48 protein-coding genes and 3 pseudogenes (1 of these 51 running past the window's edge) are annotated in these 55,815 nt (G+C 64.7%); 26 read left to right on the top strand and 25 right to left on the bottom strand.

Annotated elements, in window-relative coordinates; all coding sequences use genetic code 11:
* Positions 1-112: 112 nt before the first annotated feature.
* The 4 genes from ACVWY3_RS38915 to ACVWY3_RS38900 all read left to right on the top strand — a co-directional run bounded on the left by ACVWY3_RS38915 (position 113) and on the right by ACVWY3_RS38900 (position 1,615).
* On the top strand, positions 113-253 hold the full coding sequence (locus ACVWY3_RS38915) for a hypothetical protein (protein WP_456843178.1): 141 nt from the start codon (positions 113-115) through the stop codon (positions 251-253).
* A complete protein-coding gene (locus ACVWY3_RS38910) occupies positions 247-453 on the top strand; it encodes a hypothetical protein (RefSeq protein ID WP_456843177.1) in 207 nt (68 codons plus the stop codon). Before ACVWY3_RS38915 ends, ACVWY3_RS38910 begins: the two co-directional genes overlap by 7 nt.
* 127 nt (positions 454-580) lie before the next feature.
* Positions 581-934, top strand: a complete 354-nt coding sequence (locus tag ACVWY3_RS38905; RefSeq protein ID WP_456843176.1) for a hypothetical protein — start codon at positions 581-583, stop codon at positions 932-934.
* A 78-nt stretch (positions 935-1,012) separates the two neighbouring features.
* The gene (locus ACVWY3_RS38900; protein ID WP_456843564.1) at positions 1,013-1,615 is read left to right on the top strand and encodes an MSMEG_1061 family FMN-dependent PPOX-type flavoprotein; all 603 of its coding nucleotides are present in this window, start codon (positions 1,013-1,015) and stop codon (positions 1,613-1,615) included.
* A gap of 198 nt (positions 1,616-1,813) precedes the next feature.
* Here ACVWY3_RS38900 and bfr read toward each other — a convergent pair whose 3' ends face one another.
* The 3 genes from bfr to ACVWY3_RS38885 all read right to left on the bottom strand — a co-directional run bounded on the left by bfr (position 1,814) and on the right by ACVWY3_RS38885 (position 3,151).
* Complete coding sequence (gene bfr, locus ACVWY3_RS38895; RefSeq protein WP_235544219.1) at positions 1,814-2,302, bottom strand: bacterioferritin; 489 nt, start codon at positions 2,300-2,302, stop codon at positions 1,814-1,816.
* 132 nt (positions 2,303-2,434) lie between these two features.
* Entirely contained in the window at positions 2,435-2,707 is a 273-nt protein-coding gene (locus tag ACVWY3_RS38890; RefSeq protein WP_456843175.1) for a (2Fe-2S)-binding protein, read from the bottom strand.
* A 150-nt stretch (positions 2,708-2,857) separates the two neighbouring features.
* Positions 2,858-3,151 carry a hypothetical protein gene (locus ACVWY3_RS38885; protein ID WP_456843174.1) on the bottom strand — a complete coding sequence of 98 codons (294 nt, stop codon included), beginning with the start codon at positions 3,149-3,151 and terminating at the stop codon, positions 2,858-2,860.
* Between the two features lie 143 nt (positions 3,152-3,294).
* Between ACVWY3_RS38885 and ACVWY3_RS38880 the strand changes: the two genes are divergently transcribed.
* Complete coding sequence (locus ACVWY3_RS38880) at positions 3,295-3,618, top strand: hypothetical protein (RefSeq protein WP_456843173.1); 324 nt, start codon at positions 3,295-3,297, stop codon at positions 3,616-3,618.
* 222 nt (positions 3,619-3,840) lie between these two features.
* Positions 3,841-4,125 carry a hypothetical protein gene (locus ACVWY3_RS38875; RefSeq protein WP_456843172.1) on the top strand — a complete coding sequence of 95 codons (285 nt, stop codon included), beginning with the start codon at positions 3,841-3,843 and terminating at the stop codon, positions 4,123-4,125.
* Between the two features lie 86 nt (positions 4,126-4,211).
* Here the strand turns inward: ACVWY3_RS38875 and ACVWY3_RS38870 are convergent, their stop codons facing one another.
* Both ACVWY3_RS38870 and ettA read right to left on the bottom strand, forming a co-directional pair.
* The gene (locus ACVWY3_RS38870) at positions 4,212-5,438 is read right to left on the bottom strand and encodes a lytic murein transglycosylase (protein ID WP_456843171.1); all 1,227 of its coding nucleotides are present in this window, start codon (positions 5,436-5,438) and stop codon (positions 4,212-4,214) included.
* A 7-nt stretch (positions 5,439-5,445) separates the two neighbouring features.
* Positions 5,446-7,096: pseudogene (gene ettA / locus ACVWY3_RS38865) on the bottom strand (energy-dependent translational throttle protein EttA).
* Positions 7,097-7,329: 233 nt separating this feature from the next.
* On the opposite strand from ettA, the gene ACVWY3_RS38860 reads away from it, so the two are divergent.
* Both ACVWY3_RS38860 and ACVWY3_RS38855 read left to right on the top strand, forming a co-directional pair.
* On the top strand, positions 7,330-7,545 hold the full coding sequence (locus ACVWY3_RS38860) for a hypothetical protein (RefSeq protein WP_456843170.1): 216 nt from the start codon (positions 7,330-7,332) through the stop codon (positions 7,543-7,545).
* 134 nt (positions 7,546-7,679) lie between these two features.
* Positions 7,680-8,642, top strand: coding sequence for a D-2-hydroxyacid dehydrogenase family protein (locus tag ACVWY3_RS38855; RefSeq protein WP_456843169.1), 963 nt, complete (start codon positions 7,680-7,682; stop codon positions 8,640-8,642).
* 3 nt (positions 8,643-8,645) lie between these two features.
* On the opposite strand, the gene ACVWY3_RS38850 is transcribed toward ACVWY3_RS38855, so the two are convergent.
* Positions 8,646-9,614: an NAD-dependent epimerase/dehydratase family protein gene (locus ACVWY3_RS38850; protein ID WP_456843168.1), complete on the bottom strand. Its 969-nt coding sequence runs from the start codon at positions 9,612-9,614 to the stop codon at positions 8,646-8,648.
* Between the two features lie 147 nt (positions 9,615-9,761).
* The gene (locus ACVWY3_RS38845) at positions 9,762-10,961 is read right to left on the bottom strand and encodes a L,D-transpeptidase family protein (RefSeq protein ID WP_456843167.1); all 1,200 of its coding nucleotides are present in this window, start codon (positions 10,959-10,961) and stop codon (positions 9,762-9,764) included.
* 366 nt (positions 10,962-11,327) lie between these two features.
* On the opposite strand from ACVWY3_RS38845, the gene ACVWY3_RS38840 reads away from it, so the two are divergent.
* Entirely contained in the window at positions 11,328-12,083 is a 756-nt protein-coding gene (locus ACVWY3_RS38840; RefSeq protein ID WP_456843166.1) for a hypothetical protein, read from the top strand.
* Between the two features lie 54 nt (positions 12,084-12,137).
* Here the strand turns inward: ACVWY3_RS38840 and sseA are convergent, their stop codons facing one another.
* The 3 genes from sseA to ACVWY3_RS38825 form a co-directional block, all read right to left on the bottom strand.
* Positions 12,138-12,995, bottom strand: a complete 858-nt coding sequence (gene sseA, locus ACVWY3_RS38835) for a 3-mercaptopyruvate sulfurtransferase (RefSeq protein WP_456843165.1) — start codon at positions 12,993-12,995, stop codon at positions 12,138-12,140.
* A gap of 200 nt (positions 12,996-13,195) precedes the next feature.
* Positions 13,196-13,609 (bottom strand): rhodanese-like domain-containing protein, encoded by a 414-nt coding sequence (locus ACVWY3_RS38830; RefSeq protein ID WP_456843164.1) that lies wholly within the window; start codon positions 13,607-13,609, stop codon positions 13,196-13,198.
* 218 nt (positions 13,610-13,827) lie between these two features.
* A complete protein-coding gene (locus tag ACVWY3_RS38825) occupies positions 13,828-15,003 on the bottom strand; it encodes a vWA domain-containing protein (protein ID WP_456843163.1) in 1,176 nt (391 codons plus the stop codon).
* 123 nt (positions 15,004-15,126) lie between these two features.
* Here ACVWY3_RS38825 and ACVWY3_RS38820 point away from each other — a divergent pair, with 123 nt between their 5' ends.
* The gene (locus tag ACVWY3_RS38820; protein ID WP_237865832.1) at positions 15,127-15,372 is read left to right on the top strand and encodes a GlsB/YeaQ/YmgE family stress response membrane protein; all 246 of its coding nucleotides are present in this window, start codon (positions 15,127-15,129) and stop codon (positions 15,370-15,372) included.
* Positions 15,373-15,477: 105 nt separating this feature from the next.
* Positions 15,478-16,320: an AAA family ATPase gene (locus tag ACVWY3_RS38815; RefSeq protein WP_456843162.1), complete on the top strand. Its 843-nt coding sequence runs from the start codon at positions 15,478-15,480 to the stop codon at positions 16,318-16,320.
* Between the two features lie 1,052 nt (positions 16,321-17,372).
* Here ACVWY3_RS38815 and ACVWY3_RS38810 read toward each other — a convergent pair.
* From ACVWY3_RS38810 to ACVWY3_RS38795, 4 genes are all read right to left on the bottom strand, one after another.
* Entirely contained in the window at positions 17,373-19,019 is a 1,647-nt protein-coding gene (locus tag ACVWY3_RS38810) for a GMC family oxidoreductase (RefSeq protein ID WP_456843161.1), read from the bottom strand.
* 16 nt (positions 19,020-19,035) lie between these two features.
* On the bottom strand, positions 19,036-19,629 hold the full coding sequence (locus ACVWY3_RS38805) for a GNAT family N-acetyltransferase (RefSeq protein ID WP_456843160.1): 594 nt from the start codon (positions 19,627-19,629) through the stop codon (positions 19,036-19,038).
* Positions 19,630-19,745: 116 nt separating this feature from the next.
* Positions 19,746-20,672 (bottom strand): SMP-30/gluconolactonase/LRE family protein, encoded by a 927-nt coding sequence (locus ACVWY3_RS38800; protein WP_456843159.1) that lies wholly within the window; start codon positions 20,670-20,672, stop codon positions 19,746-19,748.
* 136 nt (positions 20,673-20,808) lie between these two features.
* Positions 20,809-21,642: a GyrI-like domain-containing protein gene (locus tag ACVWY3_RS38795; protein ID WP_456843158.1), complete on the bottom strand. Its 834-nt coding sequence runs from the start codon at positions 21,640-21,642 to the stop codon at positions 20,809-20,811.
* Positions 21,643-21,811: 169 nt separating this feature from the next.
* Here ACVWY3_RS38795 and ACVWY3_RS38790 point away from each other — a divergent pair, with 169 nt between their 5' ends.
* Entirely contained in the window at positions 21,812-22,915 is a 1,104-nt protein-coding gene (locus tag ACVWY3_RS38790; RefSeq protein WP_456843157.1) for a mandelate racemase/muconate lactonizing enzyme family protein, read from the top strand.
* Positions 22,916-22,924: 9 nt separating this feature from the next.
* Here ACVWY3_RS38790 and ACVWY3_RS38785 read toward each other — a convergent pair whose 3' ends face one another.
* Positions 22,925-23,281 carry a hypothetical protein gene (locus ACVWY3_RS38785; protein ID WP_456843156.1) on the bottom strand — a complete coding sequence of 119 codons (357 nt, stop codon included), beginning with the start codon at positions 23,279-23,281 and terminating at the stop codon, positions 22,925-22,927.
* Positions 23,282-23,463: 182 nt separating this feature from the next.
* On the opposite strand from ACVWY3_RS38785, the gene ACVWY3_RS38780 reads away from it, so the two are divergent.
* A complete protein-coding gene (locus ACVWY3_RS38780) occupies positions 23,464-23,688 on the top strand; it encodes a hypothetical protein (protein WP_011089440.1) in 225 nt (74 codons plus the stop codon).
* A 282-nt stretch (positions 23,689-23,970) separates the two neighbouring features.
* Here ACVWY3_RS38780 and ACVWY3_RS38775 read toward each other — a convergent pair whose 3' ends face one another.
* Positions 23,971-24,627 (bottom strand): glutathione S-transferase family protein, encoded by a 657-nt coding sequence (locus ACVWY3_RS38775; RefSeq protein WP_456843155.1) that lies wholly within the window; start codon positions 24,625-24,627, stop codon positions 23,971-23,973.
* 160 nt (positions 24,628-24,787) lie between these two features.
* Between ACVWY3_RS38775 and ACVWY3_RS38770 the strand changes: the two genes are divergently transcribed.
* The gene (locus tag ACVWY3_RS38770; protein WP_456843154.1) at positions 24,788-26,011 is read left to right on the top strand and encodes a polyhydroxyalkanoate depolymerase; all 1,224 of its coding nucleotides are present in this window, start codon (positions 24,788-24,790) and stop codon (positions 26,009-26,011) included.
* Between the two features lie 89 nt (positions 26,012-26,100).
* Positions 26,101-26,787: a helix-turn-helix domain-containing protein gene (locus ACVWY3_RS38765; protein WP_456843153.1), complete on the top strand. Its 687-nt coding sequence runs from the start codon at positions 26,101-26,103 to the stop codon at positions 26,785-26,787.
* 12 nt (positions 26,788-26,799) lie between these two features.
* Here ACVWY3_RS38765 and ACVWY3_RS38760 read toward each other — a convergent pair whose 3' ends face one another.
* The 3 genes from ACVWY3_RS38760 to ACVWY3_RS38750 are packed head-to-tail and all read right to left on the bottom strand — an operon-like array spanning position 26,800 to position 31,546.
* Positions 26,800-28,338, bottom strand: a complete 1,539-nt coding sequence (locus tag ACVWY3_RS38760; RefSeq protein WP_456843152.1) for an aldehyde dehydrogenase — start codon at positions 28,336-28,338, stop codon at positions 26,800-26,802.
* A gap of 33 nt (positions 28,339-28,371) precedes the next feature.
* On the bottom strand, positions 28,372-29,577 hold the full coding sequence (locus ACVWY3_RS38755) for an ABC transporter substrate-binding protein (protein ID WP_456843151.1): 1,206 nt from the start codon (positions 29,575-29,577) through the stop codon (positions 28,372-28,374).
* Between the two features lie 40 nt (positions 29,578-29,617).
* Positions 29,618-31,546, bottom strand: coding sequence for an autotransporter domain-containing protein (locus ACVWY3_RS38750; protein WP_456843150.1), 1,929 nt, complete (start codon positions 31,544-31,546; stop codon positions 29,618-29,620).
* 144 nt (positions 31,547-31,690) lie between these two features.
* Between ACVWY3_RS38750 and ACVWY3_RS38745 the strand changes: the two genes are divergently transcribed.
* Both ACVWY3_RS38745 and ACVWY3_RS38740 read left to right on the top strand, forming a co-directional pair.
* On the top strand, positions 31,691-32,884 hold the full coding sequence (locus ACVWY3_RS38745; protein WP_456843149.1) for a CaiB/BaiF CoA transferase family protein: 1,194 nt from the start codon (positions 31,691-31,693) through the stop codon (positions 32,882-32,884).
* Positions 32,881-33,795 (top strand): hydroxymethylglutaryl-CoA lyase, encoded by a 915-nt coding sequence (locus ACVWY3_RS38740; protein ID WP_456843148.1) that lies wholly within the window; start codon positions 32,881-32,883, stop codon positions 33,793-33,795. Before ACVWY3_RS38745 ends, ACVWY3_RS38740 begins: the two co-directional genes overlap by 4 nt.
* Here the strand turns inward: ACVWY3_RS38740 and ACVWY3_RS38735 are convergent.
* Positions 33,780-37,175 carry an adenylate/guanylate cyclase domain-containing protein gene (locus tag ACVWY3_RS38735; RefSeq protein WP_456843147.1) on the bottom strand — a complete coding sequence of 1,132 codons (3,396 nt, stop codon included), beginning with the start codon at positions 37,173-37,175 and terminating at the stop codon, positions 33,780-33,782. The two genes, ACVWY3_RS38740 and ACVWY3_RS38735, sit on opposite strands and share 16 nt — an antisense overlap.
* 176 nt (positions 37,176-37,351) lie before the next feature.
* On the bottom strand, positions 37,352-37,867 hold the full coding sequence (locus tag ACVWY3_RS38730; RefSeq protein ID WP_456843146.1) for a hypothetical protein: 516 nt from the start codon (positions 37,865-37,867) through the stop codon (positions 37,352-37,354).
* Between the two features lie 698 nt (positions 37,868-38,565).
* Between ACVWY3_RS38730 and ACVWY3_RS38725 the strand changes: the two are divergent.
* Positions 38,566-40,087, top strand: a pseudogene (locus ACVWY3_RS38725) (PAS domain S-box protein).
* Positions 40,088-40,093: 6 nt separating this feature from the next.
* On the opposite strand, the gene ACVWY3_RS38720 reads toward ACVWY3_RS38725, so the two are convergent.
* Complete coding sequence (locus ACVWY3_RS38720) at positions 40,094-41,119, bottom strand: AraC family transcriptional regulator (protein ID WP_456843145.1); 1,026 nt, start codon at positions 41,117-41,119, stop codon at positions 40,094-40,096.
* A 188-nt stretch (positions 41,120-41,307) separates the two neighbouring features.
* On the opposite strand from ACVWY3_RS38720, the gene ACVWY3_RS38715 reads away from it, so the two are divergent.
* The 4 genes from ACVWY3_RS38715 to ACVWY3_RS38700 all read left to right on the top strand — a co-directional run bounded on the left by ACVWY3_RS38715 (position 41,308) and on the right by ACVWY3_RS38700 (position 45,952).
* Positions 41,308-41,757 carry a cupin domain-containing protein gene (locus ACVWY3_RS38715; RefSeq protein WP_024339447.1) on the top strand — a complete coding sequence of 150 codons (450 nt, stop codon included), beginning with the start codon at positions 41,308-41,310 and terminating at the stop codon, positions 41,755-41,757.
* Between the two features lie 96 nt (positions 41,758-41,853).
* On the top strand, positions 41,854-43,344 hold the full coding sequence (locus ACVWY3_RS38710) for a flavin-containing monooxygenase (RefSeq protein ID WP_456843144.1): 1,491 nt from the start codon (positions 41,854-41,856) through the stop codon (positions 43,342-43,344).
* A 70-nt stretch (positions 43,345-43,414) separates the two neighbouring features.
* Positions 43,415-44,488 carry a hypothetical protein gene (locus ACVWY3_RS38705; protein WP_456843143.1) on the top strand — a complete coding sequence of 358 codons (1,074 nt, stop codon included), beginning with the start codon at positions 43,415-43,417 and terminating at the stop codon, positions 44,486-44,488.
* A gap of 288 nt (positions 44,489-44,776) precedes the next feature.
* Entirely contained in the window at positions 44,777-45,952 is a 1,176-nt protein-coding gene (locus ACVWY3_RS38700) for a YncE family protein (protein ID WP_456843142.1), read from the top strand.
* Between the two features lie 29 nt (positions 45,953-45,981).
* Here ACVWY3_RS38700 and ACVWY3_RS38695 read toward each other — a convergent pair.
* Positions 45,982-46,218 (bottom strand): annotated as a pseudogene (locus ACVWY3_RS38695) (amino acid ABC transporter substrate-binding protein); the annotation flags it as partial.
* 106 nt (positions 46,219-46,324) lie between these two features.
* Between ACVWY3_RS38695 and ACVWY3_RS38690 the strand changes: the two are divergent.
* Positions 46,325-47,518 (top strand): efflux RND transporter periplasmic adaptor subunit, encoded by a 1,194-nt coding sequence (locus tag ACVWY3_RS38690; RefSeq protein ID WP_456843141.1) that lies wholly within the window; start codon positions 46,325-46,327, stop codon positions 47,516-47,518.
* A 13-nt stretch (positions 47,519-47,531) separates the two neighbouring features.
* Positions 47,532-50,690: an efflux RND transporter permease subunit gene (locus ACVWY3_RS38685; protein ID WP_456843140.1), complete on the top strand. Its 3,159-nt coding sequence runs from the start codon at positions 47,532-47,534 to the stop codon at positions 50,688-50,690.
* Here the strand turns inward: ACVWY3_RS38685 and ACVWY3_RS38680 are convergent.
* Positions 50,687-52,951 (bottom strand): cation:proton antiporter domain-containing protein, encoded by a 2,265-nt coding sequence (locus tag ACVWY3_RS38680; RefSeq protein WP_456843563.1) that lies wholly within the window; start codon positions 52,949-52,951, stop codon positions 50,687-50,689. The two genes, ACVWY3_RS38685 and ACVWY3_RS38680, sit on opposite strands and share 4 nt — an antisense overlap.
* A gap of 299 nt (positions 52,952-53,250) precedes the next feature.
* Positions 53,251-54,423, bottom strand: coding sequence for an MFS transporter (locus tag ACVWY3_RS38675; RefSeq protein ID WP_456843139.1), 1,173 nt, complete (start codon positions 54,421-54,423; stop codon positions 53,251-53,253).
* A gap of 53 nt (positions 54,424-54,476) precedes the next feature.
* On the opposite strand from ACVWY3_RS38675, the gene ACVWY3_RS38670 reads away from it, so the two are divergent.
* Positions 54,477-55,301: an AraC family transcriptional regulator gene (locus ACVWY3_RS38670; protein WP_456843138.1), complete on the top strand. Its 825-nt coding sequence runs from the start codon at positions 54,477-54,479 to the stop codon at positions 55,299-55,301.
* 291 nt (positions 55,302-55,592) lie between these two features.
* A protein-coding gene (locus tag ACVWY3_RS38665) for a malonyl-CoA decarboxylase (protein WP_456843137.1) crosses the window boundary here: on the top strand, positions 55,593-55,815 show its beginning. The gene runs 1,130 nt beyond the window's last position; the window shows 223 of its 1,353 coding nt (coding positions 1-223); it begins with the start codon at positions 55,593-55,595; its stop codon lies off the right edge, out of view.

Here is a 55,815-nt window from a genome sequence, read left to right as displayed (position 1 = left end):
GAAACGAAATCCTACATCCTCGAGCGCGGTTCTGCTAAGTTCCGCCGCAACGCGGCCGCTGATGACGAGCCGCAACGGGCAGTGGACGATGTAAGTCGAGCAGCTGGACAGCATGTCGAAGGCACGCTTTCGCAAGACCGCACTCGCGCTGCCCGGCGTCATCGAGGGCGCACATCACGGCCATGCCGACTTTCGTGCCGGCAAGCGCGTGTTCGCGACTCTGGGCTACCCGATGACACGTGGGGCATGGTGAAGCTCACGCCGGACCAGCAGGCCGTGCTGGTCGACGCGGAACCAGAGATGTTTCGTCCGGTGCCGGGCGCCTGGGGCAAGAGCGGCAGCACGAATGTGAAGCTGGCGAAGATCGATCCGGTGACGCTGCGAAGCGCGCTCGAGATGGCTTGGCGCAATGTTGCGCCGAAATCGCTGCTCGCATCGCTCGAGACGCGATAGCGAAGATCATATCGCAATGCATCATGTGCGGCAGCTCTCACGCCGCATATTATTTGAGCATGCAATGCGCTGACAGCTCGGGCTTAATCGCAACAACGATACGAATCGAAGCGCGACGGAGGATCGCATGCACAGGCTCGCGCTGTGCGTCTCGCTGGCCGCGACGATTGCGCTGACAGGCGCGGCGTTCGCGTTCGACAACGGCCAGTATGAGCACATCCCGCCCGATATCCGCGCCTGGTTCAAGAGCGTGATTGCGCCGAATGGCGTGCCGTGCTGCGACATCTCGGATGGGCATCGCACCGACTACGATGTACGAGGCGGCGTCTATTGGGTACCGATCGAAGGACATTGGATGGAGGTGCCCGAGCGCGCCATCATCCGCGATCGCGGCAATCCGGTTGGACAAGCCGTGGTGTGGTACGTCCATCACCGCGGCGCTATTATCATCAGCTGCTTCGTGCCGGCGGATGCGGTCTAGTGCCTCGTGGTGATTTAGTTGGCCGGAGGCGGCGCGATCGGCTAGTTTGACGACCAGTTTTGATGTGGAGGCATGCCGTTGATCGATCTTTGCGCCGAAGACCTCGCCACCATCTATGCCAAGCCGAGCCCGCGGGTGATCGCGAAGGCACGTCCTGCGATCGACGCGCATGCGAAGAAGTTCATCGAGATGTCGCCTTTCTGCGTGCTGGCGACGTCAGGCGCTGACGGCAGCGTCGATGCCTCTCCGCGCGGCGGCAGCATCGGCTTCGTCCGCGTCGCCGGGCCCAACCAGCTACTGATGCCCGACCGCTCCGGCAACAACAGGATCGACAGCTTTCGCAACGTCTTCGAAGGCTCGGGCTTCGTGCACCTGTTGTTCTTTGTGCCGGGGATCGACGAGACGCTGCGCGTCGGCGGCCGCGGCACGCTGTCGGCCGATCCCGATCTGCTCGCCTCGATGGTGGAATTCGGCAAGCCTCCGCGCGCGGTGCTGAACGTCGCCGTCAGCGAAGTCTATTTCCACTGCGGCAAGGCGCTGATGCGCTCGAAGCTGTGGTCGCCGGAGAAGGTGCAGCGCTCGGTGATGCCGAGCATCGGCGAGGTCATTCACGATCAGACCGGGCTCGGCGAGCCGGAGAGCCAGGAGATCGTGGAAGCGCGCTACAAGATGCAGTTGTAGGCTGTAGCTCGCGCCGCAATCGCGGCGTCGTCCCGGGCGAGCGTAGCAAGGCGAAGCGCGAACCGGGACCCGTAACCACGAACGTCATTTGGCGAGGGCTCTTCCCTCGTGCTGCCATCGGCAACGATCGACACATTCCGCGGTATGGGTCCCAACTTTCGCAGGGACGACATCGGAGTGTGTGGTAGACGCCGAGGCTTAATGCCCCTCGCCCTCGAGCCCGCCGACGTGCTTCTGGGTGTAGAGCTCGAGGCCGATGCGGCCGATCAAATCGAGCTGGGTTTCCAGGAAGTCGATGTGGTGCTCCTCGTCGCTCATCAGCTTCTCGAACAGGTCGCGCGTGACGTAGTCCTTGACGCCGTGACAGTAGGTCGCCGCTTCCTGATAAAGCGCGCGGGCGCTCATCTCGGCGGCGAGGTCGCACTCGATGATCTCCTTGACGTTCTGGCCGATTCGCAAGGGATCGAGTACCTGCATGTTCGGGAAGCCGTCGAAGAACAGGATGCGCGCGGTGAGCTTGTCGGCGTGCTCCATCTCCTCGATGGATTCCTTGCGCCACACCTTGGCCATGTCGAGGAGGCCCCAATTGTCGAGGAAGCGGTAGTGCAGCCAGTACTGGTTGATCGCAGTCAGTTCGTGACGCAGCGCCTTGTTGAGGTACTCGATGACTTTTGCGTCGCCCTGCATGATTCACTCCAGCTCTTGCAGTCCAAATCGGCCCTAACCGAATTTAGAACGCTTCTAAGTCAGTTTAAGGATGAGGGCAACCGGCTACGGGGGCGCAGCCGGGGAAAAACTCAGCCGGAATTGCGAAAGCTTTCAGCAGGCAGCAAGGGCGAACTCGGCTGGCTCGGCCGTCTCGTCATTGGCGGCCACGGTGTGGCTGTGCGGGCAGCCCGCGCAGCAGGACTTGGCGCAGGGGCCGAGCGCTTCGTCGATGATGGTCTTGATCGTCCGCGCGCAGCGGCCGCATTCGGCACTGCATCCGAGGCATCCATAGACCTGCTTGGCATGACGCACGGCATCGTCGGACTCGGCGACGGCGGCGCGGATGTCGTCATCGCTCAGCACGTTACAAGAACAAACGATCATGGAAGCGGTAGGCCCTTCGGTGATGCGTCATCATCGATATTTAACGGGCCGTCCGGATGCAAAGGGAAAAACCGGTATTTGAAGCTATTCCAAACTAGCCCGGAAGCAGCCTAGAACGGCTCTAAAATACGGTATTGCGCTGGATCAAGATCAGTCGCCGCCGCCTCCACCACCATCGCCGCCGCCTCCACAATCCCCGCCGCTGCTGCCGCTATCGCTGCTCGAACAACTGTCGCTCGAGCCTGACGAGCTGTCGCTGGAAAACCAGCTCCCCAGCGGGAAGCCGTCGCTCGATCCGGAATAGCCGTCGCCGCCACTGCCGCCGTTCGTTCCGGCCGCTGCCCGCGAACGCCGGCCCCGGTTCTGGAGATAGCTGATCCAGCCGTAGCCGATCGCGACGATGACCCCGGCGGCAATCAAAGCATTGATCATCGCGCTACCCATCGTCGCCTCCTTTAGGTCGCCTCTTTGGCGGACCTGCGATCCACATCAATTGGTCGCACCCCGCAAAGATACCGTTCATCGATCGTTCAAATGGAGTATGGAACTTAGATCCCAAAGAGTTCCCCGAGTTGAAAGGCAAGCCAATGAAGAAGTCGCTCCTGGCAGTTGCTGCCGTCGCCATCCTGGGCTTGACGCCCGGAACACCCGCCCATGCACAGCGCGGCGTCGCCGCAGGCGTGGCAGCCGGGATCATTGGCGGCGCCATCGTCGGCGGCGCCCTGGCGTCTCCGTATTATTACGGACCTGGGCCCGGATATTATGAACCGGGCTATTACCCGCCCCGCTACTACGCGCCAGGTCCCGGCTATGTCGCCGACGACTATTACGGCGACGGCTGTGTCTGGCAGAAGCAGCGCTTCTGGGACGGCTACGCCTGGCGCGTCCGCCGCGTCCGAGTCTGCGGCTGAGGCGGGGCCTGAGCTGCGTGTGGCCGGTTCACTACGGATGCGCCGTTCATCCTGGGGCCTGAAAAAGACCGCTTTTTCTCGTCACAGCTCCGTGTGCGTTTACCGTGGATTGACCAATTGCGCGCTTCCTAGCTGCACGGTCGATTTCATTAGAGTGTGCGTGAACCTTTGAAACCCGGACGCTCCTAACAAGGGACGTCCATCTCCAGGAGAGCCAAGAGCATGAAGAAGACTATTGTTGCCGTCCTCACGGTTGCGACGGTCGCCGGTTCGCTGGTGACCGCCGCTCCGTCCGCCAAAGCCGGTGACGGCGTCGGCGCCGGTATCGCAGCGGGCCTGATCGGCGGCGCCATCGTCGGCGGCGCCATCGCCTCGAGCCGTCCGGCCTATGGTGGGCCGGTTTACGTCGCCGAGCCCGGCCCGCCGCCCCCGCCCTGCTACTGGCAGCGTCAGCGCTATTGGGACGGCTACGGCTGGGTCGTTCGCCCGGTTCGCGTTTGCTACTGATCTGATCGCACGGCGCACATCGAGGCGCAGCGATCGAAGCCCGGCCGACACCATATCGGCCGGGCTTTTTCTTTTTGGCATGACATCTAGCGCGCCGCCTGGATCGAGCGCAGCACCTCTTCGCTCGGCCAGCAATCGACCTTCAGGCCCGCGGACTTCTGGTAAGCGCCGAGCGCAGCGCGCGTCTGCATTCCGGCCTTGCCGTCGATCTTGTCCTTGTAGAGCCCGATGCGCGTGAGCCCACGCTGCATGGTCTCGACATCCTTGGTGCGCAGCTGCTTCGAGGCGGCCCATGGTGTTGCGAACGGCAGCGGGCTCGTCATGCGGTCGCTGAGATGGCCGACGAACAGCACGTAGAGATCGGAGAAATTGTATTCCTTGATGACGAAGTAGTTCTTCGTGGTCAGGAACGACGGACCATAGATACCTTCCGGCTGGAGCAGCGACGCCGGCTGAGCTTGTTCGGCGGCGCTGAGCCTCGCGCCGCGCACCGGCACAAAGCCTTCGCGCAACCATTGGCCGATCGGCTTCGTCACCTCCGGCACGCCGATGGTGCAATCGATTTTCGCGGGCGCCTGCACCTCGTAGGCCCAACGCACGCCGCTTTGCCAGCCCTTGTTGACGAGCTGCTGCGCGGCCGAGGCCAGCGCATCCGGCACCGAGTGCCAGATGTCGATGCGGCCGTCGCCGTCGAAGTCGACGCCGTGGTTGTAGTATTCGGACGGCAGAAACTGCGTCAGCCCGGTGGCGCCGGCCCAGGATGAACGCATGTCCTTGCGCGTCACCACACCCTCGCCCAGAATTTTCAGCGAGAGGATGAACTCGTTGCGATAGGTGTCCTTGCGGCGGCCGACATAGGCCTGCGTCGCCAGGACGCGGACGAGATCGTAAGGCAGCGTGTAGCGGCCGTAATCAGTCTCGCGACCCCAGATCGCGAGCATGACGGTCGCCGGCACGCCGGACTTTTTCTCGATCTCGGTCAGTTGCGGACGATATTTCTGCAGCAGCCGCTGCCCCTCGCCGGCAAGCCGCGCGATCGAAGCTTCTTTCACGTAGTCGGCGGGCACCTGCACGAACTCGGCCTGCGACGGCGCGCCGGTCGCGGGCCGGCCCGGCAGGATCAGATCCGGCAGCTTGTAGTCAGGCTCGAGCCCGCGCGTCTGTTCATCGAACGTTGCGCGCGAGACGCCGGCGGCCTGCGCCTCCGGCCACAGCGAAGCGATGAACTGCGTGAACGCGGCGTCGGCAGCGCGGGCGGACGACCAGGTGCAGGTGACCATGATCACCGCAGCGATGAGCGCCCGACGCATCATGCCGAAATCACCGCGTCAGCTTCTTGTACTTCACGCGATGCGGGATGATGCTGTCCTGGCCGAGCCGGCGCATCTTGTCCTTCTCGTAATCCTGGAAGTTGCCTTCGAACCATTCGACATGGCTGTCGCCTTCGAAGGCCAGGATATGGGTCGCGATACGGTCGAGGAACCAGCGATCGTGGCTGATGATGACGGCGCAGCCGGCAAAGTCCTCCAGCGCCTCTTCGAGCGCGCGGAGCGTATCGACGTCGAGATCGTTGGTCGGCTCGTCGAGCAGCAGCACGTTCGCGCCGGACTTCAGCATCTTGGCGAGATGGACGCGGTTGCGTTCACCGCCGGAGAGCGCGCCGACCTTCTTCTGCTGGTCGGCGCCCTTGAAGTTGAACGCCGAGCAATAGCCGCGCGAGTTGACTTCCTTCTTGCCGAGCAGGATCAGCTCGTTGCCGCCGGAGATTTCCTCCCACACCGTCTTGTTGCCGTCGAGCGCGTCGCGCGATTGGTCGACATAGCCGAGATGCACGGTCTCGCCGATCGTGATCGTGCCCTTGTCCGGCGTTTTCCTGCTTGGTGATCATCTTGAACAGCGTGGTCTTGCCGGCGCCGTTGGCACCGATCACGCCGACGATGCCGCCGGGCGGCAGCTTGAAGGTGAGATCGTCGATCAACAGGCGATCGCCATATCCTTTGCTGAGACCTTCGAAGTCGACCACGTTGGCGCCGAGCCGCTCGGCGACCGGGATGATGATCTGCGCGGTCTGGGTCTGCTTCTCGCTCGCCTGCTTGAGCAGCTCCTCATAGCGCTGGTAGCGCGCCTTCGACTTCGCCTGGCGCGCCTTGGGTGAGGATGCGACCCACTCCTGCTCGCGGGCCAGCGTCTTCTGGTGCGCGGCCTCTTCACGGCCTTCCTGCTCCAGGCGCTTCTGCTTCTGCACCAGCCAGGACGAATAATTGCCCTCATAGGGGATGCCGCGGCCGCGATCGAGCTCGAGGATCCAGCCGGTGACGTTGTCGAGGAAGTAGCGGTCGTGGGTGACGATCAGGATCGCGCCCGGATAGTTGCGCAAATGACCTTCAAGCCAGGACACCGACTCAGCGTCGAGATGGTTGGTCGGCTCGTCCAGCAGCAGCAGTTCGGGCTGATCGAGCAAAAGGCGGCACAGCGCGACGCGGCGGCGCTCACCGCCCGAGAGTTTCGTGACGTCGGCATCGTCGGGCGGACAGCGCAGCGCGTCCATGGCCTGGTCGACCTTGCTGTCGAGATCCCAGAGGCCCTGGGCTTCGATCTCGTCCTGGAGCTTGGTCATCTCGTCCGCGGTTTCGTCCGAGTAGTTGACCGCCAGCTCGTTGTAGCGGTCGAGAATCGCCTTCTGCTTGGCGACGCCCTGCATGACGTTCTCGCGCACGGTGAGCTTGGGATCGAGCTGCGGCTCTTGCTCGAGATAGCCGACGCGGGCGCCCTCGGCGACCCAGGCCTCGCCGGTATATTCCTTGTCGAGGCCGGCCATGATCTTGAGCAGCGTCGACTTACCCGAGCCGTTGACGCCGAGCACGCCGATCTTGGCGTCCGGGTAGAAGCTCAGATGGATGTTATCGAGCACCTTCCGGGTCGGGTAGCTCTTGGTCAGGCCCTGCATGAAATAGATGAACTGGCGCGCCATCGGTCCCGTGAAACCTTCGATTTGAGGAAATTTGCTTGCCGCCGATGTAACGATCCCGCCCCGAAAGGGCAATGTTTTCCCTCCGTTCACCACGGATGAATACGGGACGGACACCATGCGGACCTGGATCCGGACAATTGAAACCTTTTTTTAATAAAGCGGGCCAAAGCTCGGTTTCGCGCGGCAACAGCGCCACCCGCTCAGAATGAACGGGAGAACAGCGAGACAGCGTCATGGCCCTGATCGAGACCCATTCTGTTCCTGTTCCGGCAGAAGCCAGGCACGTCTCCGGCGTCGTCTCGGAGATCAAGGGCTTCTGGAAGCGCTTCTTCGCCACCGCCTTCAATCCTTACCGGCCCGAGCTGCACTACATGCGCGGCCCCGGCCCCGCCTGGCGCGCCAAGCATGGCATGGATGCGCCGATCCGGCTGAAGCCTCGCGACCTCTAAGCGGCTCGCCTCCTATCGCATTTTTGAAGACGCAAGCTGCTTGCGCGCGAGGCTGATTGCGCGCAACCATGGCCCGGTTCCGACGATGGCGCCCATTGCCCAGCGCCGTCCCCTCTCGCCATGGATGACCGCCGATGAGCCGGCTGCGCTGCGCAATTCTCGACGACTATTTCAACCTCGCCCTCGACGTCGCCGAATGGCAGAAGCTGTCGGATCGCGTCGACGTTACCGCGTTCAGCCATCCCTTCGTCTCGGAGCAGGCTGCAGCCAGCGCGCTCGCGGACTTCGAGATTATTTGCGCGATGCGCGAGCGCACCGCGTTCCCGAAAAGCCTGTTCGACAGCCTGCCGAAGCTGAAGCTGCTGCTCACCTCGGGTATGCGCAATGCCGCGATCGACATGGACGCCGCGAAAGCGCGCGGCGTGGCCATCGGCGGCACGCAATATTCGCGCGATCCGACCGCGCCGCTCGCGATGGGCCTGATCCTGGAGCTGACCCGCGGCATCGGCCGCGAGAATGCGCGAATGCATGCAGGTGAGCCCTGGCAGACATTTGTCGGCGTCGAGATCGAGGGGATGACGCTCGGCATCGTCGGGCTCGGCAAGCTCGGCAGCAAGATGGCGGGGATTGCGAAGGCGTTCGGCATGAACGTGATCGCCTGGAGCCCGAACCTGACGCCGGAGAAGTGCGCGGCAGCCGGCGTCGGTTACGCCACCAAGGAGGAGCTGTTCACCAAGGCCGATATCGTCACCATCCATGTGGTGCTGAGCGAGCGCTCGCGCGGCCTCGTCGGCCGCGCCGATCTCGCACGGATGAAGCCGACCGCCTTTCTCGTCAACACCGCGCGGGGACCCATCGTCGATGAGGCCGCGCTGCTCGAGGCCTTGCAGCAGAAGAAGATCGCAGGCGCCGGCCTCGACGTCTTCTCTGTCGAGCCGCTCCCGGTCGACCACCCCTTCCGCAAGCTCGACAATCTCGTGCTGACGCCGCATCTCGGCTACGCGACGGAGGACGGTTTGCGCATTCATTACGGTCAGATGGTCGAGGCGATCGACGTCTTCACCAAGGGCGGGGAGTTGCCGCGCAAGCTCGCCTGATCCTCAGGCCGCCGAGCGCTGGCTGATCGACTGTCTCGCCGCATCGGCAAAGCCGTCGCGCCAGGAGGGATGCGCCAGCAGCCAGCCGAGTTCGTCCTTTGCCTTGCGGTTGGACGCGCCTCGCACCTCAGTCATCATCGCAACCATGTGTTCGCCGGCCAGCAGGCGCCCGAGCCAAGCCGGAATATGGAGCGGTGGCTTGGCACCGAGCAGTTCGGCCAGCGTCGGCAACCAATCCCTGACCTGTGCCGGATGATCGTCGACGATGTTATAGATGCTGCCAGCGCGTCCGCGTTCGATCGCGGCAAGCGTGGCAGAGGCGGCATCCTCGGTGTGAATGAACGACCATGTGCCGCCGCCATCGCCGATCACGGGAACACGCCGGTGGCGGAGCTGGTCGGTCATCGCCGGCGAGAGCGTGCCCGTGCCGGGTCCATAGAAGAATCCGTAGCGCAGCACGATACCCTCGGGCGTCGTTGACGCGGTGACGGTGCGCTCCAGATACTGGATTGCCTCGAGCGTGCGTCGCAGTTCCTGCGGCGGATGCGGGTCGAGTTCATCGGACTCGGTCTTCACCGTCCCACCCGTGCGGCTGAACGTCCAACCGCAGAAGCTCTGCGCAATGAAACGCTTGGCGCCGGCATCGCGGGCGGCGGCGAGCAGGATGTCGACTCCGTGGGTGCGAAGCTGATTGGTTCGCGCGAACGCCCGGTCGAAATGGCGAAGGTCGGTGGCGGCCGCGAGATCCGTCATCTGGTGGACGACCACGTCAGGTTTTGCCGCAGCGACGGCAGCGCGCATGCCGTCCGCATCGAGGCCGTCCGCGACGACAGGTTCCGCACCCAGTCGACGCACGAGGTCTGCCTTTGCCGCACTGCGTGTCGACCCGACCACGGAGTGACCCGCATCGAGCAACGCCGGAACAAGGTAATGACCGATCGCACCGGTCGCGCCCGCAACAAAAATGCGCATCGTGTGCTCCTCGAATTCGTTGCAATCCCTTGCGGACGTAGTCGAGGAGTGAAGCCGTTCAAGTGGGCAATGCGCGATGCGTCAAATGACTGCGGCGCGTGGCCGAAGGACACGCGCCGCAGTCACGTCAATTCTTGCCGGCGAAAATCAACGCACGGTGACCGGCGCGGGCAGCGGGGGCACCACGGTCGGCTGCGTGCCCGGAACAGGACCGGCCTGGGCGGCCATCGGCGCCGGGCCGGGCGCAGGCGCGGCCGATGCGGTCGTCGTACCTGCCGGCGGATTGCCCGGCAGCACCACCACGCGGGTGCCGACCTTGACGCGATCGAACAGGTCGGAGACGTCCTCGTTCAGCATGCCGATACAACCCGACGAGACGAACTTGCCGATCGTCGAGGGCTGGTTGGTGCCGTGGATGCGGTAGACGGTCGAGCCGAGATACATCGCGCGGGCGCCGAGCGGGTTGCCGGGGCCGCCGGCCATGAAGCGTGGCAGATAGGGCTGGCGCTCGATCATTTCCGTCGGCGGATGCCAATCAGGCCACTCCGCCTTGCGGGTGATCTTCTGTACGCCGGTCCAGGTGAAGCCGTCGCGGCCGACGCGGACGCCGTAGCGGATCGCACGGCCATTGCCCAGCACATAATAGAGGTAGGTGTTGGGCGTATCGACCACGAGCGTGCCGGCCGGCTCCTTGGTCTGGAACGCGACCTCCTGGCGGCGCAGGTTCGGTGCGAGCTGCGCCGGCGCAGCATCGGGCTGCTCCTCCGGCGGCAGCGAAGCGATCGTCATCGGCCGGCCATCGGCGCCGACAGGCGGCTGGCCGGCCTGAACCGTTCCGGTCGCGGCGGGGCCGCCAACGGCCTCGGGCGGACGCAGGCCATCATTGGCGGGCGCGTGGGCCGGGCGATCGGCATAGATCACCGGTGGCGGGCCGGCAGGACGGCCGTAGCGCGGATCGTCGGGCGACATCACCGGGCCCTGCGGCTGTGCCGCTGAATACGCCGGGGCGCCGGCCGGGCGGCCATAACGCGGATCGTCGGGCGACATCACCGGCCCCTGCGGCTGCGCGGCTGAATACGCCGGCGCGCCAGCCGGGCGCCCGTAGCGCGGATCATCCGGCGACATGATCGGACCGCTGGGACCCGGCGGCGGCAGCGAGGCCTGCGGCATGACGTCGTCGTCATCGTCCAGCGCGTCGAAATTCGGGGTGCGGTCGCCGGGCCGATATTCGGCCGGCGCGCCATAGCTCGGCGCCTGCTGGACCGGATAGCTCTGAGCCTGCACGAGCGAGGTTCCCGCCGCAGCGACTGTTGCGGCAGCGCATATCGTCAGAAAGTGTTTGATCATCATCGCTCTTGTATAGCCCCCGGGCCCCGTCCGAGCCGTCAACGGCCAGATGACCGAAGATCGCGGCACATTCAAGACATATCAGGGTTATTTGCGCCGGATTTGCCGATTTGTGATCCGCAAGCCGACCGTTGCCCCGTTGCATCACGGGGCGGAAATCGCCTCACCCCGTCAATTGCCGGAGTCTTCCGCCCCGAATTTTAGGGAACGGCGCGGAGGCGTTGCGATATGGTCGAATCAGCCTGATTCGCCACCGCTTTGAGCTCCGATCCCGCGTGGCGAACGCGGCAATCAGTACCGTCACCGCGTTCAGATGGCTCATGGGCCCCGGCACCGCCGTCGGGGCGGAAATTCGCAACCCGTCCGATGCTTCCCGGCTTTCGCTTCCTGCTTGCCGCGATCCTGCTGTCAACCTCCATCCTGGTGCTCGGCCTAGGCGCCGCCGCGCTGCTGCGGGCGACCCATGAGCAATATGTCAGCAACCCCTCCTGGCGGAACGGCCCGCAGGAGAAGGTGTTCGCGCAAGCCTCCGAGCCCGCGCAGCCGGTGCTCGCGGTTTTGCGGGCCGAGCCGGAGCTGCCCGCCGAGACCACGCCATCGCTCCGCGACCAGGTGCCGAGCATCGCTCTGCCCATGAGCGAGCCCGAACAGGTTGCCGCGCTGACGACCGCGCCCGACGTTCAGCCTGAGGCCGCCGCGCCCCTGGCTGAAGTGCCGGCGATCGAGCCAGCCAAGCCCGAACCGACCGTGGCGGCCGCAACGCCGGCTTCCACCGACACGCTGACCCCCGCCGACACCACGGCCGCGATCCCCGAGGCCCAGCCTGCCGCGACCGTCAGCGAGCCGGCACCGGCTGACGCCGCCCTCGCAGCCTCGGCCATCGATGTCGCCTCCACAAGGCTCGCCGCGCTGAACGCCGCCGCGGCCACGAACGACGCGCCGGCGAAGGCCAAGGCCGACAGCAGCAAGTCGGACGGCAAGGCAACCAAGCGCAAGGCAAAGGCCAAGAAGCGCCACCGCGTGGTCCGGCGTCCGCCGCCTCAGCAGTTGCAGCAGCAGCTCGATCCGTTCCGTCAGCAGCAGCCGGCTTTCGCAACAACGACGACCGCACGCACGCGGTGATTTCTTCGCCTCTCCCCCGCAAGCGGGGCGAGGGAGCGTACCGTCATTGCGGCGTTACGCCGGCCCGGTCGCGATCGGCGGGCCGTTTTCCTGACCCCATTCCGACCATGAGCCGTCGTACAGCGCGGTGTCGGTGATCCCCAGGCGATAGAGCGCGAGCGTGAGCACGCCGGCGGAGACGCCGGAGCCGCAGCTCGTTACGATCGGCGCATCGAGCTTGACGCCGGCATTCGTGAAGGCGGCGCGCAGATCCTCGAGCGGCTTCATCTCGCCGGTCGCGGCATCGAACAGCTGGTTGTAAGGCACGTTGCGCGCGCCGGGGATGTGGCCGGAGCGGATGCCCGCGCGCGGCTCGGGCGCGCGGCCCTCGAAGCGGTCGGCGGCGCGTGCATCGATCACCTGCTCGGCGCGGCTTTCGACGTTGGCGACCAATTGCTGCATGCTGCGCACGCGCTTTGGATCGTAGCTCGCCTTGAAGGTTGCGGGCTTCGGCTTCACCTCGCCGCTCTCGACGGGACGCCCCTCGGCGCGCCACTTCTTCAGCCCGCCATTGAGGATGCGCACATTATTGTGGCCGAAGGCGAGGAACATCCACCAGGCGCGGGGCGCGGCAACCCAGCCGCCGGCATCGTAGAGCACGACGGTGTCGCTATTTCCGATGCCGAGATTGCCGACGTCTCGGCCGAACTGCTCGGCGCTCGGATACATGTGCGGCAGCGGATTGGAATGGTCCGACACCGCATCGACGTCGAAGAAGACAGCCCCGGGCAGATGCGCGGCGAGATAGTCGTCCTTCGGCAGCGGCAGCACGCCCGGCAATTTGAAGCTGGCGTCGAGGATCCTGACGTCGGCGTCGCTGATGTGAGCGGCGAGCCATTCGGTGGAGACGAGGGGGTCGGTGGCGGTGGTCATTGGCTTTTCCTTGTCATTCCGGGCGCGCAGCGCGAGTGAGATTGAAGCAGCGCGCGTCAAACTCTGCGTCATCGTCCGGCTTGTCCGGGCGATCCAGTATTCCAGAGACGGTTGTGGTTGAGCCGAGAGGCCGCGGCGTACTGGATTCCCCGCTTTCGCGGGGAATGACAGCGGAGATCGGAGCGGCAGCGAAGCACCGCTCACCCCTTCTTCTTCGGCTCCCACGGCTCCGTCGGCCCGCCGGCATCGCGCCAGGCGGCGTAGCCGCCGGCGATGTGGGCGACGGGCTTTAAGCCCATGTCCTGTGCGGTCTTGGCGGCGAGCGCGGAACGCAAGCCACCGGCGCAGTGGAAGACGAACTTCTTGTCCTCCTGGAAGATCGGCTTCGCATAGGGGCTCTGCGGATCGATCCAGAATTCGAGCATGCCGCGCGTGCAGGCGAACGCGCCGGGAATGCGGCCGTCGCGCTCGATCTCGCGCGGATCGCGGATGTCGACGATGACGACGTCGCCATTCTTGGAGATCTCGATGGCGTCCTTGGCGGTGAGCGTCTCGATCTCGGCATTGGCCTCGTCGATCAGTGCCTTGATCCCGCGGGTGATGTTTTGGGGCATGTGGTTCTCCCTCTTGTTACGTCGCCATTCCGGACGAGCTGCCGGAGGTGGAGGTTACCTCTCCCGCTTGCGGGAGAGGTCGCGGAGCGAAGCGACGCGGGTGAGGGCTCTCTCCTCTAGGGAGCGTCGCTTGTGGAGAGACCCTCTCCCCGACCCTCCCCCGCAAGCGGGGGAGGGAGCGCAGTCCCGTCGCCGACAGAGCCGGACCTAAGTGTGCATCAGTGCGTCAATTCCTTCATCGCACTCTCCAGCCCCTCGATCGTGATCGGGTACATGCGGCCGGCGAAGATGCGCTTGATGATGGTGGTCGATTCCGAATAGTCCCAGTGCTTCTGCTGCACCGGGTTCAGCCACACCGCGTGCGGATAGGTGCGGATGATGCGGTCGAGCCAGACCGAGCCCGGCTCCTCGTTGACGTGCTCGACCGAGCCGCCGGGCACCATGATCTCGTAAGGCGACATCGAGGCATCTCCGACGAACACGACCTTGTAGTCGTGCGGGTATTTGTGCAGCACGTCCCAGGTCGGCGTGCGGTCGGTGAAGCGGCGCTTGTTCTGCTTCCACACGCCCTCATAGAGGCAGTTGTGGAAGTAGAAATACTCCATGTGCTTGAACTCGCTCTTTGCCGCCGAGAACAGCTCCTCGACCTGCTCGATATGGGCATCCATCGAGCCGCCGATATCGAAGAACACCAGGAGCTTCACCGCGTTGCGCCGCTCGGGACGCATGTGCACGTCGAGATAGCCGTGATTGGCGGTCTCGCGAATGGTGGTGTCGAGATCGAGCTCGTCGGGCGCACCGGTGCGGGCGAATTTGCGCAGGCGCCGCAGCGCCACCTTGATGTTGCGGATGCCGAGCTCGACATTGCCGTCGAGGTCCTTGAACTCGCGCTTGTCCCACACCTTCACCGCGCGGTTGTTGCGGTTCTTTTCCTGGCCGATGCGTACGCCTTCAGGGTTATAGCCGTGGGCGCCGAACGGCGAGGTGCCTGCCGTGCCGATCCACTTGGAGCCGCCCTGGTGACGGCCCTTCTGCTCCTCGAGGCGCTTCTTCAAGGTCTCCATGAGCTTGTCCCAGCCCATGGCCTCGATCTGCTTCTTCTCTTCTTCCGTCAGATACTTCTCGGCGAGCTTCTTCAGCCACTCCTCGGGGATCTCCGCCTTCTCCATGGCGTCGAGCAGGCTTTCCAGCCCCTTGAAGACCGTGCCGAAGACGCGATCGAACTTGTCGAGGTTGCGCTCGTCCTTCACCAGGGAGGCGCGCGACAGATAGTAGAAATTCTCGACCGTGTAGTCCGCGAGGTCAGCGTCGAGCGCCTCCATCAGCGTGAGGTATTCGCGCAGCGTCACGGGGACCTGCGCGTCGCGCAGAGAGGTGAAGAATTGCAGGAACATGGGTGACAGATTGCCCGTCAGGTAGCGAACGTCAAGGGGCGCAGCCTGCCGCCGAGGTCTGGACCGAGGAGCTTTTTGCTCTAGAATTGGACGTGATGAGCCTTGGTTTTGGGGGCATTTGCCATGGGAATTCTCGCAGCACTGATCATCGGCGCGATCGCCGGCTGGCTTGCCGGCAAGATTGTCCACGGGGCGGGATTTGGCCTGATCGGAAACATCGTGGTCGGCATCATCGGCGCGCTGGTCGCAAGTTGGGTGCTGCCGCAGCTTCACATCGAGCTCGCCACCGGCACGATCGGCGCCATCGTCGATGCCACGATCGGGGCAGTGATTGTGCTGGTGATCCTTTCGCTGATAAGACGGGCCTGAAAGCCTGACCGAACCAGGAACGGCCGCCGCGTGCGGCCGTTCCCATGTCGCGACCGGGGCCATGAAATTGGCCATGTCCCGGCCGACGACCAACAAGGACGCGCAATGAAATTTTCCGGCACCAAGGACTATGTTGCGACCGACGATCTCAAGGTCGCCGTCAACGCCTCGATCGTGCTCGAGCGCCCGCTGCTGGTGAAGGGCGAGCCCGGCACCGGCAAGACCGTGCTGGCGGAGGAAGTGGCGAAAGCGCTGAACGCGCCGCTGCTCACCTGGCACATCAAGTCCACCACCAAGGCGCAGCAGGGCCTCTACGAATACGACGCGGTGTCGCGCCTGCGCGACAGCCAGCTCGGCGATGCCCGCGTGTCCGACATCAGGAACTACATCAAGCGCGGCAAGCTGTGGGAAGCCTTCACCAGCGAGCAGCGCCCGGTGCTGCTGATCGACGAGATCGACAAGGCCGACATCGAATTCCCCAACGATTTGCTGCTCGAGCTCGACCGCATGGAATTCCACGTCTACGAGACCGGCGAGACGATCAAGGCCAAGCAGCGCCCGATCATGATGATCACCTCCAACAACGAGAAGGAGCTGCCGGACGCCTTCCTGCGCCGCTGCTTCTTCCACTACATCAAATTCCCCGACGCCGACACGATGAGCCGCATCGTCGACGTCCACTTCCCCGGCATCAAGAAGCGCCTGGTCGAGGAAGCCTTGCGCATCTTCTTCGAGGTGCGCGAAGTGCCGGGGTTGAAGAAGAAGCCATCGACCTCCGAGCTGCTCGACTGGCTCAAGCTGCTGCTCAACGAGGACATGAGCGCCGAGCAACTGCGCGAACGCGATCCGCGCAAACTGATCCCGCCGCTGCACGGCGCACTGCTGAAGAACGAGCAGGATGTGCATCTGTTCGAGCGGCTGGCGTTTTTGAGCCGAAGGGAAGTGTAGGCCGCTCATGTCCCGGACGCGCTGCAGCGTGAAACGCTGCTGCGCAGAGCCGACCCAGGGGCCACACGGTGCGATACAGCGACATGAGCCCCGGCTCTGCAGCGCACCGCAACGGCGCTGCGCTGCGTCCGGGGCACGAGAGTGGAATGTGACGCACACGCTCTCTCCACGTCATTGCGAGCACAGCGACTTCGTCGCGAGGGCTCCTCGCAATGACGGAGCAAGCGGCATCGCGACCGTTCTCCAACTCGCACCAGAATCACAGACACACCTTCGCGGCCTCGCGGCGCATCACGCCCGAGCTTTGCTTCATCTCTCGCTCCCTCTGCAAACAGGAGGGCGCAGGAAAGGCCGGGTGCCGGCGGCACCCGCGGTCTGCTGTGCGCGTGGAGCGCAAAAGAGACCACACAACAGCATACAGGTGAAGCCGAACACACGGCCTTCCCTGCGCAGTGGTCGGACGGCTTATGCCGTGCTCTCCCGGGAGCCGAATTCCCTCTGGCCTCCCTCACCCTCACAGAAGTCGCCGGCAGCGCGCCGGTTGACGCGACTGCCGCATCCGCAAGAGCTTGACCGTAGCAACGACGGCCAGGACCACACGGTTTTGCCGTACGCGTTCAGCGCCGCTCGTCCGCACGAAGCCTCGGGCTCACGGAGAGCAATCCGCCCTGCCCCTGACATCTCGCACACGACGCTGCCGCGTCCACCGCAACCCGGCCCGCGTTTCGAACGACTCGCGAACCGCCCCTCTTCGTCGGGCCGGGCTGCCGCATTTTATGCTTCAATTCCGAATTTCGGTAAAGCGGAATATTTTTGCGGGAAGGGGTTGACGGGGTGCGGGGTGTTTTGCCCGACGGGACCACGGCTCGGCACACTCTCGTGTCCCGGACGCGCTGCAGCGTGCAACGCTGCTGCGCAGAGCCGGACCCAGAGGCGACATGGTACAATGCGGTGACATGGGCCCCGGCTCTGCAGCGCACCACGCCGCGAAGAGGCGGCACGCTGCGCTGCGTCCGGGGCACGCGAGCGCAAGGTACCGGCCGACTTTGGCCTCACGCCACCGCGGTGTCCGGAATCCTTGCGGCTTCCATCGGTTGCTTGCCCCGGATCAAATCCGAGGCGCGGTCGGCGATCATCATCGTCGACGCGTTCAAATTGGCCGAGATCATCCGCGGCATCACCGAGGCGTCGATGACGCGAAGGCCTTCGAGGCCATGGACGCGGAGGTGGTCGTCGACGACGGCCCAGGTCGAGTCCGCCGGGCCCATGCGGCAGGTGCAGCCGGGGTGGAAGGTGGTGGTGCCGCGCTGGGTGGCGGCTGCTAAGAATTCGTCGTCGGTGTTGACGTTGGGGCCGGGGAAATCCTCATAGGCGTAATAGGGCGAGAGCGGCGCGGACTTCAAAAGGCGACGCGCGAGCTTCATGCCGGCAACGATGACGCGGCGGTCGAGCTCGGCGTCGAGATAGTTGGTCTGGATGATCGGCGGCGCGAACGGATCGTTGGAGCGGATGCGGACATAGCCGCGGCTCTCCGGGCGCTGCTGCCAGGAGGCCACGGTCATGCCGGGCTCGTCCTCGAGCTGGCCCTGCACGCCCTCCTTGTAGGACGCCGGCGTGAAGGTGAGCTGGAGGTCGGAGCTCTCCGCGCTCTCGCCGGAGTGCCAGAAGCAATAGACCATGGTCGGCGAGAGCGACAGCAGGCCGCGGCGCGCGGTGGCCCATTTCATCGCCTCGACCCAGAGACGCCAGCCGCGACGGAGCTCGTTGATGGTCTTGATATCCTTGACTCGCGCCACCGTGCGCGGGGCGTAATGGTCCTGCAGGCCCTCGCCGACCGGAAGCGCGTGACGTACCGCGATGCCGTGCTGCTGCAACAGATCAGGCGAGCCTATCCCGGAGAGCTGCAGGAGCTGCGGCGAATTGTACGTGCCGCCGGAAAGGATCACTTCCTTGTTGGCACGCACTTCCACCGGCTGGCCGCCGCGGCCACCCTTGCTGTAGCGCACGCCGACGGCGCGCTTGCCTTCGAAGACGATCTCGGTCGCGTGCGCATGCGTATGCACATGCACATTGGGCCGCTTCATCGCGGGCCTAAGGAACGCGGTCGCGGCGGAGACGCGCAGGCCGTTGTTGATGGTGCGCTGGCAGTAGGAAACGCCTTCCTGGGTCTTGCCGTTGTAGTCGGGGTTGCGGGGAATGCCGAGCGAGACCGCGCCTTCCATGAAGGCCTCGCAGAGCGGATCGCGCCAGTCCATGGTGGTGACCGTGAGGCTGCCCTCGCGGCCGCGATAGAGCGCCTCGCCCTCGCCGACCCGCCTCTCCAGCCGGCGGAAGTAAGGCAGCACGTCGGCATAGCCCCAGCCGCGATTGCCCATCTGCGCCCAGGTGTCGAAATCCATGCGCTGGCCGCGATTGTAGATGTGGCCGTTGATCGAGGACGAGCCGCCGAGCGTCTTGCCGCGCGGCGCATAGATGCTGCGGCCGCCGGTGTAAGGGCCGGGCTCCTGCTGGTAGGCCCAGTTGATGCTCTTCATGTGGAAGGTCTTGATGAAGCCGGCCGGCAGATGGATGTAGGGATGCCAGTCGGAAGGGCCCGCCTCGAGCACGCAGACGCTGACATTCGGATCTTCGCTGAGCCGGCTGGCGAGCACGCAGCCGGCAGAGCCCGCGCCGACGATCACATAGTCGAATCTATCCATGGTGCCTCGGCCGCTCCTAGCGCGGCTTTTCATTGAGTTGATAGTTCAAATGCGTTTTCACCGTCGGCCATTCGGCGGCGGTGATGCTGTAGACCACGGTGTCGCGCAGCGTGCCGTTCGGCGCCACCTGGTGGCTGCGCAAAATGCCGTCCTGCTTGGCGCCGAGACGCTCGATGGCGCGGCGGCTCTGGTGGTTGAAGAAATGCGTGCGGAACTCGACCGCAATGCAGCTCAGTGCCTCGAAGGCGTGGGTGAGCAGCAGCAGCTTGCATTGGGTGTTGAGCGGGCCACGCTGCGCGCTCTTCGCGTACCAGGTCGAGCCGATCTCGACGCGTCGGTTGGCGGCATCGATGTTCATGTAGGTGGTCTGGCCGACGATCCTGCCGGCGGCATCGAACACAGTGAAGGGCAGCATCGAGCCCGCGGCCTGGAGACCGAGACGGCGGTCGATCTCCTTGGCGACGTTCTCCGGCGTCGGGATCGCGGTGTACCAGATCGTGTAGAGTTCGCCGTCCTTCACGGCCTCCATCAGCCCTTCGCGATGCGCGTGCGACAGCGGCTCGAGACGGGCGTGCTGTCCACGCAGGGTGATGGGATCAGGCCAGGGCATTGAAACTTTCTCCTACGTCATTCCGGGATGGTCCGAAGGACCAGACCCGGAATCTCGAGATTCCGGGCTCGATGCTTCGCATCGCCCCGGAATGACGATTGCGCAAGGCGCAATCGTCATTTATTCAAAAAGTTCAACGGCAAACCGCCGCGGGGCCAGTCCATGGCGATCAGCTCGCCTCTGCCCGACAACGTGATGTAGGCGGTCTTCAGCTCGGGGCCGCCGAAGGCGATGTTGGTGGTGACGCGGTCGCCGGTCGGGACCTGCTCGACCAGGGTGCCATCGGGCGCGATCACCGAGATGCAGCCGGAAACGAGCGTGGCGACGCAAACATTGCCGTTGGCTTCGACCGCGAGCGAATCGAACATCTGGTAGCCGCCGAGGCCGCAGATCGGCTTGCCCCGCTCGCCGCGATAGATCGCGTCGCGCGGCTTGAGCGTGCCGGGCGCGGACAGCTCATAGGCCCAGAGGCGGCCCGTCGGCGTCTCCGCGATATAGACCGTGTTCTCGTCTGGCGACAGCCCGATGCCGTTGGCCGGCAGCACGCCGTGCACCACCTCGACGATCTCGCTCATGCCGGGCTTGAGATAATACATGCCGCCGACATCCATCTCGCGCGCGCGGCGCTTGCCGAGATCGGAGAACCAGAGGCCCCCCTGCTTGTCGAACACAAGATCATTCGGCCCGCGCAGATCGTGCTCGCCGCATTTGGTCACGACGGTCTCGACCTTGCCGGATTGCAGGTCGACGCGCTGGATCGAGCCGCCGAGATAATCGGCAGGCTGCGGGCCCGGCATGATCATGTTGCGGGTCGGGATCCAGGAGAAGCCGCCATTGTTGCAGATGTAGATCTTGCCGTCGGGGCCGAGGGCGGCGCCGTTCGGGCCGCCCGGCACCTTGGCGACGACCTCCTTGCGGCCGTCGGGATAAATGCGCGTCAGCCGCTGGCCGCGGATCTCCACCAGCACCACCGAACCGTCCGGCATCACGACCGGCCCTTCGGGAAATTCGAGATCGGTGGCGAGAACGCGGACGTCAGACATGGGCTACCCTCCCGGCTTGCTTGTTATGGCTTGCACGGGATGTCCGGCCTCGGCCCCTCATGCAAGGTTTGCCTGAGGTTATGGCAAAGTCACCCGGGCTTGCCAAGCAAGCGGGACGGTATGCCAGCGTTGCGTGTTACTCTCGCACCGGTATCCAGATTTCGAAGCCGCCATGGCCGGTCGCGGGATCGAATTTCTCGTCATAGCGCTCGAAGTTCGGCGCGTCCGCGGCTTTCAGACCAGAGGCCGGCAGCCATTGATTCCAGATTGTATTGACGGTGCGCCGGATCGAGGCGACGTGGTCCTTGTGCGTGAACACCGCATAACGCTGCTCGGGAATGCGGATGCGACCGAAACGGCGCGGCAGGTCGGAGAAATCGGTGACCTCGACGCCGGCGATGTAGTCGAAATTGCCGGCATCATCGCCATTGCAGCAGATGCCGTAGGCGACGTTCCCGACGCGCGAGGGAATGTCGGCGACCTCCCGATTGAAGCGCTGCCACAGACCGGGGATCATGGCGCCGTTGTCGCAGGCGATGCGCTCGGCGAGACCGGCGACGAGGAAGGCTTTTGCGGTCTCGAAACGCGGCGGGGCGAGATGGTCGAGCATGGTGGAATCCATGAGGATCGGCTCCTGAAGCTTGAGGTGGCTGACACATGTCGCGGCCCGGACTGCTTCGGGCGTGGTGCCGAACTGGTCGCGGAACGCGCGGGTGAAGGCTTCGTGCGAGCCGTAATCCGCCTCCAGCGCCAGGCTGAGAATGTCCGGCGCGCCGTTCGCAAGACTGCGCGCCGCCTCCGTCAGCCGGCGTGCGCGCACGTAGCGCATCACCGGCAAGCCGGTGGCTGCGGCAAACGCGCGCACGATATGGAACCGCGACACGCCTGAGATCGCCGCGATGTCGTCGAGCGTCATCGGCTCGGCGAGATGACTCTCGATGTACCAGAGCGCGCGCTGGGCTGGGTTCATGGGTTACGGCTCTCATTCGAAGCGTGGCGATGGTGCACCGGTCACCGCTGCCCCGCTTGATCGGCATTGCTGTCCCCACATGAGGATAGTCCGGGAATAGCCACTGGCAACGTCATCGTGTTCACGGCTACACTCGTTGAAACCGCTCACCAGAAAGGGGAACCGCGTCATGGAAATCACCGATGTGCGGGCGCACCATATCCGCATCCCCTATGACGCCGGCGTCGCGAGCTTTCGCCAGGGCGCCTCCGCCATCTCCGCGCTCGACATGGTGCTGGTCGAAGTCACGACCGATGCCGGGCTGACCGGCTGGGGCGATGCCTTTGCCTATGTCTGTCCGCGCACCACGCGCAGCGCCGTCGAGGAGATGATCGCGCCGCAGGCGCGCGGGCTGAAGGTGCCCAATGCGGACGGCATCCCGGCGGCGATGGAGCAGATCCAGCGCAATCTGCATCTGTTCGGCCGCTACGGCATCACCATGTTCGCAATCTCAGGTCTCGACATCGCGCTGTGGGACCTCGCTGCGAAGATCGAGGGCGTGCCGCTGCATCGCCTGCTCGGCGAGACCAGGCGCGCGAACATTCCCGCCTATGCGAGCCTATTGCGGATCGGCTCGCCCGAGAACATCGCCGGCGAATGCAGGAAGGCGCTCGCGCTCGGCTATGGCGCCATCAAGCTGCACGAGACCACGACGCCTGCAGTCTTCGCCGCGCGCGAGGCGATCGGCCCCAACATTCCGCTGATGGTCGACATGAACTGTCCGCTCTCAGGCGAACAGGCGATCGCGTTCGCCAGGGCATGCGCGGACGCACGGCCGATGTTCCTGGAGGAGCCGGTCTGGCCGCCGGAAGACTTCGCCACGCTCGCCGACGTGCGCAGCCAGGGCGGGCTCGGCGTCGCCGCCGGCGAGAATGCCTGCACCGAATATCAATTCCGCCAGATGATGAACGCCGGCGCGGTGAGCCACGCCCAGCCGTCGGTGACGAAGGTCGGCGGCATCACGGAATTCCGCAAGGTCGCCGCAGCGGCCGACCAGTTCGGCGTCAAGATCGTCCCGCACTCTCCCTCCTTTGGCCCCGGCCTGCTGGCGACGCTGCATCTGCTGGCGACCCGCGACGACGGGCTGGTCGAGATGTTCTATCTCAAGCGCGAGGCCTGTCTCTGGGGCGGCCGCGCCGACGCCGATGCCACCGGTCATGTCGCGGTGCCGACTGGCCCCGGACTTGGTTATGAGCCCGATCGCGCGGTGATCGAACGCTATCGCTTAGCGTGATCGCGGCGGCTATTTCGCCGCATCCTTCGGCGGCGGTGCGTCCTGCTTCTTCGTCACATCCTCGGCGATCTTGCTCTGCGCGGCCTGGAGATCGCCGAGCGTCTTCTGCAAGCTGGCGAGGCTCGTCTTCAGCGCGTCGATCTGACGATTTGCCGCATCGAGCTTCTGCTGATGATCGAGGGTGAGCTTGGTGATCGTCTTCTGAAGGAAGTCGACATTGCTCTGCAGGCAGCTGGTGCGCCGCTCCATGGTCTTCTCGACGGTGCAGATCTCGATACCGGGCACGTCCTGCGCGCGGGCCGGCGCAATCGCCAGCGCGGCGAGCAGCAAGATCGCGAAACAAACGCCGGCATTTCGATGCAGCATGAAAGGTTCCTATCAAATCGATCACGTCAATGTGCGCTGTTTGCGCGCGGCCGCGGGACGCTACCACACTCGTACCGCATTCTCGCGTTGAGCTTACGTCTGTTCCCTCGGACGGGAACGATGATCCGCGCGCGGAGGAAGTGGGCGCTCTTTCGCGGCTTTGTTTAGGGGAGATTTTTCGAATGGCAACGCGCGATAGACGTCTGGCGGAATTCGACGGCGCCGGAGAACCGCCACCCGGCCTGCCGGTTGAAGTCTTGTGCGAGGACCACAGCGGAACGTATCAACTGCCCTTCGCCTGCCGCTACGTCGAGGGACGCTGGCAGAACCATGAGGCCGGTATCGCGGTGGAAGCCACCGTGATCGGCTGGCGCCTGCCACGCGTGAAGCACAGCGGCGTGGCCTGACCGGACCGCGCCTGTCTCAAAACGCAACGGGGCCGCGCTCCGTTTTAACCAACGGAACGCGGCCCGAACGAATCACGTCCGAATCAGCTGAAAGGTTCCGTACGCAGCTGTTCACGGCTAGATGTCGCATTCAGCCCGAACCGGTATACAACATCTGCGCAGCGCATAGGCAGCGCCGAGCCGATGGCAGGCGCCAAACGTTAACGGCTTCAAGGACATGACCGCCAGAGGGCGGTAGCTTGGCCCTCGCCCCCAAAACAGGCAGGGCGCCGCCGCTCCTGCCTAATATTCGACCTCGAGCTCCTCGATCTCGGCCGGCTCTTCCCGCGCCGCCGCGATCCATTCCTGCATCTCGGGCATGGCCATGATGGTATCGGCATAGGCCTTCAGCTGCGGCTCGAGCTTGACGTCATAGGTGACGAAGCGCGTCACCACGGGAGCGTACATGGCGTCCGCCATGCTGCGCCGCTCGCCGAACAGGAACGGCCCGCCGGATTTCTCCAGGCAGTCGCGCCAGATGAACCAGACGCGGTCGATGTCGGCCTGCGCGCGTGACCAGATCTTGAAGCCGGGGAAGTGCCCTTTCAGATTGACCGGCAGCGAGGCGCGCAGCGTCGTGAAGCCGGAATGGATTTCGCCCGAGATCGAGCGGCAATGCGCGCGCTGGACACGGTCGGCAGGCAATAGGCCAGCATCCGGCATCACCTCGTTGAGATATTCGGCGATCGCCAGCGTGTCCCAGACGGTGGCGCCCTCGTGCCGCAGGCACGGCACCAGGATCGAGGACGACAGCAGCAGGATCTCCGCGCGCGCCGACGGATCGTCGGGTGCGGTGACGATCTCCTCGAAATCGAGGCCGGAGAATTTCGCCAGCAGCCAGCCACGCAGCGACCACGACGAATAGTTCTTGCTGCTGATGGTCAGTGTCGCCTTCGCCATAGAGCCCTTCCCTCACGCCTGATCGCGGGCACCGCGCGGGCGTGCGCATTGCCTGTGCTTGCCGCGAAAAGAGCAGCAAGCGACGTGCCAATTTCGGGGACGGCCGCGTCCCGCTTGGCGTCGATATTGCATAGCAATAGGGGGCAACCGGGCTTTCAGTATGATGTCGATGTATTATCAGGCCTTCCAGAACCATATGGACCTGACGGCGCCGTGGCGGGCGGGGGCCTCGTCCGCGCTCAAATTCCTCAATCTGGTGCCGCAGGGCCTGTCGGATCAGGTGGTCGGCCGGCTCTCGGCGGCGCTGGAGCTGATCTCGCGCGCCACCCTCACCTATGACCGCCCGGCCTACGGCATTGACAGCGTGATGGTGGGCAACCGCGAGATCGGCATCACCGAGGAGATCGCCTATGCGACGCCGTTCGGCTCGCTGCTGCATTTCAAGAAGGATGGCGCGCCCGAACAGCCGCGCATGCTGCTGGTGGCGCCGATGTCCGGCCATTTCGCCACGCTCTTGCGCGGCACGGTGAAGACGCTGCTCCAGGACCACGACGTCTACATCACCGATTGGCACAATCCGCGCGACATTCCGCGCAAGGAGGGCCGTTTCGGCCTCGACGACTACACCGAGCATCTCATCGACTTCCTGGGACAGCTCGGTCCGCGCCCGCATATGGTCGCGATCTGCCAGCCGTCGGTCTCTGCGCTCGCGGCCGCCGCGATCATGTGCGAGGACAATCACCCGTCACGTCCGGCGACACTGACGCTGATGGCCGGCCCCATCGACACGCGGATCCAGCCGACCAGGGTGAACGAGTTCGCCAAGAGCAGGCCGATCGACTGGTTCGAGCAGAACCTGATCAACTACGTGCCGGTGCAATGCCGCGGCGCGCTGCGCAAGGTCTATCCCGGCTTCGTGCAGCTCACCGCCTTCGTCTCCATGAATCTCGAGCGCCACATCAAGCAGCACATGGATCTCGCCAACCACATCGCCAAGGGCGAGAAGGAGAAGGCGGCGAGCATCAAGACCTTCTACGACGAATATTTCGCGGTGATGGACCTGCCTGCGGAGTTCTACATCGAGACCGTGCGCGACGTGTTCCAGGAGCATCTGTTGCCGCAGGGCAAGCTGATGCATCGGGGGCGTCCGGTGAACACCAAAGCCGTGAGCCGCATGGGCCTGATGACGGTCGAGGGTGAGAAGGACGACATCTGCTCGATCGGCCAGACGCTCGCCGCGCAAGACCTCTGCACCAGCGTGCGCGCCTATCGCCGCGTCCACCACATGCAGGCCGGCGTCGGCCATTACGGCGTGTTCTCCGGCAAGCGCTGGAACAACGAGATCTATCCGCTGCTGCGGGACTTCGTGCACGTTAATTCGTAAAGGGAAGCAGCAGGGTGTGCATTCTGTCCGGCGCGCTGCGGCGCCATACAACCTTGTGAGGCAGCCCGAACTCTGAGATTATGGGCCGCATGCATGACAGATCGCCATCACGACGGCAAAAGACTTCGGAAGGGCCCGCAAGCGAGGCCGCCATCTCCCGCAAAGCTCCGCCGAAATCCAAGGGCTCGGCGCGGACCGTTCGCGCTGGCGACGATGCGCTGATCGTCGAGCTCGGCAGCCGCGTGAAACGGCTGAGGACGCAGGCCGGCCTGACCCTGGAAGAATTTGCGGCGCAATCCGGCGTCAGCCGCGCGATGCTGTCCAAGGTCGAACGCGGCGAGAAGAGCCCGACGCTGGCGATCATCGTCCGGATCGCAAAGGGGCTCAACGTCTCGATGTCCACCCTGATGGGTGCCGAGCCCGATGCCGCCCAGGTTGCCGTCATCCGCAAGGCCAATCGCCTGGCCTTCAAGGACCCCGAGACCGGCTTTGAACGTCACAATTTGTCGCCGTCGCACCTCGACAACGACCTCGAATTCCTGCTGCACCGGATTCCGCCGGGCGAATCCTCGGGCGAGCTGCCGCCCTACAAGGCCCCGACCGAGAAATATCTTGTCGTCCACGAGGGCGAGTTGACGGTGCAGATGGGCGAGGCCAATTACGTGCTCGGGACCGGCGATTCCTTCTACTTCGACGTGCGCGAGCCCTACCGCTTCATCAACGCCGGCACAATGCCGTGCGCCTACTATCTTGTCATCCGCCGCCGCCGGGTCTGAGCCGGCTCTCTGCTACTGCAACGTGAATGGATTGGAGATCGCGGGCGTCGGATTGATGAAGACGCTCTTGGCCTCCAAGTATTCGTATATCGCCTCGAGCCCGTTCTCGCGACCGAGACCGGACTCCTTGAAGCCGCCGAAGGGCGACAGATAGCTCACCACGCGATAGGCGTTGACCCACACCGTGCCCGCCCGCAGCCGCTTCGGCAGCGCAAGCGCACGGGCGAGATCGGTGGTCCAGAGCCCCGCAGCGAGGCCAAACGGCGTGTCATTGGCGAGCGCCACCGCCTCGTCGTCGGAATCGAATTTGATCACGCTCAGAACCGGTCCGAACACCTCCTCGCGCGCGATTCGCATATCGTTGGTGACGTCGGCAAAGATGGTCGGCTCGACAAACCAGCCGTCGCCGCATTCGGGCCGGCTCGCGCGCCGGCCGCCGAGCACGCAGCGCGCGCCCTCGGCGCTGGCGAGCTCGATGTAGTCGAGCACCTTCTGCAATTGCTGCTCGGTCGCAACCGGTCCGACATCGGTCTCGGGGCTGTTGGGATCGCCGAGGCGGGCTGCCTTCATCACCTCGACGAGACGCGCGAGAAAGACATCGTGGATCGAGGAATGCAGCAGCAGCCTCGAGCCCGCCATGCAGGTTTGCCCGCTGGCGGCGAATATCCCGGAGATGACGCCCTTGACCGCGTCTTCGATGCTGGCATCGCCGAAAACGATGTTCGGTGATTTGCCGCCGAGTTCGAGCGAAACGCGCTTGAACTGCCGCGCCGCCGCTTCATAGATGGTGCGGCCTGCCAGATTGCCGCCGGTGAAGGCGATCCGGTCGACGAAGGGATGCTCGACCAGAGTCTCGCCCGTTTCTGAGCCGAGCCCGGTCACCACATTGACCACGCCCTTGGGAAAACCGGCCTGCTCGAACAGCTCCACCAGCGCGAGCAGGGAGGCGGAGGCGTATTCGGAGGGCTTGATCACGACGCAGTTGCCGGCGGCGAGCGCAGGCGCGAGCTTCCAGACGGTGAGCAGCAGAGGCGAATTCCACGGCGTGATCGCGCCGACGACGCCGACCGGCTCGTAGGAGACGTAGTGCAGCATGCCCTTCTTGTCGGTCGGCGGCATCCGGCCTTCGATCTTGTCGGCGAGCCCACCGTAATACTGGAACCAGCGCGGCAGATATCTCATCTGCCCCAGCATCTCGACCTTGAGCTTGCCGTTGTCGCGCACTTCCAGCTCGGCCAGACGCTCCGCATTGGCCGCGATCAAGTCGCCGAGGCGATGCAGCAACAGGCCGCGATCGCTCGGATGCATGCGGGCCCAGGTCCCGCCGACAAACGCACGATTGGCGGCCTGCACGGCGCGATCGACATCCTGCGCATTGCCGCGCGGGATCACCGCCCAGGCCTTGCCCGTATAGGGGTTCTTGCTCTCCAGCCAGCGTCCCGACGCCGACTCGCACCATTCGCCGTCGATGTACATCTTGAACGCCTCGAGCTGAGGCGCGGCATCAGCTTGCGCCCCGCCTGACGAGGCCGATAAGCCTTCCGCATTCATGTGGTAACCTCGACTTCCATCCATGTCCCGGTCCTACCTCACCGCGAGGTAAGGACAGCCGCTCTTCTCGGCCGGCACGAACAGGCCATCGCCCGGCAAGGTCGCCATCAGCTTGTAAAGGTCCGCGGGGCCCTTCGAGTCCTGCGGGCTTTTGACTTCGAAAATGTGCATGTCCGACACGACGCGGCCGTTGGCCTGAATATGCGCATGCTGGATCAGATTGCCCTCGATCGGCTGTTGCAGCATCTTGGCCTGCACCTGCGCAGCCTCGTCGCTGCCGATTGCGGCGACCGCTTTCAGGTAATGCGTGGTGGCGAGATAGGCGAGCACATGACCCATGGTCGGCACGGCGTTGCCGCTGCGGGCCATGAAGCGTTTCGACCAGGCGCGCGTCTCATCGTTCAAGTCCCAGTAGAAGGACGCAGCGAGCCGCAGGCCCTGCGCGGTCGACAGGCCGAGCGCCGTGACGTTGTTCTCGAACACCAGCATGGTCGCGAGCTTGGCGCTGACGCCGAACTCTTTCGCCTGCTTGATGGCCAGCACGAGGTCGGGACCGGCATTGGCAAGACCGATCACCTCGGCACCGGACCCCTGCGCGGCGAGAAGCTGCGAGGCGAGATCGGTGACGTTGAGCGGATGCAACACCTGCCCGACAACCTGGCCCCCGGCGGCCTTCACGGTCTCGCCGGCGTCGGACGCCAGGTTCTTGCCGAACACATAGTCGGCGACGATGAAGAACCATTTCTTGCCGCCGGCATCGACGATGCCCTTGGCGATCGTCTTGGACAGCTCGCTGGTCGACGGCGCCCATTGCGTGCCATAGGGCGAGCACCCGTCGCCGCTGAAGTTCGACGCGTACCCGCCGCTGACAAGCGTCGTCTTCTTCAAAGAGCGGGCGATCGCCTGCACGGCCAGCCCAACCGAACTCGCGCCACCGGGAATGATCGCGCTGACGCCCTGCTGCTCGATGAATTGGCGCGCCAGCGCCGCGCCGATATCGGGCTTGCTCTGGTGATCGGCCGAGACCACTTCGATCGGGCGGCCCAGCACCTTGCCGCCGAAATCCTCCACCGCCATCTTGGTCGCGAGCACCGTGCCGGGTCCGCCATTGCCGGAATAAATCCCCGACATGTCGTCGATCACGCCGATGCGGAACGGTGCATCCTCCGCGAACGCTGCGGCAGGAACGACGCCTAGCAGCACCGCGACAGACGCCGCGCGAAGCAGTGACACAATCATGATCTCCTCCCAAGTGGATGGCGGATGTTGATTCCCATCATCAGAACGCGATCTTCACCGCGCCCTGCACGGCGAATTGCGGATTGCTGTTTCCGAACGTGCTCGCGGCTGTCAACATGCCCGCGACATTGCCCGCCAACGCGGTCGAGACGCCGCCCACCACCTTGCCATAGGTGCGGTCGGGATTGCCGGCCACCACGGTATAGATCGGCAGCGCGAGGGCGGCTGTTTCAGCTGCCAGCAGCGTGCGCGCGCCGCCGAGGAAATCGTGCTCGGCCGTCAGGTTGACGAAGGAATTGATGGCATGGGCGCCGACAGCGAAGGGCGCGCGGAATTGCACGCCGGCACTGCCGGTCAGGCCTTCGAGCTTCTGCCGCGCCACGAACTGGGTGACGATTGGATCGCCGGTCTCGGTGTAGGGATCGACGTTGGTGTAGTCGTAGAGCAGCCCGACCAGCGGTCCGACGCGCACACGTCCGACGTCGAACAGATAGGCTGACTTGAAGCCGGCAGTGAAAGTGTCGCCCCGCGTGCTGCCGCGGATCGTATCGACGACCCCGGGACGATCGATCCGATAATTGTTGTAGCCGTAGGTGGCGACGATGTCGGTCAGCAGATGCGGATAGCTGAGGGACGCATAGCCTGCGACCTGGTAGCTGTCGAGATCGAGATGGCCGGTGCCGCCATGCAGATTGGCGACCGGATTGGTGTAATTGAGCGCGCCGCCGACGCGGATGTTGGCATCGAGCTTGACGTCCGCGCCGAAGGTGCCGCCCGCGAGCGTATAGTCGAAACCGACAGCATTGCCGTCGGCGCCGAAGCGGTCGCCACGGCTGCCGCTGCCATACGCGGCGGCGAGATAGACCGACAGCGGCAGCTCGGGTGCAAGCCGTCCTGGAGCCTTCGTGCTGATGCCGGGCCGGTCCATGGATGCGTGGGCCTGAGACGGTCCAGCGGTGACGCGCGGATCGTTGGCACGAAAGGCGTCGAGCCGTGAGAAGACCGAATTTGAGAAATTCTGTGCGGTGAGCTGGGCGATGTCGGCCTGCGCGGCGAGCCCGTCCTGCGCCGCGAGCAGATTGGCCTCATAGCGCGCGATCACCGCATAACCGGCATCGGTCGGATGCAGGTCGAACATGAAATGCTGGTTCTGCACGTCCTTTGACGCCGTGAGGCAATTGCCGTCGAAGATGCAGGCGGTCCCCGTCTTGAAGCCGAGGCTGGCCGGATCAGTGTAGGCCTTCGTGTAGATCGCAGCGAGATCGATGACGTGGAGGCGAACGCCGGGCGCTGCGAGCGGCGCCAGCGTGCTCGCAAGATTGGCGTTCGCGAGGCCGAAGAACGTCGCGGCTCCCGGAATGTTCGGAAACGCATAGGGAGGCCCCAGCGGATAGAAGCCGCCGATCACATAGAAATTGTAGGTCGACGAGGAGAACATGTTCTCGACGACGAAATTTCGCCCGCCCGCTTTGATCAGTTGCGCGATGTTGTCGTACTGTTTTGACAGCGTCGCCGCCGACAGCGTTTGCGGCGTGTAGGGAAGCCCGTTCGAGTCGAGAATTCCCAGCAAGGGTGCGGCCGAGTTGTTCGGCATGCCGCCGATCACGATCAGATCGTTCGGCTGGAAGCTTCCGCCTGCGCTCGTGAACGCGGCGACCTGCTGGGCGACGGTGGGCCCGCCGTTGAACGCGGGGAATACGCCGTTGCCGACGCCGTTGTAGGCATAGTCGTTCGGCTTGCTAAAGCTGTAGCTCGTCAGCATCGACAGCCATTGCAACGAGCCACGTCCGTTTCCGCATGCGCCGTAAGGCGCCGATTGCGGAAACGCGATCGGACAGTTTCGTGAGACGTCGAGCAGGCTATCGCCGAACCCGTAGATCGTACCGAGCTGCTGCGCCCGCGCAGGGGCAACAGGCATTCCCGCGGCCAGCAGCAATGCTGCGGCCGTCATCGCCGATGTCAGTCTCACGGTCGCCTCCTCTTGGCGTATTCGTCCCGAATGGGCGTCTTGAGTGCGCCTTGTTCAACAGAGCCTAGCAGAAATTTTCTATCATAAAAGAGAAATCTTCTATAGGAGATTTCGGGGGAGACAGCATGGAATGGGAGGCCAGAGATGGACGGTCCACTTGCCGGCATTCGCGTTCTCGAGCTTGGCACGCTGATCGCTGCGCCCTTTGCCGCGCGGCTGCTCGCAGAATTCGGCGCCGACGTGATCAAGATCGAACAGCCCGGACAGGGTGATCCCTTGCGGAAGTGGCGCAAGCTGCACGAGGGCACCTCGTTGTGGTGGTATCTGCAATCGCGCAACAAGAAGTCGATCGCGCTCGATCTCAAATCGGCTGACGGCGTCGCAATCGCGAAGGCACTCGCGGCCAAGGCCGATGTCGTCATCGAAAACTTCCGGCCCGGCGCGCTCGAGAAGATCGGCTTGGGCTGGGACGTGCTTTCGGAACTCAACCCGAAGCTGACGCTGGTGCGTATCTCAGGCTACGGACAGACCGGCCCCTACCGCGACCGGCCCGGCTTTGGCGCCGTCGGTGAAGCGATGGGAGGGCTGCGCCATACGACGGGAGATCCTCAATCTCCGCCAGCGCGGACCGGCATCAGCATCGGCGACAGCCTCGCTTCGCTGCACGCGGTGATCGGCGCCTTGATGTCGCTGCTGCACGTCAGGGCCGGCGGCGGTAACGGACAGATCGTCGACGTGTCGCTGTTCGAGAGCGTCTTCAATCTGATGGAGAGTCTCGTTCCGGAATACGACCTCATGGGCCATGTGCGCTCGCGCAGCGGCGGCGCGCTTCCGGGCATCAGCCCATCCAACACCTATCCGACGAGCGATGGCAGTTACGTCGTGATCGCCGGCAACAGCGATGGGATCTTCAAGCGGCTGATGAATGCGATCGGAAGATCCGACCTTGCCGCGGATCGGGCGCTCGCAACCAACGACGGACGCGTGGGGCGCGCGGCCGAACTCGATGAAGCAATCTCGGATTGGACCCGCCGGCATACGATTTCCGAAGCGCTCGAAGCGCTCGAAGCCGCCGGCGTGCCCGCCGGACGTATCTTTACCGCGGCCGACATCGTCAATGATCCGCACTATCTTGCGCGCGACATGATCGTGTCGGCCACGCTGCCTGGGAATGTGCCGGTGAAGATGCCCGGCGTCGTTCCGAAGCTCTCCAAGACCCCCGGTGCAATTCGCTGGAACGGCCCTGAGCTCGGCGCGCATACCGACGCCATTCTCACCGAGCTCGGCAAGACCGAGCAAGACCTGCATGACTTGAGACAGCGCGGTGTCGTGCAATGAACAACGGGCCCGACATCATCATTCAGGAAGTCTGCCCGCGTGACGGCCTGCAGATCGAGCCCGTCGTGGTGCCGACCGATGTCAAGATCGGCTTGATCGATCGGCTCTCCGCCTGTGGCTTCAGTCGGATCGAAGCCGGATCTTTCGTGTCGCCAAAAGCCGTTCCTGGGCTTGCGGACGGCGATGCCGTATTTCGCTCGATCGCGCGGCGTGAAGGGGTGACTTTCGTTGCGCTCATACCCAACCTCAAGGGCGCCGAGCGCGCCCTGGCGGCAGGCGTCGACGAGGTGAATTTCGTGATGTCCGCAAGCGAGACCCATAACCGCGCGAACATGGGGATGGATCTTCAGGGTTCGCTGGCGGCTCTCGCGGAGGTGAGTGCAGCAGCAGGCGGACGACTTCAGGTCAACGCGACCCTGGCCACCGCGTTCGGCTGTCCGTTCGAGGGCGAGCAGGACGAAGCCAAGGTGCTCCGCCTGATCGAGGCCTATCTCCGAGTTGGCGCGCAAGGCATCACCCTCGCGGACACGACGGGCGTGGCCAACCCGCAGCTGGTGAGACAGCGCGTCAGATCGGTGCTCAGCCTTGTCCCGCGCAACGCCTTGACGCTGCATTTCCACAATACGAGGGGCCTTGGCCTCATCAATGTGATGGCCGGCTTTGAGGCCGGCGCGCTTCGCTTCGATGCGTCCCTCGGCGGAGTCGGAGGCTGCCCGTTCGCGCCAGGGGCGTCGGGCAACGTCTGCACCGAGGATCTGGTCAATCTCTGCCAGGAAGTCGGCCTGAATACGGGCCTCGATCTCGAGGCCCTGATCGCATTGTCGCGCGAGTTGCCGTCGATCGTCGGACACCCCGTTCCAGGACAAGTGGCCAAGGCCGGCCGTGCCTGCGATCTTCATCCGGCTCCGTAATCGTCATCCCTGCCGCCAGCACGACCCGTCAGGGAAGCGGCGTGTGGCTCATGCTCTTGCGAGAGCAGCGCTTTCGCTTCCACCAATTCAGGAAGATGACGCTCCGCCTCGAACTCGGCGAGCACGGGCGCGAGCACTTCGGAGACCGCACCTGCTCGGCCATTTGTCTTGCGCAGACGGGCAAGTCCAAGGGCGCTGCGCAGCTCGAACGTCTTCGTCTGCTGGCGGCGCGCGATTTCCAGCGCTCGCTCGAGGTCGTCCTCGGCACTGGATTCGTCTGGAGAATCACGGCGCGACAAAAGGCTCGCGCGGACGCGATAAAGCTCAGCATCGAGCCAATGCTGGCCGGACTGTCCGGTCCCGGCGATCAGTTCATTCAGGATTTCAAGCCCGGTTTCGACCTCGCCCAGCTCTGCATTCGCCACGGCGACATGCATCCCCCAAAACGGCTCGCAAAGGTAGCAATCGTTCTCGTGCAGCGAGGTCCAGCCGTGACGCATCTCCGCCAGCCCCGCCATTCGTTCACCGGAACGCCACTTGGCGAGGCCGTTCAGGTAGGTGCCCGCGGCCACATACAGCGGCATCGTGTGGTCGCGCGCGAGCCCGAGCGCCAGGATCGTCTCTGTCTGCTGCAACATGCCTCCGCATACGCCGTCGAACACGGCGCGATGGACCAGCGCATTGGCCTGGGAAAGCGCCCGTTTCTCTCCCGAAGCGCCCACCGCGTCGGCGGCGAGCTGGCGCGCGCGAGCGGTAAAACCGAGCGGCCAGAGCACCAGGGCAAGGAATCTCATGATCACGAACGGCAGATCCAGTGCCGACGCCCTGAATGTCCCGGGATCCGGTTCGGCGCCATAGATGGCAAGCGCCTGCTCGAGATGCGCTCTCGCGTTCACGTAATCGCCGGCGAACCAGGAGGTGACGCCGCCTGTCCAATGGGCAACGATCGCAGCCACCGGCGAGTCCGGCCGCCGGTCAGCGGCGCTCCTGATGGCATCCGCCAGCTCCTGCATCGGAGCGAGTTCGCCGTGTGTCAGGCAGGCATTGAAGAGACCCGAGTGAACGGGCGCAAGTTCAACGGGATCATCGATGTCGGCTGCGAACTGACGCGCACGCGTCCATGCCGCGATCGTTTCGGGGGCGCTGTGTCCGAGGCTGCCCCTCAGTGCACGGCCATATAAGATTTGAAGATGCAGCCTGCTCATCATGCGGCGGGGGTCGTCAGTCAGTTGCAGTTCGTCAGCGGCCGCAACCGCTTTGCCCAGATGCGCGACCGCTTCGGAATAGGCGGAGCGCTTCAGCGCCTGCTGGCCCGCCTTGCGCCACCATTCGAGCGCGACCTCGCTCAGCCCCGCTTCGGTGAAGTGATGCGCCAGAACCTCCGGCTCGGTCTCGGTGACAATCGGAAACTTATCGCGCAGGACCTCGCCAATTCTCGTGTGAAGCAGCTGCCGTTTGCTCTTGAGCAGGCTCTCGTAGGCCGCCTCCTGAACAAGGGCGTGCTTGAAGCTATAGTTTGCGTCCGGCGGCGCCCCGCGGCGAAGCAGCAGCTCCGCCTCTTCGAGTTGTTCCAGCGCAGCGCCCAGCGTCAGATCATCGCGTCCCGCCACGTATTTCAGCAGCGCGTACGAGAAGTCGCGGCCGATGGCGGCGCCGATCTGCGCCACCTCCTTGACCGGAGCGAGCCGGTCGAGCCGCGCCATCAGCGAATCCTGCAGCGTGGCGGGAATCGCAAGCGGCGGGAGCGGACTGTTCAGGCGATAGCGCCCGGCATCTTCGACGAGCAGGCCGGACTCCAGCACCATCTTGGTCAGCTCCTCGACGAATAGCGGCACGCCATCCGTCTTGTCGATGATCTGCTTCATCATCTCGCGTGGCAGCTGGCGACCGACGACCACCTGCTCGACCAGCGCGCGCGTGTCCTGCCGATCGAGCCGGTCGAGCCGCAACAGGCCGACATTGGCAAGGCCCGACCAGGATGGCTCGAATTCCGGCCGGGATGTCATGAGCACGAGGATCGGAAGTGACCTGATCCGATCGACCGCGAGATCAAACAGCTCGAGCGTCGTGGCATCGGCCCAATGCAAATCCTCGCAGATGATCAGCAGAGGCTGATCTCGCGCCAGCCCCTCGAGCTGATCGAGAAGGACGGCAAAGGTCTGTCGCCGCTGCTGCGCCGGGCTCAAGCCTAAGGATGGGCAATGGTCAGGGGTTGGAATCGAAAGCAGAGCCGCAATCAGCGGTGTCGCGCGCGCGGCCTGCCGGGTCCCAAGCGCCAGCATTGTCTCGAGCTTGTCGAGCTTTTGTTCTGGCGTGTCCTGTGCGCGGATTCCGGCGGCGCGCTCGAGCTGCGCGACAAAGGGATGAAGCGCACTGTTGGTATGGTAGGGTGAACACTGATATCGCACCCGGCGGTGGGTCCCGAGCGAGGGACTTTCGGACAGCGTTGCCACGATGCGCGACTTGCCGATTCCCGCCTCGCCGGAAATCAAGACGATCTGGCCATGGCCCTGCCATGCCTCGCGCTGGCGCGAGAGAATGAATTCGATCTCGTCCTTGCGGCCGACAAAGCCGATCGAGCGCGCGGCGCGGACCGCCTCGAAGCGGCTCTCGGATGCGTTCGCTCCTTCCACTGCCCACACCGCGATGGGTTCGCCTATTCCCTTGACTTCGCGGCGGCCGAGATTGTGAAAAGTGAAGAGATCCCCAAGCAGCCGGCGCGTCGATGACGCGACGACGACCACCCCGGGTTCTGCAAGGCTCTGAAGCCGGGCAGCGAGGTTTGGCGTATCGCCGATGGTCGCGTGCTCCTCCGACGCATCTCCGCTGATGAGGTCGCCGACCACCACAAGACCGGTCGCAACTGCGATCCGCAGCTCGACCCGTTCGCCGGCGCCTGTCTTGAGCTGACGAATGGCGGAGATGATGTCGAGGCCTGCGCGCACCGCGCGCTCCGCATCATCTTCGTGGGCCCGCGGATAGCCGAAATAGACGAGTATTCCGTCACCGACGAACCTGGCTATCCTGCCGTCATAAGCGGCAATGACGCGCGCGCAGGCGGCGCGGTAGGCCCGGATCAGTTCCCACATATCCTCGGGATCGAGACGCGCCGAGAGCGCGGTCGAGCCGACCAGATCGCAAAACATGACGGTGAGGTGGCGTCGCTCGGCGTCGTGAGGAGCCGGCGATGCGATCAATGCGGCAGGATCGAGGTCGGCAATCGCACGCTGCATCTTGCGGCGATGACCGAGCAGGACTCCGAGCTTGTCAAAGTCCTCGTCCATCAGCTCGGGAAGGACGCTGACGTCGATCCCATTCTGGGCAAAGCGCTCCGCGTATTGCCCAAGCCCTAGCTTGTCGAGCCACTGCGCAATCTGCATAGCGCACCCATCTGATGGCTGGCGATTAGCAGACCCTTGGACCACGGCCGCGCCGAGACAATATGCCAACGGCACTATGATGGCACGCCTTGTCTTGTTTAGCGAAAATTAGGTTACTCGTTACCGATGAGGCTTCGGTCGGAACACGGCTCGATGCGAACGTGGGCGCACTTTCTTCATTGCTCGTTCATTGGCGCTTCGTGGCTGCGTGACATCGTGCCTGCCGCAACCTGAAGCGAAGACCCAACCGCCCAGAAACCGGCGACAAAGCTTATCAGACCGTTGGATAGATTTTGGTCAAGGACAAGAATGCTGACGGACAGAGTTGCGGCGATCGCCGCGCCGAACGTTCCGGCCGCACTCATGATTTCAGCCGACTCGGAACCGTTCCATTCTTCCGAGATGCTCGATTTCGGCCGCCGTGCGACATTGCCGGACAAGTCAATTCCGACATAATAGCTGACCGCTCCGTACAGCATTGTTATCAGCACGATCCAGCCGCTTTCAAACAGTCCACCTTTCTGACGCAACAGCGTCGCACCCACATAGAGGCCGCACGAGGCTCCAACGGCTGCCAACCCAATTCTTTCAAGGACATGGGCCGACTTGATCAGACTGGAACGGGCGATCCGAACACCGCCGACGTACCTGGTGAGGGAAAATGCGCTGGAAATTGTGCTGTTGATCTTCATGGGGGGCTCCTACTGAGTACTTGGCAGCCTACTGGCCGACCCCAGATCGAATCTGCCGGGACGCGTTTCTCGATGCCCTTGATTCCAATTTCTGCTGTGCTGAGTGATGGGGCTGGCTTGCTCGCGAAGGCGAGGAACCAATCCAAAGCTGCGGAGCACGCGGCTGCGCAGGTATTGCAACTCACCCGTGTCGTCGAACAGGTTCGGGTGCGGCAATTTCTTGAGGGAGTCGTAGTTCAAATCGTGAGGGATCGACTATGAAGCGGTTCACAGACCGCTGCTCGCTGCCGCTCTAGCCAGTCACAATTTCCGGAGCGCGTGCGAAGCCCGCAGTCAGGCCGACCACTCCTCGCCCCAGACCTGCACGACGTGGCTGGCCGAGCCTTCGCAAAGGCCAGCTTGAGCTCTATGAGCTCACGCTCAACCCCGGCGCCTCGTCCGGCACGGACTTCCTGCAGCACACCGGCGAGAAGGCCGGCTACATCCTCTCCAGCAGCCTGCGGCTGTGGCTCGCGTGATCTGGGTCACGACGCTGCGCCAGACCGATTCGCCGCCAGGTTGAGCCACCCGCCGTGTTCCCGGCGGCCGCCGGCGTCGCAAATTGACCATCGACAGAGACGCGGGCAGTCTGTCGCTCGCGTAATGCCGCGCTCGTCGACAGGGCGGCGGTCAGCTTCTGGCGTCTTTGGTATGAGAGCATGAAACTAAGGGGGCTTCTGACACTTGCGATCGCCACGCAGGCCGTCGTGACCAGTGCCGCTCTGCTCGCCTGTTATGCCGTGACCGGCGCCGCCGACAGCTTCGGCATTGCCCAGATCATTGCCCTGCTCGCAAGCGTCGTCGTTGCGGTGGTGCTTGCCCGGCTGTGCGCACGCGCGATCGAGACGTCGCAGAAAAAGCACACGGCCGCAGCATTGGCCGAGCAGGCGCAGGCCGACGCGCAAGCAACGCAAGCCGTCATCAGGACCGCGCTCGATGCCTTCATCCAGACCGACGCGAACGGCGTCGTGCTGGAGTGGAGCTTTCAGGCCGAAGCGCTGACCGGATGGTCGCGCCAGGAGGCGCTCGGCACCGACGTCGTCGACCTCCTCATCGCCGAGCCGTTCCGCCATGGCTTCCGGCAACGCATGATGCGACTCCTGCCGGAACTGTCGCATGCGCCGATCGGCATCCGGTTCGAGGCGATCCTGCTGCACCGGAACGGCGGCGAGATCCTGATCGAGGGCTCCAGTACGGCGCTCCAGGTCGGGACGCGGCGCGTCATCAACATTTTCGTCAAGGACGTCACCCAGAAGCGCGCCGCCGAGGAGCAACTGATCCAGGCGCAGAAGATGGACGCGGTCGGGCAGCTCACCGGCGGCATCGCGCACGAGTTCAACAACATGCTCACGGTGATCACCGGCACGATCGAGATCCTTGCCGACGGCGTGAAGGACAACCCGCCGCTTGCGACCATCACCAAGCTGATCAGCGAGGCGGCGGACCGCGGCGCCGTGCTGACGTCGAGCCTGCTGTCCTTTGCGCGCAAGCAGGCGCTCCAGCCCGCCGAGATCGACGTCAACGAGCTGCTCGAAGAGCTGGCAAAGCTGCTGCTGTCGACCTTCGACAAGAAGGTCGAGATCGGGCATCAAGGTCTCCTCCACCGAAGGCCGCGGCACGATCTTCGCGATCTACCTGCCGAAGGCGGCGGCGAGCACGCTTCGCCCGGCCGGTTATGACGAGCGCAAGATCGTCGGCGGAACCGAGACCATCCTGTGCGTCGAGGACGACCGCGACGTCCGCCAATACGTCACGGTGCAGCTCGAAAGCCTCGGCTACAAGGTCATCCCCGCCGTCAACGCGGCCGAAGCGCTCGCGATTTCAGCCGCAGGCACGCCGTTCGACCTGCTCTTCACCGACATCGTGATGCCCGGCGGCATGAACGGACGCGAGCTCGCCGAGCGGATGGTTGCCGCGCGGCCTTCGCTGCGGGTCCTGTTCACGTCGGGCTATGCCTACGACTCCCTGCATGCGCAGGGACGCGCCACCATGGGCGCGCCGCTTCTGACAAAACCCTACCGCAAGGCCGAGCTCGCGCGCCTGCTGCGCCGCTCGCTCGACACCGCACTCGATTCCGCGGGCGATCCGATCCCGACGCCCTATTCGGTACAGGCCGATGTCGAGGGCTTTCTGCGTAGGCAAGCCGCCGAAGACCGCGCCAAGACGCGGTCGCAAAAATAACCGCGCCTAGCTCATCCCTCGCCGCAGCGTCGCCGACGGTGTCTCGCCGAATTTCTGGCGGTAGGCACCGGCCATGCGGCCGAGATGGGTGAAGCCGAGATCGAAGGCGATCTCGGTGATCGAAGAATCGGGCGAAGCCTGCGAGAGGCGCGCGTGCAGGCGAGCGAGGCGCATGTCGAGCAGCATCTCCGAGATCGACACACCGAAGTGACGGCGGAAGCCGAGCTGGAGCGCGCGAATACCGATCCCGGAGGTGCAGGCGAGCTGCGCGAGGTCGAGCGGCTCGCCGGAATTATCCGCGAGATGGTCGCGCGCGGCGCGGAGCGTGCGCGGCAGACGCTCCGCGTGGCCAGAGAATGTCGTGATCGCATCCGACAGGCCATGGCGCTGGCCATTGAGGAGATGATCGAGCAGCCCCTCGCGCCAATCGGCCAGCGCGAGCGGCGACAGCCTGCCGGAGGGACCGAGACGCTCGGCGAGCTGCATCAGCGCATCGAGCTTCATGCGGAGGTCGCGCCCGGACGGCGCATCGAGGTCGATCACAGGATCGAACTCGACCGTGCCCGCCGCCTTGCCCGACAGGGCCGCAGCGCGCTGCTCGACCAGGCGGCGGTCGAGCAGCAGGATGATTTGCGCACACTCCGTCCAGACCATCCGGGCCGGAATGGTCGGCGACAACAGCGATGCCGTCCGGCCCGGCGCAGTGTCGAGCTCGCAGGCGCCGGCGCGAATACGGGCCCCGCCGGTGAGCGGAATCTGCACCAGGAAGAAGCGGTCGAGGCAGCCGGGATCGATGCTGACCGATCCGCCATAGGCGACGTAGTTGATGGAAAAGCCTGCGAATGCCGCGCAATTGTGCCGGGCGGAGAAGCCGGTTGCGCGCGCTTGCGCCGGCTTGAGATCGTGCGGACAGAAGATGCGGCCGATCTGCTCGGCAGCCTCATCGACATCGTCAGTGGTGACGCGGGCGAAATCCGCCAGCCGTTCGGCTGTGGCCGCCCTTGCGCTCGTTTCCTGCACGGCTGCGGACATCGTCGACCACGCTTCGCGTCACGGGATTGCTTTAAGCCTATAATAGTTCCCCGGGCGCGAGAAGGGCCGCGCCTGCAAAATCGTCGTGCTGCACGGCAACAGCCATATCCGGATTCGTTTAGCGGATAGACAGGCGGCCCATAGCTGACCGAAGCTCCGTCCCCGCCGGAATCCATGAGGAGCAAGCCATGACTGCACTCGAAAAGGGCATTACCGCCAATGGCACGGGCTATGGCGGCAAGAGCTGGAACATCCTGGGCCAGGTCTACTTTCCCAAGGCCGTCACCGACTCCACCTTCGCGTTCGAGACCAACAGCGACCCCGGCCAGTTCGTGCCGGTGCACATCCATCCGACTCAGGACGAGTTCATCCTGGTGCAGGAAGGCACGCTCGACCTCAAGCTCGACGGTCAATGGGTCAAGGCCCATGCCGGCGACCTCGTGCGCATGCCCCGCGGCATTCCCCACGGCTATTTCAACAAATCCGACAAGCCGTGCCGGGCGCTGTTCTGGGTCTCGCCGATGCAGAAGCTGGAGGCGCTGTTCAACCAGCTCCACAATCTGACCGACCCGGCTGAAGTCGTGCGCATCTCGGCGCTGCACGAGGTCGACTTTTTGCCACCCGAGGCCAACGACTAGCGTCGCCGGTTCGTCCACTTTCACCTGCTGCAGGTCCGAACGGCCGCACCTTGCGGCCGAGCGTGACCGCTTGCGCATAAAACATCGAGCAATCCCATGGTCAGCCCCAAGCATGTCTGCGTGATCGGCGCCGGCGTCTCCGGCCTTGCCGCCGCAAAGGCGTTCTCCAGCCGCGGTCACCGCGTCACCATCGTCGAGCGGAGCGCCGATCTCGGCGGCGTCTGGGAGCCGGCGCGCTCCTATCCTGAGGTGCAGACGCAGAGCCCGAAGGATCTCTATCGCTACACTGACCGCGCCATGCCGGACGCCTATCCGGAATGGCCGACCGGGCCGCAGGTCCACGCCTATCTCGCCGATTACGCCAAAAGCTTCGGCCTCGACCGCATGCTGCGCCTCAACACGGCGGTCGCGGGCATGGCGCGGCGCGCCGATGGCAGGCCGGGCTGGACGCTCACCCTGACGAGCAAAGACAGCGCGACTTCAAATGAGGATTTCGATTTCGTCGCGGTCTGCACCGGGCAGTTCAACGAGCCGCGCGAGCTGCATTGCCACGGCGAAGGCAGCTTCCTGGACCAGGGCGGCCAGATCCTGCATTCGTCGAAATACGGCGATCCAACGCTCGCGAAAGGCCGGCGCATCGTCGTGCTCGGCGGCTCGAAATCGGCGACCGACATTGCCGTGAACGCAGTGAAATCAGGTGCGCGCGAGGTCACCATCGTGATGCGCGAGCCGGTCTGGCGCATTCCTTACTTCATCGGCGGGCTCGTGAATTTCAAGCGCATTCTCTACATCCGCGCGCAGGAGGAGATGTTCCCGGGCTGGGGCGCGAGCGCGATGGCGCGGCTTGCCCATCGCGCCGCCGCGCCACTGGTCTGGGCGAACTGGCGCGGGCTCGAAAGCCTGCTCAAGGCGCAGCTCAAGCTCGGCAAGTGCAAGATGGTGCCGAAGGAGCGGATCGAGGACGGCGTCAACTGCTCGGTGCCGATCGCCACGCCCGGCTTCTATCCGATGGTCGCCGACGGCCGCATCAAGGCGGTGTTCGGCACGTTCGACCATTATGAAGGCGACACCATCGTGATGAGCGGCGGCGAGCGGATCGGCGCCGATGTCGCGGTGCTCGCCATCGGCTACAAGCTCGGCGTGCCGTTCCTGCCCGCGGCCTATCAGGACAAACTGGTCGACGCCGACGGGCAGTACCGGCTCTACCGCCTGATCGCCAACCCGGACCTGCCGGAGCTCGGCTTCGTCGGCTTCAACTCCTCGTTCTGCACCGTGCTCTGCGCCGATCTGGCCGCGAACTGGCTGGTGCGCTATGCCGACGGCCAGCTTGCGAAACAGCCGACGGCACAACAGATGCGGGACAACATCGAGATGATGCTGCACTTCAGGCGCGTCGAGCGGCCGGCTGCCGGCGTCTATGGCGGCCTATGTGTCGCACCCTATCACTATCGTCATTTCGACGAGCTGATGGCCGATATCGGCGCGAAGGTGCAGAAGCGCGGCGGGCTCAAAGGCCGCTTCCTGCCGCCGGATGCCGATGCCTACGCGAAGTTCCTGGCGACGGCCCCGGACTACCGGGCGGCATGAGAGGAGAATTGCGACTACACGCCTCTGATGCTTACGATCTCCCTGGCCATCGAATTGACGGGAACCAGTCATGGGATCGAGACGACTTGCCGCCGCGGCCTTTGCGGCCGTTGCCTTCTTCGTCACGGCACCCGCCATTGCACAGACGGGCGCGCCGACGACGCGGCAAGCCGAGGCGCTCGCGAACTACGAGCGCGCGCTCGGGGAGTTCAAGGCCATCCTCGCCGAGCGGCGCAAGCAGATCGACGCGAAGCAGCCGCTGCCGAACCTGCCGGGCCAGGCGCTCTATCTCGCGCGCGTCGCCGTGATCAGCAGCTACAAGGATCTCACTGACGCCATGCCGTCGCGGATCGGACGGCCCAACAAGTTCGAGATCCCTCCGGCCTATTTCGATGCCGACATCGAGCCGCTGATCGAGGAATACGGAAAACTGTTCGATATCATGGAGGCGCCGCCGGCGGATGCGCAGAACTCGCCGACGCCGTTCAAGGACGTCGTCGATCTCGCGGTTGCGATCGCGCGCGCCAAGGGGCTCGCGCCGGTTCACGCGGAAGCTGCGGGCCGCATCAGCCTCGGGCTGTTCTTTGCCGAGACCAACGGCAAGCAGAACGTCCGCAACGGGCGCTCGAACACCTATATGGGCAGCTTCCAGACCGGCCCGTCCGAGGACCGCAACGGCCGCAGGAAATGGGAGGCGATCAAGGGCGAGATCGCACGCTTCGATCCCGAGCTGAGCGCGCGCGACGACAGGGAAGAGGCCCGCGCCCGCGGCACCGATCACCGCTTCAATCACTGGACCAATGTCCGCGACGGCCTGATGAACGCGCATGCGGATCTGTTCCGGGAGATCCCCGCCATCGTGAAGACGCTGCCCGACCCGATCGACCAGATGAAGCTGTTCGAGCTGATCCAGATTGTCCCTACTCCGACGAGGTCCGCGCTCAAATCGGGCGATCTCCTGAATTACCGGGTGTCCAGCCCCACGGTCATGAAGCACCTGCGCAACAACAGCATCTTCGCCTTCGGGCACGCCGACCGAGCACGGACCTCGGCGAGCTTCCGCGAGATTCTCGCCGCGATGTGGCTGTTCAACCGGAAGTTCGAGCGCGCGATGGCGAACTACGCGGAGATCAAGCCCCGCTGAGGGAGCAGTTGCAACCGCCACCGGACATTGTAGGGCTCTCGATCTCGCCGGCAGCTCTGGCGAAGAAGGGATGGACGTGCTGACCGCCTGGCGCCTCGCCAAGGCGGGCTAATTTTCATCGCCGTGCCGGCAGTGGTCCCGGTCACCGCCGAACGGGTCCATGATCAAACCGACATTTATTCCATGCAACGGCTTCCATGCAACGGCGCAAAAAATGCCGGTGTGGAATGTTGCGAAATCGACCCGGTTGCATTTAGCTTCAGGCGACAACAGGTCCCGGGGGAAAACATGAAATCCGCATCTCGCACCCGCGCACACCATGCCGCGTCAGCCCTGCTCGCGACATCCCTGGCCAGCCTCGCAAGTGTGACTTGCCGGGCCGAGATCATCGTTACCGCCAATGACGGCAAGATGGTGCTGGAGAACGGCAATGCCGTGGTGCGCAAGCAACCGCTGCCGGATACTGTCAGCGTCATCGATCTCACCGACGGCATGCTGAAGCTTCTCGGCGAGGTGCCGGCCCCCGCCAGCGTCGTCGGGCCGCCGCCGAGCGTGGCGATCGCGCCGGATGGTTCGTTTGCGCTGGTGACAGGCGCCATGAAGGTCGATCCGGCCGATCCCACCAAGACGGTGCCCGACGACAAGCTCTCGGTCATCGATATCAAATCCACACCGCCAAGGGTGCTCGCGACGCTTCAGGCCGGCGCCGGTGCGGCCGGCGTCTCGATCAACCGCGCAGGCACGCTGGCGCTGGTTGCGAACCGCAGCGAAGGCACGGTCTCGGTGTTCACCATCAGCGGCAACGCGCTGGCGCCGGCCGGCAAGATCCAGCTCGGCGACGCCAAGTCGGGCCCGAGCCACGCCGTGTTCTCGCGCGATGGCGCGACCGCCCTGGTCACGCGCGACGGCGACAGCAAGATCTCGCTTCTCTCCGTGGACGGCAACAAGGTCGAGTACGCCAAGCGCGATCTCTCCGCAGGCGTGCGCCCCTACGACATCGACCTCGCCGGCAGCGCCGCGGCCGTCGTCGGCAATGTCGGAACCGGCAGCGGCGACAACGACACGATCAGCCTGATCGACATGACGGCCAAGCCAATCCGGGTCGTCACCACGGTTACCGTCGGGCAGACGCCTGAGGCGGTCAAGATGTCGCCGGACGGCAACCACGTCGCCGTCACCGTCATGAACGGCTCGAACAAGCCGTCGGCTTCGCCCTTCTTCAACGATTTCGGCCTACTCAAGGTCTACCGGATCTCGGGCACCGATCTGACGCCGGTTGCGGAAGCCAAGATCGGCCATTGGTGTCAGGGCGCGGTGTGGTCCAAGGACTCCAAGCATGTCGTGGCGCAGTGCATGGTCGAGAACGAGCTGCTCGCCTTCTCGTTCGACGGCAAGGCGCTGACCAAGACATCGACGCTGAAGCTGCAGGTGAGCCCCGCGGGCATTCGCACCGCGGAGCCGTAACGTCAGCGGGCGGCGCAGGCCTGCCTGCCCTACTCCGTCCGGATGGGCGCGTCCTTCAGGCCATTATTGTCATAGGCCTTGCGCAGCGTGCCGTTCGTGGTTGCGTCCGTCATCAACGTGGTCACGAAGGCCAAGGCCTGGCCGTGGCCGAGCGGGACGGCGACGGCGGTCAACGTCTTCTTGAAGGTTTCGTCGAGCACCCGCGTGCCCGGAATCTTCTGAGCCATCTTGTTGAGCTGGTCGCGCGACAGCGCGAAGGCCTCGATCGCCGTTTGCGGTGCAAGGCCGGTGACTGCCATGGCTATGGTGTTCCACGCAAGGGCATTTGTTGGTAGCCTGCCGCACCGACAGACAATCATCGGGGGCCACCGAATGACCTCAGCCAATTCCGCTTCTTCCGCACGTCGTAACGAAGCGTGGGGACATATCGGGCGAGCATTGGCCGCCACCGCGGCCGTGGTCGCGCTGGCCGGCTGCGAGGACAAGAACACGTTCGTCGCGCCGCCGCCGCCCAAGGTCGACGTGGCGACGCCCGTGCAGCGTCCGGTGACGCGCTATGTCGAAGCCACCGGCAACACCGCGCCGATCAAGAGCGTCGATCTCGTCGCGCGCGTGCAGGGCTTCCTGCAGTCGATCGACTACCAGGACGGCAGCTTCGTCAAGCAAGGCACCCAGTTGTTCACGATCGAACCGGAAACCTACAAGCTGAAGCTCGAGCAGGCGCAGGCGGCCGAGGCCGGCGCGCAAGCCTCGCTCAAGCAGGCGGAAACCGATTTCAAGCGTCAGGCGGAGCTGGTGCAGCGCCAGGCGGTCTCGCAGTCGACCTTGGATACCTCGACCGCGAACCGCGACAACGCACAGGCCAATCTGCAGCAGGCCCAGGCCAATACCAGAATTGCCGAGGTCAATTACGGCTACACCAGGGTGACGGCGCCGTTCGACGGCATCGTCAGCGCACACATGGCCTCGGTCGGCGAGCTCGTCGGCGTCTCATCCCCGACCCAGCTCGCAACCATCGTTGCGATGGACCCGATCTGGGTGAACTTCACGGTCAACGAGCAGGACGTCCTTCGCATCCGCGCCGAAGCGGCCCGCCGCGGGCTGACCGTCGCCGACCTCAAGCAGTTGCCGATCTATGTGGGCCTCCAGACCGAGACCGGCTATCCGCATGAAGGCCATCTCGACTACGTCTCGCCGACCCTCAATGCGTCGACGGGCACGCTCGCGGTGCGCGGCGTCGTGCCCAACGACAAGCGGGTGTTGCTGCCCGGCTATTTCGTCCGGGTCCGGGTGCCGTTCGATCAGGACAAGAGCGCCCTGCTCGTCCCCGACACCGCGCTCGGCAGCGACCAGGGCGGCCGCTATCTCCTCGTGGTCAACGGCGACAACGTGGTCGAGCAGCGCAAGGTGCAGATCGGCCCGACCGACAACGGCCTGCGCGTGATCGAGAATGGGCTGAAGCCCGAAGATCGCGTCGTGATCGCGGGGCTCTTGCGCGTGATCCCGGGCCAGAAGATCGATCCTCAGGTGAGCAAGATCGACCAGCCGCAGGCGTCGGCCAAGTGAAGGGCTGCCAGCCATGATCTCAAAGTTCTTCATCGAGCGGCCGGTCCTCTCGAACGTCATCGCGCTCCTGATGATCCTGATCGGCGGTGTCGCGCTGTTCAACCTCGCGATCGCGCAATATCCCGACGTTGTGCCGCCGACGGTGCAGGTGACGACGCGCTATCCCGGCGCGAGCGCCAAGACCGTGATCGACACAGTTGCCTTGCCGATCGAACAACAGGTCAACGGCGTCGAGGACATGCTCTACATGCAGTCCTATAGCGGCTCCGACGGCACCTACACGCTGACCGTGACCTTCAAGATCGGCACCGACCTCAACTTCGCGCAGGTGCTGGTGCAGAACCGCGTCTCCAGCGCGCTGTCGCAACTGCCGCAGGCGGTGCAGAACCAGGGTGTCACCGTGCAGAAGCGGTCGACCTCGATCCTCTTGTTCGTGACGCTGACCTCGCCGGACAAGACCTTCGACAGCCTTTACTTGAGCAACTACGCCACCATCAACATCCGCGACGAGCTCTCGCGCCTTCCCGGCGTCGGCAACGTCACGGTGTTCGGCGCCGGCCAATATTCGATGCGGGTCTGGCTCGATCCGAACAAGCTGCAGGTGCGTGGCCTCGTGCCGCAGGACGTCATCCAGGCGATCCAGCAGCAGAGCCAGCAGGTCTCCGCCGGCCAGGTCGGCGCGCCACCGACGCCGCCCGGACAGGCGTTCCAGTACACGCTCAACGTCAACGGCCGGCTCGACGACCCCACCCAGTTCGAGAACATCATCGTCAAGTCAGGCACGAGCGGCGACGTCACGCGCGTGCGCGACGTCGGCTCGGTCGAATTGGGTGCACAGACCTACAGCCAGATCTTCTCGCTGAACAAGCAGCCCGCCACCGGCATCGGCGTATTCCAGTCGCCCGGCGCCAATGCGCTCGAGGTCGAGCAGGCCGTCGAGAAGAAGATGGCGGAGCTCGCAAAAGCCTTCCCGCAAGGGATTAAGTACGACACGCCGTTCGACACCACGAAATTCGTGCAGGCTTCGGTGCACGAGGTCTACATGACCTTGATCGAGGCCGGCCTCCTGGTGCTGGTCGTGATCCTGGTGTTCCTGCAGGACTGGCGCGCGATGCTGGTGCCGGCGACGACGGTGCCCGTCACCATCATTGGCGCCTTTGCGGCAATGGCGGCGCTCGGTTTCACCATCAACATGTCGACGCTGTTCGCGATCGTGCTCGCGATCGGCATCGTGGTCGACGACGCCATCGTCGTGGTGGAAGGCGCAGCGCACAATATCGAGCAGGGCATGAACGGCCACGACGCCGCGATCAGGGCAATGGACCAGCTGTTCGCGCCGATCGTCGGCATCACGCTGGTGCTGATCTCGGTGTTCCTGCCGGCCTCGTTCCTCGCCGGCCTCACCGGGCGCATCTATTCGCAATTCGCGCTGGTGATCGCGGCAACCGCGCTGCTCTCCGCCATCAACGCGGCGACGCTGAAGCCGACGCAATGCGCGCTGTGGCTGCGGCCGGCCGTGCCGCCGGAGCAACGCAATTTCTTCTACCGCGGCTTCAACAACGTCTATAACCGCGTCGAGCGCGGCTACACGCGGCTGATCACGTTCCTGGTCAAGCACGCCACCGTCTCGGTCGCGTTCGCGCTGGTGGTGATCGGGCTCAGCGGCTACGGCCTGTCGCGGGTGCCGACCGGCTTCCTGCCGATCGAGGACCAGGGCTATCTGATCGCCGCCGTGCAACTGCCCGACGGCGCCTCGCTGGAGCGGACCCAGAAGGTGCTCGACAAGGCCGCCGACATCATCAGGGACACGCCCGGCGTCCAGCAGGTCATCACCATCGCCGGCATCTCCGCGCTCGACAACAGCGCCAGCCTTGCCAACGCCGGCGTTGCCTACATCATCCTGAAGGATTGGGGCGCGCGCAAAGGACCCGGCGAGGACCTGCGCTCGCTGGTGTACGGGCTGAACGACAACCTCGCGACCATCATGGAAGCGCGCACCATCGTGCTGCCGCCGCCGCCGATCCAGGGCATCGGCAACGCCGCCGGCTTCTCGATGCAGGTCGAGCTGCGCGACGGCAACAGCGACTTCGCAAAACTCCAGGCGATCACCGGCGCGATGGTCAGCAACGGCCAGAGCCAGAGCGCGCTGCAGCGCGTGCAGTCCTCGTTCCGTTCGTCGGTGCCGCAGTTCAATGTCGAGATCGACCGCATCAAGACCCAGACGCTGCACGTTACCACCGACCAGGTGTTCGCGGCGCTGTCGACCTATCTCGGCTCGTCCTATGTCAATCAGTTCAACAAGTTCGGCCGCGTGTTCCAGGTCTATACCCAGGCCGATCCGGCGTTCCGCGTCACCGAGCGCGACATCGCCAACATGCAAGTGCGCAACTCGAACGGCGACATGATCCCGATCGGCACCGTCGCCACGATCACGCCGGCCATCGGCCCGTCCCTGATCAGCCTCTACAATCTCTATCCATCCTCGACCATCATCGGCCTGCCCGCGCAGGGCTACTCCTCCGGGCAGTCGCTGAAGCTGATGGAGGAGATCGCGCAGAAGACGCTGCCGCCGGGCACCGGCTATGAATGGACCGCGATGTCCTATCAGGAGAAGGCGGTCTCCAACCAGATCTACTGGGTGTTCGGCCTTGCCATGCTGCTGGTCTATCTCGTGCTCGCCGGCCAGTATGAGAGCTGGTACGCGCCGATCTCGGTGATCCTCGCGGTGCCGTTGTCGCTGCTCGGGCCGATGCTGATCCTCTCGGGCCTCAAGATCGACAACAACCTCTATTGCCAGATCGGCCTGATCCTGCTCATCGCGCTCTCGGCCAAGAACGCCATCCTGATCGTCGAGGTCGGGCTCGAGCTGCACAACCGCGACGGCAAGCCGCTCCTGGAATCGGCCATCGAGGCGGCGCGCGCCCGCTTCCGCCCGATCCTGATGACGTCGTTCGCCTTCATCCTCGGTGTCGCGCCGCTGGTGATCGCGACCGGCGCCGGCGCCAGCGCGCGCAAGTCGATCGGCATCACGGTGTTCTCGGGCATGCTGGCCTCGACCTGCCTCGCGGTGCTGTTCGTGCCGGCGTTCTTCGTGGTGGTGCAGCGGTTCGAGAATTGGCGCGCGTCGAAGAAGGCGCCGAAGCCGCAGGCGACCGCGGAGGCGAAGCCTTAAGCCTTCTCCACTGGCGCCTGCCGGGCCTCGCCGCTCGACACCAGCAGCACCGAGACCTTCGACTGCCAGAGCACCGCGTCGGCGACGCCGCCGAAGGAGAGACGGTCGGCCTGAATGCGGTCGACGCCCATGACGACGAGATCGACGTCGGTGGTGTCGATCTCACGCAGGATCGCCGCCTCCGGCGCCCGGTTCACGCGCAGCGTCGTGGTGATGTCGACCTCGTAGCGGGCGGCGAGATCGCTGGTGTCCTTGAGGATGCCCGTGTCCTGGCTGAGCCCGCGCGAGGCGCCGCGCTGCGCGCCCTTGTCGCGCGTCGTCGCGACGTAGATCACCCGGAGCGAGCCCGAGCCGGCCTGCGTCAGTGCCACCGCGACCTCGGCGCCGCGCTTGGCAACGCCGCTGCCGGAGACCGGAACGAGGATGTTGAGACCGTCCGGCATCGGCTGCTTCAGATGCTTGCCCTTGGCCGCGACGATCGCGAGCGGTCCCTCGAAGTTGGCCGCGATGTCCTCGATCCTGCGGTCGAAGCGGTCCTTGGAGGCAGCGAACTTGTCGACGCCGACGACGAGGAGATCAAAGCCCTTGCGTGCTTCGTCGGCGATGGTCTCGCCGAGCTCGGAGCGCCTGGCACGCGTGGCGACGTCGACGCTGCCGGCATCGCGCTCGCCATCGACGGAGACGGTTTCGGCGGCCTTCTTCACTACCGCTTCGTGGCTCTCCTCCTCGTCGCGGATCTTCTCCTGCTCGCCGGCGCGCTTGCCGATATGCAGCACGGTGATCGGCAGGCCGCGCATACCGGCGATCAGACCCGCGATGTGCGCGGCGAAGGTGGCGTTGACGCTCTCGTCGACGGCAAGCAGCGGACGTTCGAGGTTGGCGACGAAGCCGCGCTTCTCGAATTCCTCCCGCTCCAGACGCTCCTTCTCCTCCCTGCTTATCGGCAGCCTGGCCAGCGCCGCGCGCAGCATCGGCGGCATCGCCATGGTCGTCACGATCGCCATGGTCACGATCATCGTGAACAGGTTCTGGCTGAGCACGCCGATGGACAGGCCAATGGTGGCGATGATGACCTCGGTCGAGCCGCGCGCATTCATGCCGCTCGCCAGCGCCAGCGATTCCCGCGTGTTCAGCCCGCCGATGGTGCCGCCGACAAAGGCGCCGCCGAACTTGCCGACGCTGGCGATCACGACAAGGAGCCCGGTGAGCAGCAGGAGATGGGGATCGCGCAGCACCGAGAGGTCGGCGGCCAGGCCCGCAAGGCCGAAGAACACCGGCATGAAGAAGCTCGATATCAGGCCGCGCAGGCGCTCGTCGATCTGCCGTGTCAGGATCGGGGACTCGCCGACCAGGATGCCGGCAACGAAGGCACCGAGCACCGTGTGCACGCCGATCAGATGCGTGATCAGCGCCATCGTGCCCATCAGCAGCAGGATCACGGTGGTGACTGGCGCGGTGCTGACGAGAGCATCGTTAGCCCAGCGGATCAGCTGGAACACCAGCCGGCGGCCGACGGTGAAGCTGACCGCGAGGAAAGCGAGCGTGCCCAGCACGGCCTTCGCCACCGAAGTGATGTCGAGCGTGCCCTGCGATGCCAGGCTGAAGATGACGGCGATGATGATCCAGCCGATGGTGTCGTCGATGACGGCGGTGGCGACGATGATCTGGCCGACATTGCGGCGCATGAAGTTCATCTCGCGCACGACGACCGCGACGATCTTCACCGAGGAGATCGACAGCGCCGTGCCCATGAACAGTGAGGCCACCAGGCGCTGCTCGGGCCTTGGCAGCAGAGCATCGGGCAGGAACTCGCCAAGCGCGAAGCCGCAGGCGAAGGGAACCAGAATGCCGGCGATCGAGACCGCGATTGCCGCCTTGCCGACCTTTCTGACCAGCTTGAGGTCGGTCTCCATGCCCGTCAGCAACAGCAGCAGCAGGATTCCGAACTGGGCGATGCCGTCGATCATCGCCTTCTGCTCGGGCGTCTTCGGGAAGATCGCGGCTTGCGCCTCCGGCCAGATCCAGCCGAACAGCGACGGCCCCAGCATGATGCCGGCGAGCAGTTCGCCGATCACCGAGGGCTGGCCGATCCGCTGCATGAGTTCGCCGAGGCCGCGCCCCACCGCGATCAGCAGCACGATCTGGGCCACCAGCAGGAATTCGGACGGGCCGCCGGATTTGCTACCCGCAGCGCCGGCCGCAATGGTGGTGAGGACAAGCGCCACGGGGGCAAGGCCGGCTCGGAGCAGGCTCCACTGCATGCAGGTGTCTTTTCCCCGTCTACTGTCCCGGCAGGGTGCCGGGGCCACTTGGGGCAGAACCAGCGACAGGTGCAGCAGGTTCCCGATTCTCGCGGCGGGTTAAAGGAGGCGAAAATAAAAAGTGCGAAACAACCCCATGCACAGTAGAGATGGCGTCAAAAGGGCTAGAGGAAAATTCGGTATCGCCGAAATCACTTGCGCCGTCGGGCAAAACACCGGCATAATGGCATGATGGGTGGTGTCGGCAGAGTGCCGCCTCATCCGGTCATTGCGAGCGCAGCACAGCAATGACGGAGGCCTCACGCCGCCCGCGGCGAGCGGATCTCGCGCGGCAGGATGATCGCCGCCGCGATCGCGAGCAGGCAGAGGCCGGCGAACGCGTGCAGCATGGTGACGAAGCCGCCCTGCTCGTAGAGCCAGGCGACGAGCCCGACGGAGGCCCCGGCCGCGGTGAATCCGACGAAATAGCGCACCGCGTAGGCGCGCGAGCGCCACTCTTCGGTGGTGTATTTGCCGACCATGGCATCGTTCACCGTGACCTGCCCGAACGCGCCCATGACGATTCCGATCGAGACCACGATCAGCGGCAGATTGCTCAGGCCCGCGGCGAGATACAGGAACGGCGCCAGCATGAAGGACAGCGGCAGCGCCACCGCCTTCAGCGAGTAGCGGTCGAGCAAACGCCCGATCGTGTACTGCGTCATCGCGCCGAACACGTAGACGCAGGCGGCGATGACGCCGAGCAGCGCCGGGCTCTTGGTGAGATCGGCCAGCCGCTCCGCGAATAGCTTTGGCAGCGCCACTGTGACGGCATTGAACGTGGTCGAGATCGCGATCACCACGATCAAGAGCGACAGCACCACGCGCCACATGTCCTGCTTTGCCACCCGCGCCTGCGCCGCCGCCTGCTTCGAGCCTTTGCGGTCCTCGTGCACGACCATCATCGCGAACGCGATGCCGATCAGGATGGTGACGGCGCCGGGAATGATGAAAGCCAATCGCCAGCCGAGATATTGGCCGATCACGCCGGTAACGAGCGCCGAGGAGGCGACGCCGAGATTGCCCCAGACGCCGTTGATGCCCATCTCGCGGCCGAGCCGGTCGGCATAGGACACGATCATGGCGGTGCCGACGGGATGGTAGATGGAGGCGAAGATGCCGATCGCGAGCAGCGCGGCGCCGAGCTGCGCCGGGGTCTGCACCAAGCCGACCGAGATCATCGAGGCGCCGATGCCGACGAAGAAGATCAGCATCATGTGGCGGCGGCTCCAGCGGTCCCCGAGCCAGCCTGTCAGCAGCGAGCCGGCGCCGAACGCGACGAAGCCCGGCGTCGCATAGGGCAGCAGCTCCGAATAGGCCATGCCGAGCGCCGGGCCCATGATGATCACGGCGGCGGCAAAGATCAGCATCGAATAGTGGTCGATGAAATGGCCTGCGTTGACGAAACTGATGACCCGGCTGGGGCTGTTCATGTCCCGAATCCTCTCCTGCTCCGAAATGAGTTATATGTCGGAGCCATGACGGGATGCTGCCAATGACTGTCTTGGAAACGCCAATCTTGGAAACGCCAATCCTGCGGGAGGTCCAGGGCAACCACCGCTCGACCGCAGGCGTGCACCTGGTCGCGCGCGACTATCCCAAAGGCATGCGAATCGATCTGCACATGCACCGCGAGGCGCAGCTGATCTATGCGGCACGCGGCACCATGCAGGTGACGACGCCCGGGGGGCGCTGGCTGGTGCCGCCGGACCGCGCGGTCTGGGTCCCGGCCGGGCTCGAGCACGCCATCGACCTGCTCGCCGACATCGAGATGCGCACGCTGTATTTCGATCTCGCCTGGCTCAAGCGCGAACAGCGCTATGAGGGACTGACCAGGGAATTCGTGGTGCGGGTGTCGCCGCTGCTCAACCAGGCGATCCTCGCGCTGTTCGACGCGCGCAACACCGAGGAGCGGACTGAACTGCTGGTCCGCCTCGTCATGCTGGAACTGCACCAGGCCGAGGATTCGGCGACCTTCGTGCCGTTGCCGCTTGAGCCGCGCTGCCGCCGCGCCGCGATGATCGTGCTGGACGATCCCACCGGCCTGCACGATATCGACACACTGGCGCGCGAGGTCGGAACCTCCGCGCGGACGCTGTCGCGGCTGTTCTCGAGCGAGACGCAGCTGAGCTTCAAGAGCTGGTGCCAGCGCGCCAGGATTGCGGCGGCGATCCAGCGGATATCGACGGATGCGAGCGTCTCGGTGAAGCAGCTCGCGACCCAGCTCGGCTATGCCAGCGTGCCGGCATTCTCGGCGGCGTTCCGGCAGGTGACCGGGCGGACGCCGACGGAGTTTGCCGGGAAGGGATAGCCGCTCCCTCAGTGTCATTGCCCGCGAAGGCGGGCAATCCAGTATTCCACCAGCGCTGGTGATTGAACCGACGGGCCGCGGCGTACTGGATGCCCCGCCTCCGCGGGGCATGACAGCGCGTTTTGGAGTCAGCACCGTCCGGCACATCCCCGGCCCCTCACCCGGCATGCCAGCATTCTTCAAACGCAAGGCCCGACTAAAGATGCCGCATTCCCCGGCTTGATTGTGATCGGCTTCCGACTAAATCCCGTGTAAGCTTCCGCATCGCACAAACCTGACACGAAAGCCCAGATGGCCAACGCCTTCTTCTCCGACCTGCTCGCTACCATCTCCGAGCGCGGCCGCACGCTGCTTCGCCGCGGTGACGGTTTTGACACCAAGCACGACGCCGACGGCTTGATTGCGCTCTGCGGCGCGCTGCTGTCGGGCCGGGGCGAAGCCTCCGGCACCGCCATGGCGCGCGAGGTGCTCGATCTCTACAGGGATCTTGATGCGGCAGGACGCCGCGCTTTCT

The organism is Bradyrhizobium sp. USDA 4486 (assembly GCF_054057995.1).
The sequence above is the reverse complement of the archived record's forward strand: the minus strand, read 5'-3'. Positions and strand labels throughout refer to the sequence as shown.

Bases quoted from the DNA above. Each gene is read 5' to 3' on its own strand.
- ACVWY3_RS38770 (WP_456843154.1), top strand. From the start codon at position 24,788: ATGATGTCGATGTATTATCAGGCCTTCCAGAACCATATGGACCTGACG.
- ACVWY3_RS38740 (WP_456843148.1), top strand. From the start codon at position 32,881: ATGAACAACGGGCCCGACATCATCATTCAGGAAGTCTGCCCGCGTGAC.
- ACVWY3_RS38705 (WP_456843143.1), top strand. From the start codon at position 43,415: ATGGGATCGAGACGACTTGCCGCCGCGGCCTTTGCGGCCGTTGCCTTC.
- ACVWY3_RS38910 (WP_456843177.1), top strand. From the start codon at position 247: ATGGTGAAGCTCACGCCGGACCAGCAGGCCGTGCTGGTCGACGCGGAA.
- ACVWY3_RS38775 (WP_456843155.1), bottom strand. From the start codon at position 24,627: ATGGCGAAGGCGACACTGACCATCAGCAGCAAGAACTATTCGTCGTGG.
- ACVWY3_RS38780 (WP_011089440.1), top strand. From the start codon at position 23,464: ATGGCAACGCGCGATAGACGTCTGGCGGAATTCGACGGCGCCGGAGAA.
- ACVWY3_RS38735 (WP_456843147.1), bottom strand. From the start codon at position 37,175: ATGCAGATTGCGCAGTGGCTCGACAAGCTAGGGCTTGGGCAATACGCG.
- ACVWY3_RS38890 (WP_456843175.1), bottom strand. From the start codon at position 2,707: ATGATCGTTTGTTCTTGTAACGTGCTGAGCGATGACGACATCCGCGCC.
- ACVWY3_RS38875 (WP_456843172.1), top strand. From the start codon at position 3,841: ATGAAGAAGACTATTGTTGCCGTCCTCACGGTTGCGACGGTCGCCGGT.
- ACVWY3_RS38685 (WP_456843140.1), top strand. From the start codon at position 47,532: ATGATCTCAAAGTTCTTCATCGAGCGGCCGGTCCTCTCGAACGTCATC.
- ACVWY3_RS38745 (WP_456843149.1), top strand. From the start codon at position 31,691: ATGGACGGTCCACTTGCCGGCATTCGCGTTCTCGAGCTTGGCACGCTG.
- ACVWY3_RS38690 (WP_456843141.1), top strand. From the start codon at position 46,325: ATGACCTCAGCCAATTCCGCTTCTTCCGCACGTCGTAACGAAGCGTGG.
- ACVWY3_RS38885 (WP_456843174.1), bottom strand. From the start codon at position 3,151: ATGGGTAGCGCGATGATCAATGCTTTGATTGCCGCCGGGGTCATCGTC.
- ACVWY3_RS38785 (WP_456843156.1), bottom strand. From the start codon at position 23,281: ATGCTGCATCGAAATGCCGGCGTTTGTTTCGCGATCTTGCTGCTCGCC.
- ACVWY3_RS38720 (WP_456843145.1), bottom strand. From the start codon at position 41,119: ATGTCCGCAGCCGTGCAGGAAACGAGCGCAAGGGCGGCCACAGCCGAA.
- ACVWY3_RS38915 (WP_456843178.1), top strand. From the start codon at position 113: ATGTCGAAGGCACGCTTTCGCAAGACCGCACTCGCGCTGCCCGGCGTC.
- ACVWY3_RS38810 (WP_456843161.1), bottom strand. From the start codon at position 19,019: ATGGATAGATTCGACTATGTGATCGTCGGCGCGGGCTCTGCCGGCTGC.
- ACVWY3_RS38855 (WP_456843169.1), top strand. From the start codon at position 7,680: ATGAGCCGGCTGCGCTGCGCAATTCTCGACGACTATTTCAACCTCGCC.
- ACVWY3_RS38830 (WP_456843164.1), bottom strand. From the start codon at position 13,609: ATGCCCCAAAACATCACCCGCGGGATCAAGGCACTGATCGACGAGGCC.
- ACVWY3_RS38815 (WP_456843162.1), top strand. From the start codon at position 15,478: ATGAAATTTTCCGGCACCAAGGACTATGTTGCGACCGACGATCTCAAG.
- ACVWY3_RS38680 (WP_456843563.1), bottom strand. From the start codon at position 52,951: ATGCAGTGGAGCCTGCTCCGAGCCGGCCTTGCCCCCGTGGCGCTTGTC.
- ACVWY3_RS38825 (WP_456843163.1), bottom strand. From the start codon at position 15,003: ATGTTCCTGCAATTCTTCACCTCTCTGCGCGACGCGCAGGTCCCCGTG.
- ACVWY3_RS38730 (WP_456843146.1), bottom strand. From the start codon at position 37,867: ATGAAGATCAACAGCACAATTTCCAGCGCATTTTCCCTCACCAGGTAC.
- ACVWY3_RS38790 (WP_456843157.1), top strand. From the start codon at position 21,812: ATGGAAATCACCGATGTGCGGGCGCACCATATCCGCATCCCCTATGAC.
- ACVWY3_RS38850 (WP_456843168.1), bottom strand. From the start codon at position 9,614: ATGCGCATTTTTGTTGCGGGCGCGACCGGTGCGATCGGTCATTACCTT.
- ACVWY3_RS38760 (WP_456843152.1), bottom strand. From the start codon at position 28,338: ATGAATGCGGAAGGCTTATCGGCCTCGTCAGGCGGGGCGCAAGCTGAT.
- ACVWY3_RS38765 (WP_456843153.1), top strand. From the start codon at position 26,101: ATGCATGACAGATCGCCATCACGACGGCAAAAGACTTCGGAAGGGCCC.
- sseA (WP_456843165.1), bottom strand. From the start codon at position 12,995: ATGACCACCGCCACCGACCCCCTCGTCTCCACCGAATGGCTCGCCGCT.
- ACVWY3_RS38820 (WP_237865832.1), top strand. From the start codon at position 15,127: ATGGGAATTCTCGCAGCACTGATCATCGGCGCGATCGCCGGCTGGCTT.
- ACVWY3_RS38870 (WP_456843171.1), bottom strand. From the start codon at position 5,438: ATGATGCGTCGGGCGCTCATCGCTGCGGTGATCATGGTCACCTGCACC.
- ACVWY3_RS38670 (WP_456843138.1), top strand. From the start codon at position 54,477: ATGCTGCCAATGACTGTCTTGGAAACGCCAATCTTGGAAACGCCAATC.
- ACVWY3_RS38860 (WP_456843170.1), top strand. From the start codon at position 7,330: ATGGCCCTGATCGAGACCCATTCTGTTCCTGTTCCGGCAGAAGCCAGG.
- ACVWY3_RS38715 (WP_024339447.1), top strand. From the start codon at position 41,308: ATGACTGCACTCGAAAAGGGCATTACCGCCAATGGCACGGGCTATGGC.
- ACVWY3_RS38755 (WP_456843151.1), bottom strand. From the start codon at position 29,577: ATGATTGTGTCACTGCTTCGCGCGGCGTCTGTCGCGGTGCTGCTAGGC.
- bfr (WP_235544219.1), bottom strand. From the start codon at position 2,302: ATGCAGGGCGACGCAAAAGTCATCGAGTACCTCAACAAGGCGCTGCGT.
- ACVWY3_RS38795 (WP_456843158.1), bottom strand. From the start codon at position 21,642: ATGAACCCAGCCCAGCGCGCGCTCTGGTACATCGAGAGTCATCTCGCC.
- ACVWY3_RS38805 (WP_456843160.1), bottom strand. From the start codon at position 19,629: ATGCCCTGGCCTGATCCCATCACCCTGCGTGGACAGCACGCCCGTCTC.
- ACVWY3_RS38845 (WP_456843167.1), bottom strand. From the start codon at position 10,961: ATGATCAAACACTTTCTGACGATATGCGCTGCCGCAACAGTCGCTGCG.
- ACVWY3_RS38880 (WP_456843173.1), top strand. From the start codon at position 3,295: ATGAAGAAGTCGCTCCTGGCAGTTGCTGCCGTCGCCATCCTGGGCTTG.
- ACVWY3_RS38905 (WP_456843176.1), top strand. From the start codon at position 581: ATGCACAGGCTCGCGCTGTGCGTCTCGCTGGCCGCGACGATTGCGCTG.
- ACVWY3_RS38840 (WP_456843166.1), top strand. From the start codon at position 11,328: ATGCTTCCCGGCTTTCGCTTCCTGCTTGCCGCGATCCTGCTGTCAACC.
- ACVWY3_RS38710 (WP_456843144.1), top strand. From the start codon at position 41,854: ATGGTCAGCCCCAAGCATGTCTGCGTGATCGGCGCCGGCGTCTCCGGC.
- ACVWY3_RS38800 (WP_456843159.1), bottom strand. From the start codon at position 20,672: ATGTCTGACGTCCGCGTTCTCGCCACCGATCTCGAATTTCCCGAAGGG.
- ACVWY3_RS38700 (WP_456843142.1), top strand. From the start codon at position 44,777: ATGAAATCCGCATCTCGCACCCGCGCACACCATGCCGCGTCAGCCCTG.
- ACVWY3_RS38675 (WP_456843139.1), bottom strand. From the start codon at position 54,423: ATGAACAGCCCCAGCCGGGTCATCAGTTTCGTCAACGCAGGCCATTTC.